Source organism: Pseudomonas spirodelae (genome assembly GCF_034653255.1).
Lineage (GTDB): Bacteria > Pseudomonadota > Gammaproteobacteria > Pseudomonadales > Pseudomonadaceae > Aquipseudomonas > Aquipseudomonas spirodelae.
The window spans coordinates 56609-110346 of sequence record NZ_JAYEET010000057.1; the positions used below are offsets into that span (position 1 = coordinate 56609).

The 53738-nt window shown below is 58.7% G+C and carries 58 protein-coding genes, 2 tRNA genes and 1 riboswitch (2 of these 61 running past the window's edge); of the genes, 34 read left to right on the forward strand and 26 right to left on the reverse strand.

All coding sequences use genetic code 11. From position 1 onward, the window contains the following. The 3 genes from brnQ to SOP97_RS19280 form a co-directional block, all read left to right on the forward strand. A protein-coding gene (brnQ, locus tag SOP97_RS19270; protein WP_274089372.1) for a branched-chain amino acid transport system II carrier protein crosses the window boundary here: on the forward strand, positions 1–2 show a 2-nt sliver of it. The gene continues 1312 nt to the left of window position 1, outside the view; only 2 of the gene's 1314 nt are visible here; the start codon falls outside the window, past its left edge; its stop codon straddles the left edge of the window (only 2 of its three bases are visible, at positions 1–2). A gap of 100 nt (positions 3–102) precedes the next feature. After that, complete coding sequence (locus tag SOP97_RS19275; protein ID WP_274089373.1) at positions 103–837, forward strand: DUF599 domain-containing protein; 735 nt, start codon at positions 103–105, stop codon at positions 835–837. Next, a complete protein-coding gene (locus SOP97_RS19280; RefSeq protein ID WP_274089374.1) occupies positions 834–1226 on the forward strand; it encodes an MAPEG family protein in 393 nt (130 codons plus the stop codon). The genes SOP97_RS19275 and SOP97_RS19280 overlap by 4 nt, the downstream gene beginning before the upstream one ends. A gap of 59 nt (positions 1227–1285) precedes the next feature. Here the strand turns inward: SOP97_RS19280 and SOP97_RS19285 are convergent, their stop codons facing one another. Beyond that, entirely contained in the window at positions 1286–1576 is a 291-nt protein-coding gene (locus SOP97_RS19285) for a hypothetical protein (RefSeq protein WP_274089375.1), read from the reverse strand. Between the two features lie 190 nt (positions 1577–1766). On the opposite strand from SOP97_RS19285, the gene SOP97_RS19290 reads away from it, so the two are divergent. From SOP97_RS19290 to htpG, 4 genes are all read left to right on the forward strand, one after another. After that, a complete protein-coding gene (locus tag SOP97_RS19290; RefSeq protein ID WP_274089376.1) occupies positions 1767–2231 on the forward strand; it encodes a PaaI family thioesterase in 465 nt (154 codons plus the stop codon). Further along, the gene (locus SOP97_RS19295; RefSeq protein ID WP_274089377.1) at positions 2228–2674 is read left to right on the forward strand and encodes a PaaI family thioesterase; all 447 of its coding nucleotides are present in this window, start codon (positions 2228–2230) and stop codon (positions 2672–2674) included. The genes SOP97_RS19290 and SOP97_RS19295 overlap by 4 nt, the downstream gene beginning before the upstream one ends. 52 nt (positions 2675–2726) lie before the next feature. Further along, positions 2727–3977, forward strand: a complete 1251-nt coding sequence (locus SOP97_RS19300) for an MFS transporter (protein ID WP_274089378.1) — start codon at positions 2727–2729, stop codon at positions 3975–3977. Positions 3978–4075: 98 nt separating this feature from the next. Then, the gene (gene htpG, locus SOP97_RS19305; protein WP_274089379.1) at positions 4076–5980 is read left to right on the forward strand and encodes a molecular chaperone HtpG; all 1905 of its coding nucleotides are present in this window, start codon (positions 4076–4078) and stop codon (positions 5978–5980) included. Positions 5981–6160: 180 nt separating this feature from the next. Here htpG and sugE read toward each other — a convergent pair whose 3' ends face one another. Next, positions 6161–6475 carry a quaternary ammonium compound efflux SMR transporter SugE gene (gene sugE, locus SOP97_RS19310; RefSeq protein WP_274089380.1) on the reverse strand — a complete coding sequence of 105 codons (315 nt, stop codon included), beginning with the start codon at positions 6473–6475 and terminating at the stop codon, positions 6161–6163. Positions 6476–6599: 124 nt separating this feature from the next. Continuing rightward, on the reverse strand, positions 6600–7520 hold the full coding sequence (rdgC, locus tag SOP97_RS19315; RefSeq protein WP_322950509.1) for a recombination-associated protein RdgC: 921 nt from the start codon (positions 7518–7520) through the stop codon (positions 6600–6602). Between the two features lie 264 nt (positions 7521–7784). Between rdgC and SOP97_RS19320 the strand changes: the two genes are divergently transcribed. From SOP97_RS19320 to SOP97_RS19335, 4 genes are all read left to right on the forward strand, one after another. Continuing rightward, positions 7785–7860 (forward strand) — tRNA-Val (locus tag SOP97_RS19320). A gap of 19 nt (positions 7861–7879) precedes the next feature. Then, positions 7880–7956: transfer RNA gene (locus SOP97_RS19325), tRNA-Asp, on the forward strand. A gap of 198 nt (positions 7957–8154) precedes the next feature. Continuing rightward, entirely contained in the window at positions 8155–8862 is a 708-nt protein-coding gene (locus SOP97_RS19330) for an FKBP-type peptidyl-prolyl cis-trans isomerase (protein ID WP_274089382.1), read from the forward strand. 370 nt (positions 8863–9232) lie between these two features. Continuing rightward, entirely contained in the window at positions 9233–9688 is a 456-nt protein-coding gene (locus tag SOP97_RS19335; RefSeq protein WP_322950510.1) for a YkvA family protein, read from the forward strand. Positions 9689–9703: 15 nt separating this feature from the next. Here the strand turns inward: SOP97_RS19335 and SOP97_RS19340 are convergent, their stop codons facing one another. Next, positions 9704–10336, reverse strand: coding sequence for a substrate-binding periplasmic protein (locus tag SOP97_RS19340; RefSeq protein WP_322950511.1), 633 nt, complete (start codon positions 10334–10336; stop codon positions 9704–9706). A 224-nt stretch (positions 10337–10560) separates the two neighbouring features. On the opposite strand from SOP97_RS19340, the gene SOP97_RS19345 reads away from it, so the two are divergent. From SOP97_RS19345 to SOP97_RS19355, 3 genes are read left to right on the forward strand one after another with little or no spacing between them, the layout of a single operon-like run. After that, positions 10561–10881 (forward strand): helix-turn-helix domain-containing protein, encoded by a 321-nt coding sequence (locus SOP97_RS19345; protein WP_322950512.1) that lies wholly within the window; start codon positions 10561–10563, stop codon positions 10879–10881. Continuing rightward, positions 10878–11243, forward strand: coding sequence for a hypothetical protein (locus SOP97_RS19350; protein ID WP_274089386.1), 366 nt, complete (start codon positions 10878–10880; stop codon positions 11241–11243). The genes SOP97_RS19345 and SOP97_RS19350 overlap by 4 nt, the downstream gene beginning before the upstream one ends. Continuing rightward, the gene (locus tag SOP97_RS19355) at positions 11243–11713 is read left to right on the forward strand and encodes a sel1 repeat family protein (protein ID WP_322950513.1); all 471 of its coding nucleotides are present in this window, start codon (positions 11243–11245) and stop codon (positions 11711–11713) included. Before SOP97_RS19350 ends, SOP97_RS19355 begins: the two co-directional genes overlap by 1 nt. Positions 11714–11733: 20 nt before the next feature. Here SOP97_RS19355 and SOP97_RS19360 read toward each other — a convergent pair whose 3' ends face one another. Both SOP97_RS19360 and SOP97_RS19365 read right to left on the reverse strand, forming a co-directional pair. Further along, the gene (locus tag SOP97_RS19360) at positions 11734–13494 is read right to left on the reverse strand and encodes a bifunctional diguanylate cyclase/phosphodiesterase (protein ID WP_322950514.1); all 1761 of its coding nucleotides are present in this window, start codon (positions 13492–13494) and stop codon (positions 11734–11736) included. Positions 13495–13588: 94 nt separating this feature from the next. Beyond that, the gene (locus SOP97_RS19365; protein ID WP_411912091.1) at positions 13589–15667 is read right to left on the reverse strand and encodes a carboxy terminal-processing peptidase; all 2079 of its coding nucleotides are present in this window, start codon (positions 15665–15667) and stop codon (positions 13589–13591) included. Positions 15668–15795: 128 nt separating this feature from the next. Here SOP97_RS19365 and SOP97_RS19370 point away from each other — a divergent pair, with 128 nt between their 5' ends. The 3 genes from SOP97_RS19370 (at position 15796) to ahpF (ending at position 19158) form a co-directional block, all read left to right on the forward strand. Next, complete coding sequence (locus tag SOP97_RS19370; RefSeq protein WP_322950516.1) at positions 15796–16761, forward strand: NAD(P)H-quinone oxidoreductase; 966 nt, start codon at positions 15796–15798, stop codon at positions 16759–16761. 115 nt (positions 16762–16876) lie between these two features. After that, complete coding sequence (gene ahpC / locus SOP97_RS19375) at positions 16877–17440, forward strand: alkyl hydroperoxide reductase subunit C (RefSeq protein WP_274089391.1); 564 nt, start codon at positions 16877–16879, stop codon at positions 17438–17440. 164 nt (positions 17441–17604) lie between these two features. Continuing rightward, on the forward strand, positions 17605–19158 hold the full coding sequence (ahpF, locus tag SOP97_RS19380; protein ID WP_322950517.1) for an alkyl hydroperoxide reductase subunit F: 1554 nt from the start codon (positions 17605–17607) through the stop codon (positions 19156–19158). 115 nt (positions 19159–19273) lie between these two features. Here the strand turns inward: ahpF and SOP97_RS19385 are convergent, their stop codons facing one another. Then, complete coding sequence (locus SOP97_RS19385) at positions 19274–20113, reverse strand: bifunctional allantoicase/(S)-ureidoglycine aminohydrolase (protein WP_322950518.1); 840 nt, start codon at positions 20111–20113, stop codon at positions 19274–19276. A gap of 162 nt (positions 20114–20275) precedes the next feature. On the opposite strand from SOP97_RS19385, the gene SOP97_RS19390 reads away from it, so the two are divergent. Next, positions 20276–21139 carry a LysR substrate-binding domain-containing protein gene (locus tag SOP97_RS19390; RefSeq protein WP_322950519.1) on the forward strand — a complete coding sequence of 288 codons (864 nt, stop codon included), beginning with the start codon at positions 20276–20278 and terminating at the stop codon, positions 21137–21139. 1 nt (position 21140) lies between these two features. Here SOP97_RS19390 and SOP97_RS19395 read toward each other — a convergent pair whose 3' ends face one another. The 6 genes from SOP97_RS19395 to SOP97_RS19420 are packed head-to-tail and all read right to left on the reverse strand — an operon-like array spanning position 21141 to position 26321. Further along, the gene (locus tag SOP97_RS19395; RefSeq protein WP_322950520.1) at positions 21141–21794 is read right to left on the reverse strand and encodes an HAD family hydrolase; all 654 of its coding nucleotides are present in this window, start codon (positions 21792–21794) and stop codon (positions 21141–21143) included. Beyond that, positions 21794–22783 (reverse strand): ABC transporter ATP-binding protein, encoded by a 990-nt coding sequence (locus SOP97_RS19400; protein ID WP_322950521.1) that lies wholly within the window; start codon positions 22781–22783, stop codon positions 21794–21796. The genes SOP97_RS19395 and SOP97_RS19400 overlap by 1 nt, the downstream gene beginning before the upstream one ends. Continuing rightward, on the reverse strand, positions 22780–23574 hold the full coding sequence (locus SOP97_RS19405) for an ABC transporter permease (protein ID WP_322950522.1): 795 nt from the start codon (positions 23572–23574) through the stop codon (positions 22780–22782). The genes SOP97_RS19400 and SOP97_RS19405 overlap by 4 nt, the downstream gene beginning before the upstream one ends. Further along, positions 23561–24400, reverse strand: coding sequence for an ABC transporter permease (locus SOP97_RS19410; protein WP_322950523.1), 840 nt, complete (start codon positions 24398–24400; stop codon positions 23561–23563). Before SOP97_RS19410 ends, SOP97_RS19405 begins: the two co-directional genes overlap by 14 nt. Next, positions 24400–25206: an alkaline phosphatase family protein gene (locus tag SOP97_RS19415; protein ID WP_322950524.1), complete on the reverse strand. Its 807-nt coding sequence runs from the start codon at positions 25204–25206 to the stop codon at positions 24400–24402. Before SOP97_RS19415 ends, SOP97_RS19410 begins: the two co-directional genes overlap by 1 nt. Before the next feature lie 56 nt (positions 25207–25262). Then, positions 25263–26321, reverse strand: a complete 1059-nt coding sequence (locus SOP97_RS19420) for an ABC transporter substrate-binding protein (protein ID WP_322950525.1) — start codon at positions 26319–26321, stop codon at positions 25263–25265. Positions 26322–26663: 342 nt separating this feature from the next. On the opposite strand from SOP97_RS19420, the gene SOP97_RS19425 reads away from it, so the two are divergent. Then, a complete protein-coding gene (locus tag SOP97_RS19425; protein ID WP_322950526.1) occupies positions 26664–27380 on the forward strand; it encodes a UTRA domain-containing protein in 717 nt (238 codons plus the stop codon). A 32-nt stretch (positions 27381–27412) separates the two neighbouring features. On the opposite strand, the gene SOP97_RS19430 is transcribed toward SOP97_RS19425, so the two are convergent. From SOP97_RS19430 to SOP97_RS19460, 7 genes are all read right to left on the reverse strand, one after another. Next, a complete protein-coding gene (locus tag SOP97_RS19430) occupies positions 27413–28702 on the reverse strand; it encodes a M18 family aminopeptidase (RefSeq protein ID WP_322950527.1) in 1290 nt (429 codons plus the stop codon). 72 nt (positions 28703–28774) lie between these two features. Then, entirely contained in the window at positions 28775–29485 is a 711-nt protein-coding gene (locus SOP97_RS19435) for a 4'-phosphopantetheinyl transferase family protein (protein ID WP_274088673.1), read from the reverse strand. A gap of 276 nt (positions 29486–29761) precedes the next feature. After that, positions 29762–30358, reverse strand: a complete 597-nt coding sequence (locus SOP97_RS19440) for a cytochrome c3 family protein (protein WP_274088674.1) — start codon at positions 30356–30358, stop codon at positions 29762–29764. 9 nt (positions 30359–30367) lie between these two features. Beyond that, a complete protein-coding gene (locus tag SOP97_RS19445; RefSeq protein ID WP_322950528.1) occupies positions 30368–30853 on the reverse strand; it encodes a nitrate reductase cytochrome c-type subunit in 486 nt (161 codons plus the stop codon). An 11-nt stretch (positions 30854–30864) separates the two neighbouring features. Then, positions 30865–33369 carry a nitrate reductase catalytic subunit NapA gene (napA, locus tag SOP97_RS19450; protein ID WP_274088676.1) on the reverse strand — a complete coding sequence of 835 codons (2505 nt, stop codon included), beginning with the start codon at positions 33367–33369 and terminating at the stop codon, positions 30865–30867. Continuing rightward, positions 33366–33626, reverse strand: a complete 261-nt coding sequence (locus SOP97_RS19455; protein WP_274088677.1) for a chaperone NapD — start codon at positions 33624–33626, stop codon at positions 33366–33368. Before SOP97_RS19455 ends, napA begins: the two co-directional genes overlap by 4 nt. Positions 33627–33660: 34 nt before the next feature. Continuing rightward, entirely contained in the window at positions 33661–33834 is a 174-nt protein-coding gene (locus SOP97_RS19460; protein ID WP_274088678.1) for a periplasmic nitrate reductase, NapE protein, read from the reverse strand. A 208-nt stretch (positions 33835–34042) separates the two neighbouring features. Here SOP97_RS19460 and SOP97_RS19465 point away from each other — a divergent pair, with 208 nt between their 5' ends. After that, the gene (locus SOP97_RS19465; RefSeq protein ID WP_322950529.1) at positions 34043–35227 is read left to right on the forward strand and encodes an MFS transporter; all 1185 of its coding nucleotides are present in this window, start codon (positions 34043–34045) and stop codon (positions 35225–35227) included. Positions 35228–35297: 70 nt separating this feature from the next. On the opposite strand, the gene SOP97_RS19470 is transcribed toward SOP97_RS19465, so the two are convergent. From SOP97_RS19470 to SOP97_RS19480, 3 genes are all read right to left on the reverse strand, one after another. Then, positions 35298–35936, reverse strand: a complete 639-nt coding sequence (locus tag SOP97_RS19470) for an SOUL family heme-binding protein (protein ID WP_322950530.1) — start codon at positions 35934–35936, stop codon at positions 35298–35300. 145 nt (positions 35937–36081) lie between these two features. Next, positions 36082–37419 carry a serine hydrolase domain-containing protein gene (locus SOP97_RS19475; RefSeq protein WP_322950531.1) on the reverse strand — a complete coding sequence of 446 codons (1338 nt, stop codon included), beginning with the start codon at positions 37417–37419 and terminating at the stop codon, positions 36082–36084. A gap of 87 nt (positions 37420–37506) precedes the next feature. Continuing rightward, positions 37507–38505: an AraC family transcriptional regulator gene (locus SOP97_RS19480; protein WP_322950532.1), complete on the reverse strand. Its 999-nt coding sequence runs from the start codon at positions 38503–38505 to the stop codon at positions 37507–37509. A 156-nt stretch (positions 38506–38661) separates the two neighbouring features. Between SOP97_RS19480 and SOP97_RS19485 the strand changes: the two genes are divergently transcribed. The 4 genes from SOP97_RS19485 (at position 38662) to trhA (ending at position 43499) form a co-directional block, all read left to right on the forward strand. Beyond that, positions 38662–39801 (forward strand): acyl-CoA dehydrogenase family protein, encoded by a 1140-nt coding sequence (locus tag SOP97_RS19485; RefSeq protein WP_322950533.1) that lies wholly within the window; start codon positions 38662–38664, stop codon positions 39799–39801. Positions 39802–39858: 57 nt separating this feature from the next. After that, positions 39859–41496 carry an AMP-binding protein gene (locus tag SOP97_RS19490; protein WP_322950534.1) on the forward strand — a complete coding sequence of 546 codons (1638 nt, stop codon included), beginning with the start codon at positions 39859–39861 and terminating at the stop codon, positions 41494–41496. Between the two features lie 82 nt (positions 41497–41578). Continuing rightward, entirely contained in the window at positions 41579–42760 is a 1182-nt protein-coding gene (locus tag SOP97_RS19495; RefSeq protein WP_322950535.1) for a CaiB/BaiF CoA transferase family protein, read from the forward strand. Positions 42761–42881: 121 nt separating this feature from the next. Next, positions 42882–43499, forward strand: coding sequence for a PAQR family membrane homeostasis protein TrhA (trhA, locus tag SOP97_RS19500; RefSeq protein WP_322950536.1), 618 nt, complete (start codon positions 42882–42884; stop codon positions 43497–43499). Between the two features lie 12 nt (positions 43500–43511). Here the strand turns inward: trhA and SOP97_RS19505 are convergent, their stop codons facing one another. From SOP97_RS19505 to SOP97_RS19515, 3 genes are all read right to left on the reverse strand, one after another. Then, positions 43512–44012 (reverse strand): SprT family zinc-dependent metalloprotease, encoded by a 501-nt coding sequence (locus tag SOP97_RS19505; RefSeq protein WP_411912092.1) that lies wholly within the window; start codon positions 44010–44012, stop codon positions 43512–43514. A 107-nt stretch (positions 44013–44119) separates the two neighbouring features. Next, on the reverse strand, positions 44120–44719 hold the full coding sequence (locus SOP97_RS19510; RefSeq protein WP_322950538.1) for a Yip1 family protein: 600 nt from the start codon (positions 44717–44719) through the stop codon (positions 44120–44122). A gap of 157 nt (positions 44720–44876) precedes the next feature. Continuing rightward, positions 44877–45479 (reverse strand): DNA-J related domain-containing protein, encoded by a 603-nt coding sequence (locus SOP97_RS19515; RefSeq protein WP_322950539.1) that lies wholly within the window; start codon positions 45477–45479, stop codon positions 44877–44879. 97 nt (positions 45480–45576) lie between these two features. On the opposite strand from SOP97_RS19515, the gene ttcA reads away from it, so the two are divergent. From ttcA to cobO, 10 genes are all read left to right on the forward strand, one after another. Then, a complete protein-coding gene (gene ttcA, locus SOP97_RS19520; RefSeq protein WP_090253070.1) occupies positions 45577–46401 on the forward strand; it encodes a tRNA 2-thiocytidine(32) synthetase TtcA in 825 nt (274 codons plus the stop codon). 31 nt (positions 46402–46432) lie between these two features. After that, a complete protein-coding gene (locus SOP97_RS19525) occupies positions 46433–47104 on the forward strand; it encodes a DNA-3-methyladenine glycosylase I (RefSeq protein ID WP_322950540.1) in 672 nt (223 codons plus the stop codon). Between the two features lie 14 nt (positions 47105–47118). Further along, complete coding sequence (locus tag SOP97_RS19530) at positions 47119–47877, forward strand: NAD-dependent deacylase (RefSeq protein ID WP_274088691.1); 759 nt, start codon at positions 47119–47121, stop codon at positions 47875–47877. A gap of 76 nt (positions 47878–47953) precedes the next feature. Next, positions 47954–48568, forward strand: coding sequence for a C40 family peptidase (locus tag SOP97_RS19535; protein ID WP_274088692.1), 615 nt, complete (start codon positions 47954–47956; stop codon positions 48566–48568). Between the two features lie 160 nt (positions 48569–48728). After that, complete coding sequence (locus tag SOP97_RS19540; protein ID WP_322950541.1) at positions 48729–49253, forward strand: C40 family peptidase; 525 nt, start codon at positions 48729–48731, stop codon at positions 49251–49253. A 33-nt stretch (positions 49254–49286) separates the two neighbouring features. Further along, positions 49287–49949, forward strand: a complete 663-nt coding sequence (locus SOP97_RS19545) for an O-methyltransferase (protein ID WP_322950542.1) — start codon at positions 49287–49289, stop codon at positions 49947–49949. Between the two features lie 15 nt (positions 49950–49964). Continuing rightward, a complete protein-coding gene (locus SOP97_RS19550; RefSeq protein ID WP_322950543.1) occupies positions 49965–50285 on the forward strand; it encodes a hypothetical protein in 321 nt (106 codons plus the stop codon). A 65-nt stretch (positions 50286–50350) separates the two neighbouring features. Beyond that, a riboswitch (cobalamin riboswitch) is annotated at positions 50351–50579 on the forward strand. Positions 50580–50678: 99 nt separating this feature from the next. Beyond that, the gene (gene btuB, locus SOP97_RS19555) at positions 50679–52565 is read left to right on the forward strand and encodes a TonB-dependent vitamin B12 receptor (RefSeq protein ID WP_411912093.1); all 1887 of its coding nucleotides are present in this window, start codon (positions 50679–50681) and stop codon (positions 52563–52565) included. Between the two features lie 10 nt (positions 52566–52575). Then, positions 52576–53148: a hypothetical protein gene (locus tag SOP97_RS19560; protein ID WP_274088697.1), complete on the forward strand. Its 573-nt coding sequence runs from the start codon at positions 52576–52578 to the stop codon at positions 53146–53148. Next, a protein-coding gene (gene cobO / locus SOP97_RS19565) for a cob(I)yrinic acid a,c-diamide adenosyltransferase (protein WP_322950544.1) crosses the window boundary here: on the forward strand, positions 53148–53738 show its 5' portion. It continues 21 nt past the right edge of the window; 591 of the gene's 612 nt are visible here — the first part of the coding sequence; the start codon lies at positions 53148–53150; its stop codon lies beyond the right edge, outside the window. Before SOP97_RS19560 ends, cobO begins: the two co-directional genes overlap by 1 nt.

Here is a 53738-nt window from a genome sequence, read left to right on the forward strand (position 1 = left end):
AAGTTCTGCTGTTTACTCAAGGCCGCTCAGTGAGCGGCCTTTTTGTTAGCCAGCTGAAAGCCAGGCCTGTCTATAATCGGCACAGGTTAACAAGGAGTTTGCATGTCGATTAGTGATTATTACCTGCCGCACCTGCTTGCTGTTCTCTGGTTTGTACTGTGTTGGGCCGGTTATACCCGTTATGCCCAGGCCAAGGGCCGCACCACACCATGCCTGGCCAGCGTGCTGCATCTGTACCGTGAAGACTGGATGCGCCGCATGCTGCTGCGCGACAACCGTATCGCCGATGCCAATGTGATTGGCAACCTGGAGCGCAATGCCTCATTTTTTGCTTCCAGCACGCTGATTATTCTCGCCGGTATTCTTACGGTGCTCGGTGCGTCTGATCGTGCTGTGTCGCTGTTGGCTGATCTGCCGTTTGTCCAGGCTGCCAGCCGCGGGCTGTCCGAGGTCAAGTTGCTGTGTTTGGGGGTGGTGTTCGTTTATGCCTTCTTCACCTTCAGTTGGTGCATGCGTCAGTACAACTTTGCGGCTGTGCTGGTGGGCTCTGCGCCGATGATTGGCGAGCGGCATGTCACCGAGCAGGAGCGCAAAGCCTTCGCAGAGCGCACTGCACGGGTGATTTCCATGGCTGCCAACCAGTTTAACCAAGGGCTGCGCGCCTATTACTTTGGTATGGCGACATTGGCTTGGTTTATCAATCCTTGGTTTTTCATGCTGGTCAGCGCAGGCGTGGTCTTTGTCTTGTACCACCGCGAGTTTCATTCCGATGTGTTGGAAGTGATGGTCTACACCCAAACCCCCGCGTTTGAATCGCCCAAGGAGAAAAGCGAATGAGCATTCCGTTCTGGTGCATTTTTATCAGCGCGCTATTGATATTTATCGCTAAAGCCCCGGTGGCTAAGGCGATGGCGAAGGAGGGGGTTGGTCGCTACGACAACCATCACCCGCGCGCTCAGCAAGGACGTCTTACGGGCTTTGGTTCGCGTGCTTTGGCAGCCCACCTGAACAGCTTTGAGGCGTTTCCGCTGTTTGCCGCCGGTGTGCTGATGGCCCATGTGACCAATAACCACGGCATCTTGGTGGATGCTCTGGCGGTGACCTTCGTGGTGGCGCGGGTGCTGTATCTGGTTTTCTACTGGGCTGACCTGCACTGGCAGCGCAGCGTGGTCTGGGTGGTTGGTCTGTTATGCAGCTTGTTGCTGATGCTCACCCCAGCGCTTTAATTGCGCCAAAAACAATAAGGCCCGCTCTAGGCGGGCCTTATTGTTTTAGCTAAACGAGGTTAGTTGCCGTCAACGGCGTCTTTAACTTCGTCGCCTGCGTCGTTCATTGCATCAGCTGCATCATTGGCAGCATCTTCAATTTTCTCGCCAGTGGTTGGCTCGGTGCCCATGACTTCATCGGCTTTCTGCTCGATGGCATCGCCAGTATCTTTAACAGCGTCACCCATTGATTCCATGGCTTCAGATGCGGATTCCTTGGCGGACTCCATTTTGTCTTCCGGGGTTTTCTCGCAAGCGGCCAGGGCAAGCATGGCGGCGAGAAGCAGGGCATAGGTGAATGGCTTTTGCACGGTTCGTACTCCTTGTAATGGGTTGATCAATACCTGGTAGCCCAAGCATAGCCATTAAACAGCGGCTTTTCGCCGAAGTTCCTTGGTCAGAAGTCGTCAGTTCGCATCAGGAGGCTGTCGCCGTGATGTCGGGGCTGCTGTCAGCGGGTATCATGCGCACCCTTTGTACAGTTGCCCAGGGTCTGAAGTCATGAGTGAGTCCCCTATTGTTGAGCGGGCGCAGCGTTTTCTATCGGTATTGCGCCATTGCCAGGTGCTGGGCATAAGCGTGCACAGTGCCGAGCCAGAAGGGCTGGTTCTGCGTTTGCCCTACAGTGAGCAGATTGTGGGAAACCCGGAAACCGGAGTGATCCACGGGGGCGCGATTACGACGCTGATGGATACCACCTGCGGTATTTCTACCGTCTGCGTCCTGCCTGAGTTTGAAATCTGCCCGACCCTGGACCTGCGCATTGACTACATGCGTCCAGCTGAGCCGAATAAAGATGTTTTCGGTTTTGCCGAGTGCTATCGGGTGACCGAGACCATCATATTTACCCGTGGTTATGCTTATCAGGACAACCCTGATGAACCCATTGCTCATGTGGTGGGCGCTTTTATGCGCATGGGCAAACCGGCCGATCTGCAGCGTCCTTCAAAGGGAGCCGGCCAATGAGTGGATTGAACCTTAACCAGCTGGTGCGTGAAGCCCATGCGCAAAATAACTACGACCCGCTGATCAGCCTGATGCCCTACGCCAAATTGCTCGGTATTGAGTGCTTGCGGATGGGCGATGACATGGTCTTTCGCCTACCCGCCAATCAGGACTGCATCGGTAATCCGACCTTGCCGGCACTGCACGGCGGGGTAATCGCCGGCTTTATGGAGCATTCGGCGATGCTTCATTTATTGATGTTTATGGGCATTCCACATTTGCCGAAAATCATCGACTTCTCGATAGATTACCTGCGCGCTGGCCTATATCGTGACACCTTCGTGCAATGCCAGGTGTGGCGGCAGGGTCGCCGGGTTGCCAACGTGGCCATCACGGCCTGGCAAACCAAGCAGGCCGAACCCATCGCCACGGCGCGCGCGCACTTTAAGGTCGATGAGCCCTAGCCGTCAGGCCAGCGCATGACGACTGACTTTTATCAACGCTAAGGAACACTGAATGGATGCGCTGCTGATTCTGGGGGGCTTGCTGCTGATACTCGCCGGATTGGTTTGGCTGGTGATGCGCGCCTTTACCACCAGCCTGCTATGGGGCTGGGCCAGTCTACTGCCACCGTTCACCTTGTTGTATGTGCTGCGTCACTGGCCTTCAGCGCGACCTGCTTTGCTTCTGTCTGGGTTGGGCATCATCCCGCTGGTGGTCGGCCTGACCCTGCTGGCCAGCCATGATGCGCAGCGTTTGGAAGCCATCCTCAGCCTGTCATGGCTCAAGCCCGAGGTGCAGGCACCCGCTGAGTTGGCCATTGATCTGCGTGGTCAGCTCAATGGCCGGCCTTTTGCGCCGCAGCAGGCCGAGTTGCTTGACGGGGTATTAAGCCTGCGTGAAGGGCAGGACTTCTTCGCCCAGAGTGAATTGGTAATTCGTCTACCGGAGATCGACAGTGGTCCGGTGCAGATTGATGTGCTGCCCGCAGATACAGGCGCATTGCCGGAAGTGGAAATCAGCTGGCTGTTGCCTGAGCAGGAATTGCCCGAAGCGCGGCGTCTAAGCCGTGGCTACACCTTGCACCTGAACTTGCAACCGGTTGCACCGAACAAGCTGGCGGGTGATTTCCATCTGGTTATGCCGGCACAATTTAAAACCACCCTAAGCGGCAAACTTGAACTGTTCCGTAATGGCCTGCGTTATCAGGGCGAGGAAGTCGATCGCCAGTTCGACTCAGTCGATACTGTCAGCTATGTCATCCATGACTATCTGGAGCGCCGTTTTGCCACTCGCCAGGTGCAGTTGCAGCCGATCGGCAGTCTGAATTTTCCTTTGCAAAGTATTGAGCTGAACGTCAGTGCGCGGATCAACGGGAACCTGCAGCAGTTACCCATCACGCTGCAAAAGCTCAAGGGGCGTGGTTGGCAGGTGGCATCTGATAACTTTGCAGCGGTACCTAGTGCTGTTATTGCGTCCGCTGCAGAAAAGCCTGAAACGCTTGTCGCTGCGCTGCCGGAGCGGGTCACTAGGCCTCTCGATCGCCGCGTGCGCTTCAGTCTTGAAGGCTTGCTGCGCAGCCCTAGTCGTTATTACGACCTCAACATGCGTGCGGTTACTGAACGCGGCAATACTGCTGAAGGGCGCTTTCAGGGCGTCGATCAGGATGAGCGGATCATCCTGCGTCAGCGCATGAATGGGCGTGGGGAGGTCAGCTACAGGCTGCTTCCGCAGGAGATTATCCGTATCGAGTTGCTCGAGCCCTGAAGCACGCCTCGGCCAAGCACTTGAAATCCCACAACATGCCCCCACCTGTATGACATCCGCCGTACTGCGGCTTCGTCAATAAAGTGGAGTAAGAGAGCATGAGTGTGGAAACTCAAAAAGAAACCCTGGGCTTCCAGACAGAGGTGAAGCAGCTGCTGCACCTTATGATCCATTCGCTGTACTCGAACAAGGAAATCTTCCTTCGCGAACTGATTTCCAACGCTTCAGACGCTACCGATAAACTGCGTTTCGAGGCTCTGGCCAAGCCCGAGCTGCTCGAAGGTGGCGCTGACTTGAAGATCCGCGTGAGCTTCGACAAAGACGCTAAAACCGTCACCCTCGAGGACAACGGCATCGGCATGAGCCGTGAAGACGCGATCACCCACCTGGGCACCATCGCCAAGTCCGGCACTGCTGACTTTATGCAGCACCTGACCGGTGACCAAAAGAAAGATTCCCACCTGATTGGTCAGTTCGGTGTGGGCTTCTATTCAGCCTTTATCGTCGCCGACAAGGTTGACGTGTACAGCCGCCGTGCCGGCAGCCCGGCCAGCGAAGGCGTGCATTGGTCGAGCAAAGGCGAGGGCGAGTTTGAAGTTGCCAGCATTGAAAAAGCCGAGCGTGGTACGCGCATCGTGCTGCACCTGAAAAGCGGTGAAGAAGAGTTCGCTGATGGCTGGCGCCTGCGCAATATCATCAAGAAATACTCCGACCACATTGCTCTGCCTATCGAACTGCCGAAAGAGCAAACCACTGCCGAAGGCGAAGAAGCGCCGGCGCTGGAGTGGGAAACGGTCAACCGTGCCAGCGCGTTGTGGACTCGTCCGCGTACCGAAATCAAGGACGAGGAATACCAAGAGTTCTACAAGCACATCGGTCACGATTTCGAAAACCCACTGAGCTGGAGCCACAACAAGGTTGAAGGCAAGCTGGAATACACCTCGCTGCTGTACACCCCGGCCCGCGCGCCGTTCGACCTGTATCAGCGCGAAGCGCCGCGTGGCCTGAAGCTTTATGTGCAGCGCGTGTTTGTCATGGATCAGGCTGAGTCGTTCCTGCCGCTGTACCTGCGCTTTATCAAGGGTGTGGTCGATTCCAACGATCTGTCGCTGAACGTCTCCCGTGAAATTCTGCAGAAAGACCCAATCATCGATTCGATGAAGTCGGCGCTGACCAAGCGCGTGTTGGACATGCTGGAGAAACTGGCGAAGAACCAGCCGGAAGAATACAAAAGCTTCTGGAAGAACTTCGGTCAGGTGCTCAAGGAAGGTCCGGCAGAAGATTTTGCCAACAAGGAGAAAATCGCCGGCTTGCTGCGTTTTGCCTCTACCCGCAGTGAAGAGGGCGAGCAAAGCGTCGGCCTGGGTGACTACATCGCGCGCATGCAGGAAGGTCAGGACAAGATCTACTACCTGACTGGCGAATCCTACGCGCAGGTGAAGAACAGTCCGCACCTGGAAGTGTTCCGCAAGAAAGGCATTGAAGTGCTGCTGCTCACCGACCGTATCGACGAGTGGCTGATGAGCTACCTCACCGACTTCGACGGTAAGCAGTTTGTCGATGTGGCCCGTGGCGATCTGGACCTTGGCAAGTTGGATTCGGAAGAAGATAAAAAAGCCCAGGAAGAAGTGGCCAAGGCTAAAGAAGGCCTGGTTGAGCGCCTGAAAACTGCGCTGGGTGAGCAGGTTGCTGAGGTGCGGGTTTCCCATCGCCTGACCGACTCACCGGCGATTCTGGCCATTGGTGAGCAGGATATGGGCCTGCAAATGCGCCAGATTCTTGAAGCCAGCGGGCAAAAGGTGCCGGACTCCAAGCCGATCTTCGAGTTCAACCCTGCGCATCCGCTGATTGAGAAGCTGGATGCTGAGGCCGATGAACAGCGTTTTACCGACCTCAGTCACATCCTGTTTGACCAGGCGGCACTGGCGGCCGGCGATAACCTGAAAGATCCAGCGGCTTATGTTCAGCGCTTGAATAAGTTGTTGGTTGAGTTGTCTGCCTGAGCGGCGCTAATACCGCAGTCTGTTAATGGCAGCAGTACTGCCGGCTTAAGTCGTTAAGGCTCGGCAGTACAGCATCCGAAAAATCCGATACCAGCTGTTCTGGTGTCGGATTTTTTTGCCTTTCAGATGGTGGTTGCTCAATGCTTGGCGAGCGACCCGCGGTCGTGTGTGAGCGGTCGCTTAGTGGCTGAGTTTCAGCCCGAGCAGGCCGCAGACGATCAAGGCCACACTGACCAGGCGCAGCGGGGTCACGGCTTCGCCAAACAGAATGATGCCGGCGATCACTGTGCCGACAGCGCCTATGCCGGTCCAGATCGCATAGGCAGTGCCCAGTGGCAATTCCTTCATGGCCAAGCCCAGCAGCGCGACGCTGAAAACCATCGCGGTGACGGTTAGTAGGGTGGGGAGTGGGCGGGTAAAACCGTCGGTGTATTTCAAGCCGACAGCCCAGCCGATTTCGCATACGCCGGCCAGCAGCAAAATGATCCAGGACATAGATACCTCCATCGTTGATGCAGAGGGGCCGTCCCGTGATGGTCACTCAAAGAGTGGTGAGGTCGTCCTCACGCGTGCGCGCAGTGGAACAGTGATTTGTTCCCCTGCGCGTGCAGCATAGCGGTTAGATGCCCTGTGGGGTGTCTTCGCCGCCCAGTGCTTCGAACAACTGCGGCAGGAACTCGACCAAGGTCAGCATCATCAGGGTGAAGCTGGCGTCCTGCTGGCCAAGGTCGTCGTCGCCGCCATCCTGTTCGGCCTGATCCTGCAGTAGGTCTTCGAAGCGCAAGCGTTTGACCACCAGCTTGTCATCCAGCATGAAGGACAGTTTGTCTTGCCAGGCCAGGGACAGTTGGGTGACCTGCTTGCCAGCGGTCATATGCAGCTGGATTTCGTCGCTGGTCAGGTCCTGGCGCTTGCAGCGGACTACGCCGCCATCTTCATGGGTGTCACGCAGTTCGCATTCGTCCAGGACAGTGAAGTCGGCGGCAGCTTGTTGGGTCTTGACCCAATCGGTAAGTGTGGCGCTCGGGGCAATTTTAACGGTCAGTGGGCGGACCGGTAGCGAGCCGATGGCTTCACGCAGAGTCGATAGCAGGTCCTCTGCACGCTTGGCACTCGCCGAATCGACCAGAATCAAACCTTGCTTGGGCGCGATGGCCGCGAAGGTGGCCGACTTGCGGATAAATGCGCGCGGCAGGAAGGTCTGCACGATTTCATCTTTAAGCTGGTCGCGCTCTTTTTTGTAGACCTTACGCATCTGCTCGGCTTCGATTTCATCGACTTTTTCCTTGAGTGCGTCACGCACCACGCTGCCCGGCAGGATACGTTCCTCCTTGCGAGCAGCGATCAGCAGAAAGTCGCCGCTGACGTGAACCAGCGGTGCATCGTCGCCTTTACCGAAGGGCGCGATAAAGCCGTAGGTGCTGAGTTCCTGGCTGGCGCATGAGCGAGCCGGTTTGGCTGCCAGAGCCGTTTCCAGAGCCTCAGCATCTAAAGGGATATCTTGGGTGAGGCGATAAACCAGCAGGTTACGAAACCACATAAGGGGGTGAATCTCCATTAACTGAGTTGCCGGCGGCGGCAGGTATTACAAATCGATAGTCGCGGGTGCAGAGTCTGTTTCAGGCTGTGCAAGGCCATGCGACCCCTTAAATAACCCACACGTTTCATTCGGGGTGCATTATTCCTCCCAGCGGTGCCTAAGGCCAAGTCTGCGCTAAGCCTTTGCTGCAACAATAAAAAATTTCAAAACAGTGCTTGCCAAGGTAAGGATTGCTGTCTAGAATGCGCCCACTTCGAGAGAGAAGGGTGATTAGCTCAGCTGGGAGAGCAGCTGCCTTACAAGCAGCGGGTCGGCGGTTCGATCCCGTCATCACCCACCACTCGCTTTTGAAGTTACGCGCAGCGGTAGTTCAGTCGGTTAGAATACCGGCCTGTCACGCCGGGGGTCGCGGGTTCGAGTCCCGTCCGCTGCGCCATTTTTATCCTCGCTTCATCCCCTCTGTGACATACCGAAACGCCTCGCAATTCTTGCAAAATCCTTCCTAAAAAACACCTAAACATCTGAACTTATACGCATTTTCTGTCTCCTATCACGGTAGCCAGTGATCGTGGCGGCCTGCTAAGCTCGCGCTTTCACACCATTAGCCCTAGGGCGTACCGGACAAGGAACAAGCATGAAACAGCATCGTTTAGCAGCGGCGGTCGCCCTGGTAGGTTTGGTTCTCGCAGGTTGCGATTCGCAAACCAGCGAAATCACCCTGGAGACTCCAGCGCAGAAGGCCTCCTATGGCATCGGCCTGAATATGGGCAAAAGCCTGGCTCAGGAAGGCATGGATGACCTGGACTCCAACGCTGTGGCTCAAGGTATCGAAGATGCCATCGGCAAAAAAGAACAGCGCCTAAAAGATGAAGAGCTGATCGAAGCCTTTGCCTTCCTGCAAAAGCGTGCGGAAGAGCGCATGGTCGCCCTGAATGAAGAGTCGGCCAAGGCCGGTAAGAAGTTCCTGGAAGACAATGCCAAACGTGACGGCGTGGTCACCACTGAGTCCGGCCTGCAGTACGAAGTGGTGAAGAAGGTTGACGGCGCACAGCCAAAGGCAACCGACGTAGTGACCGTACATTACGAAGGCAAGCTGACCGATGGCAGCGTATTCGACAGCTCGGTTGAGCGCGGCAGCCCGATTGACCTGCCCGTTAACGGCGTAATCCCAGGTTGGGTTGAAGGCCTGCAGCTGATGCACGTTGGTGAGAAATACAAATTGTACATCCCAAGCGAGCTGGCTTATGGCGAGCAGAGCCCGACGCCGGCCATCCCAGCCAACTCGGTGCTGGTATTTGATCTAGAGCTGATTGCGATCAAAGATACCGCCGCTGAAGAGTAACGTTTAGCGATCTATACAGCGCCCCGTCTCGACGGGGCGTTGTCGTTTTTGTCGTTCGAAATCTGCACTTTTTGTTTGACTGACGGGTCTTAAAGGATGCATCCGGTGGTTGCGGTGTTACGGTTATGCACATTTTCTTTTGTGGCTGTAGCGGGTTAGTGTGGTTCTCTTTAATAAACCCGTTGCCATTTTTAACTTATTGATTTATATGGGCTTTTAGTCTGTGGGTAAAAAATGTCCGATCTGTGGTGAGGCCGCATGGGCTGGGCGTTTGCCAGGGTTATTGAGTAATTGCTCACAAGGTTATCCACAGCTTTAGTGGATAACCTCAGCGAGACCAGTAAGGATGCGGGGTTGCCGGGAGAAGGGTATGAAAGCACCGAAAAATTTCGCGCGTTACCTGTTTTTAGCTCGGCGTTTTCTCAAGGCTGGGCGGTTACCGGCGTTGCTGTTATCTGTCGCTCGAAAGCGCGACAAGCTGGGTAATGGCTTTGCCGAATTGGCCAGTCAGCTGAAGTCGTTGCAAGCGCTTTGCTTAGCGTGGTGGCGCGGCGAGTATCGGGCCATCGACTCCCGAGCATTGCTAGCGGTAGTGGCCGCCTTGCTGTACTTCGTTACACCACTTGATGCGATACCCGATTGGTTGTTTGGCGTTGGTCTGGTCGATGATCTGGCCGTTCTCGCTTGGGTTATGCGGACCTGGCAGGCCGAGCTGGCCGCGTTCGAGCAGTGGCGGGCAGCTCAGGCTCCAGAAATGCTGCAGATCGTCGAACGTCTACCCGAGGCAGACGAATCAGCCGACGCCATAGAAGGCACGCGGCAATAGCTGCGGCTGTCTGCGTTAGTTGTCGTTCAGCAGCTGCTCAATCATCCCCTGATCACGCAGTTGCAAAAGTGCTTGATCGAGGCGCTCGGCGCTGAGCGGCAGCCGTGGGCTGTAAGTGCAATGCATGTCATAACGCTCAATCACCCAGCTGTTAATCCGCAGCGGCGCATTTGCCTGGTGATTCATCTGGTAGCGCAATGTGCGTTGCATATCGATGACTGCATCCAGGCGCTGTTTGCGCAGCAGGTTTAAACCAGCCACGTGATCACGCAGGTTCTTGCGGTTGATCTTGTGCGTAGCGAATGCGTTCATCAACGTATGGTTATAAACATAACCCAGCTGAGTGCCTAGGTTCTTGCCATACAGGTCCTGCAGGCTATTGATTGGCGCTTGCTCGCGGTGCACGAGCAGAACATCGGCTTCGCTATAGAGTGGGGCGGACCAGTGATAGCGCTCGGGGTTTTCTAGCCATTGCGGGTTGCTGTTACAGATGACATGAATACGGCCACGCTGCATGAATTCATCAATGCGTTTGTTGGGTGTTTCAATGAACGCTGCTTGATAACCTAGCTGTTGGCTGACCCGTTGGCCCAATTCGTAGATGAAGCCGCCGTGCAATTGTTGCTCGCGTACATCAACGTAAGGCATGCCATCAGCGCTGGCGAAACCCCACCTCAATTCTTCCGCGTTTGCCAGGCTGCTGCAGCTAACGAGGAGCAGTGTGAGCAGTCTGTACAAAAGGTTCTCCCATTCGCGGGTAGATAAGCCTGGGGCAGTATAGATCACGCGCTTTGTGCTGCTGGGCTGTTAAGATGCCCACTTACTCTGGAGTTGCTGAGAGTGATGGAAGTGCTCTGTATGGAGAATTACAGATGAATGTGCAAGTGATCGAGCGCGATGGTGCGCCGGAGTATGCGGTGCTGCCCTGGGCGCAGTATCAAGCATTGCTACAAGCCGCTGGGCGCGTCCCTGAGGTTGTCGCGCCGGTGGTTGACGAGAGCAAGCCGGCGTTGAGTGAGCTCACTGCATTGCGTGAGGCCAAAGATCTTAGCGTCGAGCAGCTGGCGCGCAATGTCGGCATCAGTCCACATTACCTGGGCATGATTGAGAGCGGCGAGCGCCTTCCTGACGCCGCCATCCAGCGTGCGCTGGCCTGGCATTTGGGCGTTGCTGGCTGGGAGTCACAATCTTGAGCGTGAGTATCAGTCGGCAGCACTGGGAAGCCTTGCTCAATGAACTAGAGAGCGCCCAGCGCCAGCGCCATGTCGTGACCTATCGGGCAATGATTGAACGCTTGGCGTTGCCGAGTCCAGCCATGCAAACGTTAGCGGCGGCATTGGAGCATCTCGCAGCACTGGATGCGCGTGCCGATCGGCCGCTGCGCAGTGCGTTGGTCATCAGTCAGGGCGCCAGCCGCCTGCCGCGTACAGGTTTCTTCGAGTGTGTGAGCCGTCTAGGCCGCTTTAGCGGCGCTTCTGATGGTGTTGCGGCAGCTTCCTGGCATGCTGCTGAAGTGGCTCGGGTGTTCGAATTCAGTTATTCGGAAGACGTCTGATGTTCGCTGCACTACGAGCGCGTATCGGTTATCTGCTGGCGCGCCGCTTGTTCCACTGGGCTTGGCTGGTCAAGCAGCCGCGTGCCTGGCATTGGCTGGAAGGGCAGTTTTCCCGTATGGCGAATCTGGGCGATGTCCAGGCGCAGAGTTTCTATGGGCACATCCTGCTGTTTCGTGGGAAAGGCCTAGGAGCGCGTAATGAAGGTCGGCGTTTGCTTGCCTTGGCGGCCAAGGCGAGTGATGCCAAGGCGGCCTATCAGCTCGGTGTATTGAGTTTGGCCGGTGATAGCCAATACGCTGCAGATGCTCAGCAAAGCATCGAGTGGTGGACATTGGCAGCGCAGGCGGGTCACCCGGCAGCAGCGTATCGCCTGGCTGAGTTGTACCGCAGCGGCGCTGCCGGCGTTAGCCCCGATGAGGCTCAGGCCGAGTATTTTGCAGCCCTATCGAGCCGCCTGAGCGGCTTGTAAGTCGGCAGGGAATACGCGGTTCAGGCCGCTGTTTCAGCCTGGGTGTCGATGATATGCAGGCTATAACCTGGCACCGCCTTGGCATGTCGCTTCGCTTCAGATGCCAGGGCCGCCAACTGGCTGGCATCGAGCTGTGCACATTGCTCGGGATGCAGGTGCACCACTCCCAATGACAGCGACAGCAAACCGTATTCCTGGCGTTTACCGTTGCGGTCGTGGGCGACAAAGCAGCCGGCGTGCAGGTCATCTTCGCGATAGAAACGTCGACATTGGCTTTGGAAATCTTCCAGCAGGCGATTGAGCCGCGCGCGCCAATCCTGCGAGCCGAGTACCAGCAAAAAATCATCGCCGCCGATATGCCCGACAAAGTCCCGCATCGGGTCGACCCGGTCATTTAAGCATTGCGCCAGACTGAGCAGCACTTCATCGCCTTTGCCATAGCCGTAGATGTCGTTGAACGGCTTGAAGTTGTCGATATCGACATAGCACACCACCGCTTCGCGGCCTTGCTGCAGCAAGCGGGTGAGGCACTGCTGAATCGGTACATTGCCCGGTAGTAAGGTCAGTGGGTTGGCATAGCGAGCTTGCTGGATTTTCAGTTCGGTGATCAGCTTGAGTACATCAATCACCCGGCCCAATCCGCTATAGCAGCCGTTCTCAGTGATGATGAAGTCTTCCTCGATCCGCTGGCGAGCGCGGCTGGTAAGCAGGCGGCTGACTTGTTGCAAAGACTGGCTGGATTCCACAGCCAGATAGTCATCACTCATCAGGCGGCTAATCGGTTTGCGCGCGTACAACTCGTTGGCAAAGGGTTTGAGCAGGGCTTCGGCCAATGAGTGGCGGTGCACAATGCCCACGGGTTGCTGGGCTTCGTTGAGTACGGCCACTGTATTGAGGTTGGCCTGGGCACGAAACATTTCCAGCACTTCGCTGGTGGGCGTACTCAACGCGACGGCTGGTTGCGTGTTGAGCAGGCTACGCAAGTCGCTGATGTCTTCAGCCAGTACGCTGCTGGGGCTGCTATTGGGCAGTAAGTTGGTGGCGTCGCACGGTGGCTGCTCCTGCGGACGGCAGAGCAGGTAGCCTTGCAGCAAGTCGACGCCCATGTCGGCTAATACGCCGAGTTCCTCGGACAGTTCGATGCCTTCGGCAATCACTTGTGCGCGCGAGGCTTTGGCCATTTTCAGGATTGAGCCAACGAACTCGCGCTTGACCGCATCCTGATGAATGCCGTCGATAAAGTGCCGGTCAATCTTCACGTAATCCGGGCGCAGCTCTGACCAGAGACGCAAGCTTGAATAGCCCGCGCCGAGATCATCCAGGGCAATCGAAAACCCCATGGCGCGGTAGTGGTGTAGGGCCTTGTCGAGCATGGCAAAGTCGTCGGTGGGCGATTGCTCGGTCAACTCGATTACCACCCGGCTCGGCGGAATCCCCAGGCTTTGCAACAGCTGCAAGGTGCGTCCTGGCTGATGCTTGGGCTCCATCAGTGAGTCCGGCGAGACGTTGAGGAACAGCTTGCCTTCAAGCTTGAGCTGGCTGAAGCGTTGGCAGGCATTCTTGCGGCAGAGCAGTTCCAGCTCACTTAAGCGACCCGCACTACGCGCCACGGCGAACAGGTTGATAGGCGAGTGCAGGGCGCTGTTGGATGGCCCGCGGCTAAGGGCTTCGTAGCCAAGAATGCGCCGTTCGGACAAGGAGAAAATAGGTTGAAACAGGCTATGCAGGTCGCCATTGGCGAGGATGGTGTCCAGCGCGCGGAACTGCTCGGTGACGATCATGACGGTTCTCTGTGGCATAAAAAACGGGGACTGGCATTGCTACCAGTCCCCGCATTTCACGACAGTTTGATGACCCTTTGATGACGGCCGTGATTTACTGTTTGGCCAGGCGCGTGTTCAGGCCTAAGTAATCGAGCAGGATGCGCCCGCTTTCGGCGAGGAAGGCATCATCTTCCGGTTTGATTTTCTTGTCTTCCACCGGCAGTGCATCTTCGTCTTCTTGCTTGAGCTTGTTTAGCAGCGCTTCACCTTTAGCTTTGCGCCGGCTGTTTTCGATCGCCAGTTGCTGGCTTTCGATATCCGCTTGCTGGGCGCGGCGCTTCGCTTCGTTGAGGCTGACAGTGGTTTCCGTCATCAGCTTTTGCGCCAGTTGCAGGCGTTCGCGGGCGAAGGTGAAGTCCGCGTTTTGCGCGGTACGCTTCTCATAGCGGCTCTGCAGTTCGGCGAGGAACGGCTTGATCGCGTCCAGTTCTGGTTTGATCGCCGGTTTAATGCTGTCCCACGGCATGGCCTCGGGCAAGGCGCTCTCGCCGATTTCCTTGGTGTCCATGATATCTGGGTACTGAATGTCCGGGATCACCCCCTGGTGCTGGGTGCTTTGCCCGGAGACGCGATAGAACTTGGCCAGCGTCAGTTTCAACTCGCCATGATTGAGCGGTTGAATGGTCTGCACAGTACCTTTGCCGAAGGTCTGACCACCGAGGATCAGCGCGCGATGATAGTCCTGCATGGCGCCCGCGAAAATTTCTGAAGCCGAGGCTGACAGACGATTGACCAGCACGGCCAGCGGGCCTTTGTAGTAAATGCCGGTATTCTCATCAGCCAGCACGTCAACCCGGCCATCACTGTTGCGCACCAGTACGGTGGGGCCTTGGTCGATAAACAACCCGGTCAGCTCGGTGGCTTCCTGCAGTGAGCCGCCGCCGTTGTTGCGCAGGTCGATGACCACGCCATCAACGTTTTCTTTTTCCAGTTCGTTCAACAGGCGTTTAACGTCACGGGTGGTGCTTTTGTAGTTAGGGTCGCCAGCACGGAAGGCTTTGAAGTCCAGATAGAAGGCTGGAATTTCAATAACACCCAGGGTGTAGTCGCGGTTCTCGTGCTTGAGGTGAAGAACCGACTTCTTCGCCGCTTGTTCTTCCAGCTTCACCGCTTCACGGGTGATGGAGACAATTTTACTGGTCTGGTCGTTCGGGGCGTTGCTGGCCGGAATTACTTCCAGACGCACCTGCGAGCCTTTCGGGCCACGAATCAGTTTGACCACTTCGTCTAGCCGCCAGCCGATGACATCGACCATTTCCTTGCTGCCCTGGGCAACACCGATGATCTTGTCAGCAGGTGCGATTTGCTTGCTCTTTTCTGCAGGCCCCGCCGGAACCAGGCGCACGACTTTGACGTGTTCGTTGTCGCTTTGCAGCACGGCACCAATACCTTCGAGCGAGAGGCTCATATTGATGTCGAAGTTTTCCGCGTTATCGGGCGACAAATAAGTGGTGTGCGGGTCATAGGACATGGCAAAGGCATTGATGTATGCCTGGAACACGTCTTCGCCACGGGTTTGCTGGAGCCGCGCGACTTGGTTTTTGTAGCGCTTGGTCAGCAATTCCTGAATCGCTTTGGGCTCTTTGCCGGCAATTTTCAGGCGCAGCACTTCATCTTTTACCCGTTTGCGCCATAGATCATCCAGTTCAGCGACGTTCTTGACCCAAGGGGCGTTCTCGCGGTCGATGAGCAGGCTTTCATCGGTGTCGAAATCAATCGTGTCGATGCCTTTTTCGAGCATTGCCAAGGCGAACTGCAAGCGACCTTGCAGGCGCTCCAAGTGACGCGTGTAGATGGCAAAACCGGGTTGCAGATCGCCGTTTTTCAGAAAGTCGTCAAAGCGCGTGCGCCATTGGTCGAATTCCGCGATGTCGCTGGCGATAAAGTAGCTGCGCGAGGGGTCGAGCATCTTCAGGTAGCCCTGATAGATTTTCTCCGAGCGCTCGTCATTCAGTGGCGGCTTGTTGTAGTGGTGGCGCTTCAACAGCTCGACGACGTTGAGGCTGGCGATCACCTGCTCGCGGTCAGGCTGCAGGTACTCCCAGGAGTTACTGGTGGTTTTCGCCGCAAGCGGCAGGGCGCTCAGGGCAAACGACAAGGCGAGGGTGGCGCTGAGTATGGATCGCTTCATGCTGGTTCGACGTGTGGGCTGTTTATAACGCATATTAGGCCGTCTTTAATGGCGCCCGGTTCCATCGGCGCAATGCAAAAGCCCGGTGTTCAGCGCCGGGCTCGGTTTAAATGCACTATGGAGGCAGCGTGAAGGCATTGCAAGGCGTTGAAGGCCGTGTGGAGTGGCTAGAACACCCCGCGCCGGCCTGTGATATTGGGGAAATTCGCATCCGTGTTGCGGCCGCCGGCCTCAACCGTGCTGACTTGTTACAGCGCGCCGGGCTTTATCCGCCGCCGCCGGGCATCACTGAGGTTCTCGGGCTGGAATGCGCGGGGATTGTCAGTGAGGTGGGTGCTGGTTGTGACTGGAAAGTGGGTGATCGGGTTTGTGCACTGCTGAGCGGTGGCGGTATGGCTAAGGAGGTGGTGGTCGATGCACGCCACGCCTTGCCTGTGCCTGATGGGGTGACGCTGCATGAGGCTGCGGGATTGCCAGAGGTCTATGCCACGGCCTGGCTCAACCTGTTCCAGCTCGCAGCGCTCAAACCTGGGCAAAAGGTGCTGTTGCATGCCGGGGCAAGCGGTGTTGGCTCGGCAGCTATTCAGTTATGCAAAGCGTTCGGTAGCCCGACGTGGGTCAGTGTCGGCTCGCCAGAGCGTTTAGCCTACTGTGAAAGCCTGGGTGCGCAGGGCGGTGTGCTGCGTGGTGAGCAACAGTTACAAGCGCTGCGCGACTTTGCGCCGTTCGATGTGATCCTCGACCCGGTAGGCGGCAGTTATGCCGCGCTTAACTTGGGCTTGCTGGCTCAGGATGGCCGTTGGGTGAATATTGGTTTACTGGGCGGGCGCCAGGCTGAGCTGGATCTGGGGCTGCTGTTGGGCAAACGCATCCAGCTGATTGGCTCGACCCTGCGCAACCGTGATGAGCAATTCAAGGCGGATCTATTGCGTGATGTGCAGCAGTTTGTCTGGCCGCTCTTTGCTGAGGGGCGGCTTAGTCCGCAACTTCAGCAGGCGTATGCGCTCAAAGATGCCGAAGCCGCTTTTGCGTCGTTGGCGTCTAACCAGGTCAGCGGCAAACTGGTATTGGTCATAGACCCGACCTTGATTTGAAGATGGAGTTGATTGGTTTAGTCAATCGATGCCATGGCGGCAATTAATAAGCTTTTTTTGTTCAAGGCGCTAAAATGCGCCCTGTAAATTTGTTAACCCTCAGAAGGAAGCAGAGATGAACCTCATCAACACTCAAGTTCAACCGTTCAAGGTCAACGCTTTTCACAATGGCAAGTTCATTGAAGTCACCGAAGAATCCCTGAAGGGCAAGTGGTCGGTGCTGATCTTTATGCCAGCTGCTTTTACCTTCAACTGCCCAACTGAGATTGAAGACGCTGCCAACAACTACGCCGAGTTCCAGAAAGCCGGTACCGAGGTGTACATCGTCACCACCGATACCCATTTCTCGCACAAGGTTTGGCACGAAACTTCGCCTGCAGTAGGCAAGGCTCAGTTCCCGCTGATCGGTGACCCGACTCACCAGCTGACCAACGCTTTCGGTGTGCATATCCCGGAAGAAGGCCTGGCACTGCGCGGCACGTTCCTGATCAACCCAGAAGGCGTAATCAAGACCGTTGAGATCCACTCCAACGAAATCGCCCGTGATGTTTCGGAAACTCTGCGCAAGCTGAAAGCAGCTCAGTACACCGCTGCTCATCCAGGCGAAGTGTGCCCAGCTAAGTGGAAAGAAGGCGAGAAGACCCTGGCTCCGTCGCTGGACCTGGTTGGCAAGATCTAAAAACGCTTTCGGCACTGCCTTGCCCCTGCAGGCAGTTTGCTGAAACGGTTTTAAATCCGCTCTGCGCTTTAGGGTTGTAACCCAGCCTCTTTAGTGCCCGACGCCCGGGCGCAATCCGTCCGGGCGTTTTTGTTCCTGAATTTTGTTAAAGGGATACCTGAATCATGTTGGACGCCACGCTTAAAGCCCAATTGAAGGCCTATCTGGAAAAGGTCACTCAACCGTTCGAGATCGTCGCGACCCTTGATGACAGCGACAAGTCCCGCGAGCTGAGTGCTCTGTTACATGACATCGTCAGCCTGACTGACAAGATCACTTTGCGTGAAGATGGCAGCGATAGCCGCGCACCGTCCTTCGCGCTGAATCGCCCGGGTGCAGATATCGGTTTGCGTTTTGCCGGCATCCCCATGGGCCACGAATTTACCTCCCTGGTACTCGCACTGCTGCAAGTCGGCGGCCATCCTTCCAAGCTTGAAGCGGATGTGATTGAGCAGGTCAAAGGTGTTGAAGGCCAGTTCAGCTTCGAAACCTATTTCTCACTGTCCTGCCAGAACTGCCCAGATGTGGTGCAGGCGCTGAACCTGATGGCGGTGCTCAATCCAAATATTCGTCATGTGGCCATCGACGGCGCGCTGTTCCAGTCCGAGGTCGAAGAGCGGCAGATCATGTCGGTGCCGAGCATCTACCTGAATGGTGAGTTGTTCAGCCAGGGCCGCATGGGTGTGGAAGAAATTCTCGCCAAGATCGACACCGGTGCTGCCAAGCGTGATGCCGAGAAGCTCAACGCTAAAGACGCCTTTGATGTGCTGGTGGTGGGCGGTGGCCCAGCCGGTGCCGCAGCGGCTGTGTATGCCGCGCGCAAAGGTATCCGTACCGGCGTGGCCGCTGAGCGTTTTGGCGGTCAGGTGCTCGACACCATGTCTATCGAAAACTTTATTTCGGTGCAGGAAACAGAAGGCCCGAAACTGGTTCGCGCCCTGGAAGAGCACGTCAAACAGTACGACGTCGACATCATGAACCTGCAGCGTGCCAGCGCCATTATTCCAGCCAAACAGGCAGGTGGGCTGCATGAAGTGCAGTTCGACAGCGGCGCCTCACTGAAAGCTAAGACGCTGATTCTCGCCACTGGTGCGCGCTGGAGAGAGATGAACGTGCCCGGCGAGCAGGAGTACCGCGGTAAAGGTGTCGCTTATTGCCCGCACTGCGATGGCCCATTGTTCAAGGGCAAGCGTGTGGCGGTGATTGGCGGGGGTAACTCCGGCGTCGAGGCCGCGATTGATCTGGCCGGTATTGTTGCCCACGTCACTTTGATCGAGTTCGACAACCAGTTGCGTGCCGATGCTGTGCTGCAGAACAAGCTGAACAGCTTGCCGAACGTGAGCATCATCAAGAGCGCGCTGACCACCGAAGTCAAAGGCGATGGCCAGAAGGTCAGCGGCCTGGTTTACCAGGATCGCACCACTGAGCAGCTGCACACTATTGAGTTGGAAGGCATCTTCGTGCAGATCGGTCTGTTGCCTAACAGCGACTGGCTCAAGGGCGTGATCGAGCTGTCCCCGCGTGGCGAGATTATCGTCGATGCGAAAGGCAGCACCAGCGTGCCAGGCATCTTTGCTGCGGGTGACGTGACCACCGTACCGTACAAGCAGATTGTGATCGCCATCGGCGAGGGTGCCAAAGCGTCGTTGAGCGCTTTCGATCACCTGATTCGCAGCTGATAGATACGATCTGCAGCGCCGGACTATGCGCCGGCGCTAGCAAGCGTAATGAGTAAGAGATAAAAAAACGGGCCACTTGTGAGGGTGGCCCGTTTTTTTGTGCGGATTTAAACGCTTAGCGCGGCTGGCCGGTCAGGGTCAGCGGCATATGGCGGTTCACGTCCTTGTACAGCAGGTAGCTGAACGGGCCTGGGCCACCGGAATAGCAGGCTTGCGGGCAGAACGCGCGCAGCCACATGAAGTCGCCGGCCTCAACCTCGACCCAGTCCTGGTTCAGGCGGTACACCGCCTTGCCTTCGAGCACGTACAGGCCGTGTTCCATCACGTGGGTCTCGGCGAACGGGATCACGCCGCCGGGCTGGAAGGTCACGATGTTGACGTGCATGTCGTGGCGCATGTCGGCCATATCGACGAAGCGGGTGGTCTTCCAAGCGCCGTCGGTGCCCGGCATCTCGATGACGGTGGCGTTGTCGCGGTGGGTGACGAACGACTCTGGCGCCGGCAGCCCTTCGACTTTCTGATAGTGCTTGCGCAGCCAGTGGAAGGTGACGTTGGCCTTGGTGTTATTGCGCAGGCTCCACTCGGCGCCTGGCGCGAGGAAGGCGTAGCCGCCCGGTGCCAGGGTGTGCTGCTTGCCGTCGAGGGTGATGTCGATTTGGCCTTCGACCACGAATAGGACCGCTTCGGCGTTCGGGTCCAACTCGGGGCGCTCGCTGCCGCCTTCAGGGGCGACTTCGACGATGTACTGCGAGAAGGTCTCGGCGAAACCGGTCAGCGGGCGGGCGATGACCCACATGCGCATCTTGTCCCAGAACGGCAGGTGGCTGGTGACGATGTCACGCATCACGCCTTTAGGGATCACGGCATAGGCTTCGGTGAACATGGCGCGATCGGTCAGCAGTTGTTTCTGATCCGGGTGGCCACCATGTGGGGCGTAGTAAGTTGTTTGGCTCATCGAGACAGGCCTCTGTGAAGCGTCGGCAGTAGGCCGACGGGAAACGGAATAAGTGAGCCGTGGCTTGGTATCCCGGCGTGGCTTCACTATAGGAACTTGCGCGTGGATTCTGAAATTAAATAGTAGAATCCTGCTCAGTGGATTTGTGAATAGGTTGTCGCCATGCTTGATCCGGTGTTGTTACGCGCTTTTTTAACCGTGGTGCAGACGGGCGGGTTTACCCGCGCAGCGGCGAGCCTGCACCTGACCCAGTCGACGGTCAGCCAACAGGTGCGCCGCCTTGAAGAGCAGGTGGGCGCGGAGTTGCTCGAGCGCGGTGGGCGTTATGTGGTGACGACCACGGAAGGCGAACGCATGCTCGGTTACGCCAACCGTATCGTCGCGTTGATCGACGAAGCGGAGCTGGCTATGGGCCGCAATCAGCAGACAGGTGAGGTGCGCTTGGGCGTGCCGGACGACTTCGCTGCCGACAGTCTGACCTCCTGCCTGGCCGACTTCGCCGATAACCACCCGGGTATTCGCCTGGAAATTATCAACGGGCTAAGCCATGACGTGTGGAGCGCCTTCAATGCCGGTGAACTTGATCTGGCCCTGATCAAGCAGCGCATCGGCAGTGTTAAAGGGCTGGCCAGTTGGCCGGAGCCGCTGGCCTGGATGGACAGTCGCGCACGCCCCGTGCTTGAGCGTAACCCGGCGCCGCTGGCGGTATTTCCGCCCAATGGGCTATATCGCCTGGAAATGACCCATGCGCTGGATGCCATGGGTAAGCCTTGGCGTATCGCCTATGTCAGCAGCAACCTGTCGGGGGTCAGTGCCGCCGCCGAAGGCGGGCTGGGACTTACCTTGCTGCCACGCCGCTTACTTACGGCTGGGCACCGTGAGTTGGGCGCCGCCGAAGGCTTTGCGCCGGTGGTAGATGTGGAGGTGGCGTTGCATGCCAGGCAGCAGCTGCCGGCCTATGCCCGGGAACTGGCAGTGGCGTTAACCGCTGCCTGTGAACGCATCATGCAACCCGTTAAGGCTTGACCTAACGCCAGCTAAGAATCGGCCAGCCAGCTTGTTCGGCGTGTTGCCGCAGGGTGGGATCGGGATTGACCACGCGGGGCTTATCAACCCGTTGTAATAACGGCAGATCATTGCGTGAGTCGGAGTAAAAATAAGCGCCGTCGAGGGTTTCATTGTGCTCTTGCAGCCAGTCCTGCAGGCGGCTGACCTTACCTTCGCGGTAGGTCAGTACACCCTGAGTACGACCGCTGTAGTGGCCGTGTTGGATTTCCAGGTCGATGGCCAACACTTCCTCGATTTTCAGGCGTGCAGCAACCGCGCTGACCAGAAAATGCGCCGAGGCGGAAATCACCAGAATGCGGTCACCGGCGGCGCGGTGGTTGGCCAGGCAGCGGGTGGCGTCGCTGTAGAAAATCGGCTCGATCACGTCTTCAACAAACGGCTCGACCACATGGGCGACTTCTTCCGGCGTGCGGCCCACCAACGGCGACAGGGTGAAGGCCATATAGTCCTCCATGGCCAGCTCGCCGGCAGCGTATTGGCGCATCAGTTCCTGTTCATGGGGGATAAAGCTATCCGCGTCGGCCCAGCCGAGCTTGACCATTTCCTGGGTCCATAGGCTGGCGCAGTCGCCGCCGATCAGGGTTTCGTCCAGGTCGAAAATTGCCAGGGCCATCAGGCCACCTCACAGATTGCGTTGTCTTCAATGTTCAGGTTGATGTGCTGGCCACGGGCGTGCAGGTCCGCGGGGGAGCGATTGAGTACATCCACCAGCAGTTCGACGCCGCGGGCTTCAACGCTGTAACGGATTACGTTGCCGAGCAGGCGGTGGCTGCGAATGTGTCCTTCGATGCTGCCTTGTGCGCCGATCTGGATAGCCTCCGGGCGAATCGCCACGCGGCTAGTGATCGGCCGCAGCAACAGGCGGCTGGCGGCATCGGCATCGAGCAGGTTGTAGTTGCCGATAAAACCGGCGGCAAAGGCATCGGCCGGTGCGGTGTAGAGGGTTTCGGCGTCGCCGCTCTGGACGATCTTGCCGCCGTTCATCAGGAAGATGCGGTCGCTCATGACCAGTGCTTCTTCCTGGTCATGGGTGACGAAGATGGTGGTCAGGCCCAGCTCCTGCTGGATGTTGCGGATTTGCTCACGCAGGTGCTTGCGGATACGTGCGTCCAGCGCTGACAGCGGCTCATCCAGCAGCAGCAGGCGCGGGCGGGTGACCAGCGAGCGTGCCAGGGCTACACGTTGGCACTGACCGCCCGACAACTGCGGCGGGTAGCGGTTGGCAAAGTCATTCAGCTCGACCAGTTCCAGCACATCCTTGACCCGTTGCTCAGCCTCACTGCCTTTGACCTTCTGCATGCGCAAGCCAAAGGCGACGTTCTGTTTCACGGTCATGTTGGGGAACAGGGCATAGCTCTGGAACACCATGCCGATGCCGCGTTTTTGTGGAGCAGTCGGTACCAGGTCTTCTCCGTCGAGGCATATTTGACCGCCGTTGACGCCGGTTAATCCTGCGATGCAGCGCAGTAGGGTGGATTTGCCGCAGCCAGATGGGCCAAGCAGGGTGATGAATTCGCCCTTGGCAATTTCGCAATTGATATCGCTGAAAATCGAGGTGGCGCCGTAGCTTTTATGCAGGCCTTGAATACTCAGATAACTCATGACTTGTCCTTATTCAGGCGGTTGGCCGCCCAGGTCATCAGCAGCACGAACATAAAGTAGGAAATCACCAGGGCGCTGGTGAAATGACCACTGTCGTTACGCATGTTGTAGAGGTACACCTGCAAGGTCTCAAAGCGGCTACCGACCAACAGGTTGGCAAACACGAATTCGCCAAAGAGGAAGCTGAAGGAGAGGAAAATCGAAACCATCAGGCCTTTGCGCAGGTTGGGCAGCACCACCATAAAGGCCGCACGCCACGTGCTGGCACCCAGCAAATGGGCGGCGTCCATCAGGTCGCGCAGGTTGATCGCTTGCAGGTTGTTGCTGATCGCGCGGTACATAAACGGCAGGGCGATGGTGAAGTAACAACCAATCAGGATCCACGGCGTGCCAAGGATCGGCAGCGGGCCACCGGCAAACAGCTGCATCAAGCCCACCGACGAGACCACCGGCGGAATGGCGAACGGCAGCAAAATCAGCACATTCATCACTGCGTCGAGCTTGGGGAAGTGATAACTGACCACGAACAGCAGCGGCAGTATCAATACCAACGACAAGGCCAGTGCGGCAAAGCACACCAGCAAAGAGCGGCCGAAGGCAGACAGAAAGCGCGCATCGGTCCACAGCGCCACGTACCACTTGAAGGTCAGCCCGCTGGGCAGAATGGTCGCCGACCAGCTGGTGGCCAATGAGTAGATCAGGGTGCCCAGCAGCGGCATAAGCAGAATCAGCATCAAGGTGTAGACCACCAGCTGATGGAACAGCGGGGAGCGTTTTTCAGCGTGGGACATGGTAGCTCCGGCGCAACAGCCATTGGTGAACCAGGGTGATCAGGGTCATCAAGCCCACCAGAATCATCGCCAACGCACTGGCCATGTTCGGGTCGAGGAAGATGTCGCCAGAGACCATGGCGGCAATACGGATCGGCAGGATGTTGAAGTTGCCGGTGGTCAGTGCATACACCGTGGCGTAAGCGCCCAGGGCGTTGGCCATGAGTATCACGAAGGTGCCGAGCAGGGCTGGGGTCAGCACGGGAACGCCGATATGGCGCCAGAATTGCCAGTTGCTCGCACCGAGTAATTCAGCAGACTCGCGCCAGTCTTCGCGCAAGGCATCAAAGGCTGGGTAGAGCAGCAGTACACCGAGGGGGATCTGGAAATAGGTGTAAAGCACAATCAGCCCGGTTTTCGAGTAGAGGTTGAAGTCCTCAATGATCCCCGCCTGCTTGAGCAGAATGGTCAGTGCGCCGTTGAAGCCAAGCAAGATGACAAAGGCAAATGCCAGTGGCACGCCAGCAAAATTACTGGTCATGTTGGTGAAGGCCATAACAAAGTCGCGCAGCTTGCTGTCGACCTGGCGCAGCGAGTAGCTACCGAGGATGGCAATGCTGATGCCGATCAAGCTCGACCAGAACGCCACTTCCAGGCTGTGGCGCATGGCCTGGCGGTAGAAGGGCGAGGCAAAGGCTTCGCTGAAATTACCCAGGCCCCAGCCTTCGCTGGTGTGCAGGCTGTTGCTGGCGACCCAGAGCAACGGGGCGATCTGAAAGGCGATAAAGAACAGGGCAAAGGGCAGCAGGCATAGCAAGGCCAGCCATTTGCCGCGCAACGCAGACATCACAATAAAAGCTCCCGGCACAGAGGTTTGTCGTGGGCGATGCCGAGCAGCTCACAGACCGTACCGCATATCTCCAGCTGTTTAGGCTGGGCGCTGGGGTTAAGGCTGAAGGCGCTGCCGAGCACCAGCAGTGGCACTTCGCGCTCTTCTGGCAGCAAGCCATTGTGCGAACGATCGTTGTTCATGCCGTGGTCGGCAGTCACCAGAATCTGATAACCCGCATCCAGCCACGGCTGAATGTATTCGGCCAAATGCACATCGGCCATGCGTGCGCTGTTGCGGTATTGCGCACTGTCGAGGCCATGCTTGTGGCCGGCATCGTCGATATTCATCGGGTGCACCAGCAGCAAGTTGGGCGCGTGGCGCTGCCGCAGGCTGTCGGCGTCAGCGAACAGGTGTGAGTCGGGGTAGTGGTCGGCGTAGTAAAAGTGGCCGTACTGGATAGGCAGCGCCGCATCGCTGGTATGGCGATCACGGGCGGCCTGGAACGGGGAACGGTTATACAGCTCGCTGACCCAATGATAGGCCGCTGCCGCAGTAACCAGTCCGGCGTCGCGGGCGTAGTGGAACATGCTGCGCTGGGTCGACAGGCGTGATACAGCGTTATTGACGATGCCGCTGTCGATGGGTGCAACACCGGTCAGAATCGCTTCATACAGGGGGCGTGACAGGGCCGGGAGTTCACAGTCGAGCTTGTACAGCGCGGCGCGTCCGGCTTGGCAATAAGCCTGCAGATGCCCCAGCGCATGCTGAGCCACCTGATAGCTCAAGCCATCCAGAACCACGAGGATGACATTGTGCGACATGGTTAAAAGCCTTAGTAAGCGAATCGGCCCCAGAGGAATCCCTGGGGCCAGATGCATTAGTTCATGTTGATGATGACGTGCTCTTGCCACAGGCGCGGCAGGGCTTTAGATGTGGCTTCCCAGGCAGCCGCATCCTTGATCGGCTGAACCTTGGTGTACTGCTCTTGCGGCAGCAACTTGGCTTGCACCTCGGCGGGTAGGGTCAGGTGCTCGGCACGGATCGGGCGGGCATTACCTTTGGCCAGGTTGATTTGGCCAGCGTCGCTCAAGATGTACTCACGCGCCAGTTTGGCGGCGTTGGGGTTTTTCGCCCACTTATTGATGATGGTGCTGTAGCCCGAGATAATCGAACCATCGGACGGGATCAGCACTTCGAAGCGTTCTGGGTCAATCTGGTCGCGGTAGGACAGGCCGTTGAAGTCCCACACCACGCCGACTTCCACTTCACCTTTTTCCAGGGTCTGGATAGTTGGATTGGCCAGCGACAGACGGCCCTGCTTGGCCAGCTCACCATAGAACTCCAGTGCTGGTTTGACGTTGCTTTCATCACCACCCATGACGATCGCGGCGGCCAGGACACCGTTAACTGCTTGTGCGGCGGTGCTGACATCACCGGCGGAGACTTTGTAGGTGCCGGTTTTCAGGTCAGCCCATGAGCGTGGGATATCCTTGACCAGCTGCTTGTTGACGATAAACGCGATGGAGCCGGTGTAGGCGAGCATCCAGTGACCGTCGGTGTCTTTAGCCCAGGCTGGAATCTGTTCCCAGGTGCTCGGCTTGTAGGCTTGGGTAACACCCTGCTGCACGGCGATGGGGCCGAAGGCCGCACCGACGTCGCCGATGTCGGCGGTGGCGTTGTCTTTTTCAGCGGCGAATTTGGCAATTTCCTGGGCCGAGCTCATGTCAGTATCCATGTGCTTGAGGCCGTAGATTTTCTCCAGGTCAACCCAGGTGTCTTTCCAGTTAGCCCAGCTATCCGGCATGCCGACACTGTTCACTGCGCCCTCGGCGCGTGCGGCTTTTTCCAGTGCCTGCATATCCATGTCAGCAGCCATGGCAGAGGTTGCCAGAGCAATAGCCGAACCCATCAGTGAAGCTATCAGCAGTTGTTTCATTGGCAACTCCTTTGCGATTGCGGTGTGTGCGGTAAGCGGTGCTGGTCTAGATCAGCAATACCCAGGCCAATTTAGGCGGGTTAAATGACAGTTTTATGTACGTTGATCATTTTCCGGTTATAACCGCGCTGCCTAAACGGGCGCATCACTAGCGTAGACCATGATTAAAACCCCTAGTACGCGGCTTGCAGGCTAGGGTTTGCGCGCACTGGCTGGGTTGACCAACCGCGTGTCATGTTTCGGTCATCTAGAGTGCTTAAACTTGAAACATGATTTTTACAGCGGCATGAACAGCCTTTTGCCCTCTATTTGGGCTGGACTAGTCCAAATTCGGAGGTCTTGATGCGTGATGAAGCGCCGCGGGCAGTGACTGCTATATGCCGGGCATTGGAGGAGCAGATCGAACACGGTTTGTTGCCGTCTGGAAGTCAGCTACCGGCAGAGCGCAAGCTCAGTGAGGTGTTCGACACCACACGCATCACCTTGCGTGAGGCGCTTGGGCAGCTAGAGGCCCAGGGGCTGATTTACCGTGAAGAGCGCCGCGGCTGGTTTGTTTCGCCACCGCGCGTGGCCTATAACCCGCTGGTGCGCAGCCACTTTCACGCGATGGTAGGTGAGCAGGGCCGGGTGCCCGCCACTGAGGTGTTGAGTGCCAGGTTGATGCCGGCCAGTGCCGAGATCTGCCAGCTACTGGCGTTGCCGGCGCTTTCTAGCGTGTATCAGATTCGTCGTGCGCGGCGTATTGATGGGCGGCTGGTGCTGTACGTTGAGCACTATCTGAACCCGAATTATTTCGCCGGGATTCTGGATTTCGACCTGACCTGCTCGCTGACCGAGTTGTATGCCAGCGAATACGGCATTCATTACGGCCGGGTGCGTTTCGATATGGTGCCCACGGCCTTGCACAGCGAAGCCGCGTCAGCATTGAAAGTAGCGGTGGGCAGCCCGGCGTTGCGTATCGTTCGGGTCAACCGCGATCAGCATGGCCGTTTGATTGACTGCGACCTGGAGTTCTGGCGCCACGACGCCCTGCATGTGAGCGTCGAGGTACCGGAATAGAGCACGAGGCTGGGCTTTTTGCCCAGCCGTTCTCAGGGCAGTTCAGCGCTGGCGTAGAACGCAGTGAGTACTTTCACCAGATGCGCCAGGTCATGGCTGCCGGCCAGTTCACGGATCGAGTGCATGGCGAACGTCGGCAGGCCGATGTCCACGGTGCGCACGCCCAGTTGGCTTGCAGTGATCGGGCCGATGGTCGAGCCGCAGCCCATGTCGCTACGGGTGACAAAACTCTGCACCGGCACTTCGTTTTCCAGGCACAGGTGGCGGAAAAAGCCGGCCGTCTCGCTGGTGGTGGCGTAGCGCTGGTTGCTGTTGATCTTGATCACAGGGCCGGCATTGAGCTTAGGGCCGTGGTTCTGATCGTGCTTATCCGCGTAGTTGGGATGCACGGCGTGGGCGTTGTCGGCCGAGACCAGCAACGAGCGCTGGATGGTCCGCACGAAGGCATCGCCTTCAGGCAGCACACGACGCAATACCTGTTCGAGCATCGGGCCATCGGCGCCGCAGGCCGAGCAGGAGCCGACCTCCTCATGATCGGTGCATACCAGCAGGCAGCTTTCATCATCGGGCGCCGCGAGCAGGGCTTGCAGGCCGGCGTAGCAGGACAGCAGGTTGTCCAAGCGCGCACCGGCGATAAAGTCGCTGTTCAGGCCAATGACCGCCGCCGCCTGGGTATCGTAGAAGCTCAGCTCGTAATCGAGCACGGCGTCGGCGCTGAAATCATGTTCGCGGGCCAGTTGATCGGTGATCAGGGCGCGGAAGTCAGCGGCATCGCTACCGGCCAGTTGCGCCAAAATCGGCGGCAGTTCGTTCTGCGGGTTGATCGCCCAGCCTTGATTGGCCTCACGGTTGAGGTGGATCGCCAGGTTAGGGATGACCGCAATGGGGCATTGAAAGTCGATCAGCTGGCTTTCCACCTTGCCGTCGCGGCGGTAGGTCACCCGGCCGGCCAGCGACAGGTCGCGGTCGAACCAGGGCGCCAGCAAAGCGCCGCCGTACACCTCAACGCCGAGCTGGAAAAAGCCATGTTGCTGCAGCTCCGGTTGCGGTTTGACCCGCAGGCACGGGCTGTCGGTGTGCGCGCCGACCAGGCGAATGCCGCCTTCCAGCGGTGCGCGCTTGCCCAGCTTGAAGGCGATGATCGAGGAGTCGTTGCGCGTCACGTAATAGCGGCCGCCGGCCTCGGTGTGCCAGCTGGCGCGTTCGTCCAGGTGCTGGAAACCGGCCGCCTCAAGGCGCTGAGCCAGGCTGGCGGTGGCATGAAAAGGGGTCGGCGAGGCCTTGAGGAACTCGATCAGGCCTTGATTCAAATCTTCGCGCATAGGGCACTCCAGACGGCAATCGGCCGAGTTTAGCGGATTTGCCTAGCGCTTTGGGCTGCCGCGCTCGACAGATCAGCTCGGGATGCTGACCAGGCTGAGCAGATAACCGTCGAACTCGGCGAATTGGCCTTCCAGCTCGCTGCCGGCGGGCCAGTCCCCATGCAGGTCAATCAACAGGCGCATGCACACTTTATTGTCAGCCTCGACGCTGAGCAGCTCGGCATCCTGAAAGTAGAAGTGCTGCAATACCTGCGGGTAGAGCGCCTTGAACAGGCTTTCCTTGAGCGAGAAGGTCAGGCTGATGCGTTGCGCGCGCTGTTCGGCGGAGAGGTTTTCCAGGCGGAACAGTTCGGCGGGCGTAAGAATTTCCGCTGCCAGGCGTTCCGCGCGGCTGGCCGGTATAAGTTGTTCGATATCCAGCCCCAGGCCGCGCCAGTCGGCGCTGTTGCCCACCACGGCGCCGGCCCAGCCGCTGCCGTGGGTGATTGAGCCGACCACACCTAACGGCCACTGTGGCGCGCGATCTTCACCGCAGGCCGGAACCGTCGCCGCACCGGTCAAACGCATCAAGGCCTCACGCGCACACAGGCGCCCGGCCAGGTATTCGGCCTGGCGTTTGGCTACGCCGCGCACCGGCGCGACTGCGCAGCGGCTGAAATCCGCTGCATCCAGTAGTTCGGGATTAAAGGTGGTGCTGATTAACTGCAGCGCCGGCAGGCTGTGCGGCAATGGCCAGTGACTCTTCAGGGGGCTGCAGCAGGGCGGGAGGTAGGCTGTATTCATCGACCTATTCTGCCGTGCGGCGCTTTGCACGGCCAGCCGCTGCGCGCGTTTACATTTCTTTGCAAAGCGGCAACAAAGCTAAACGAAGTTGCGCGGGCTTTTTTGCCACACTGTGGCATGCGTTTCTTCGGGGACGCAGGTGAGGTTGTAGCTGGCGCAGGCGTGAGGCTTGTTCCGGCATTTCTCTGAGAATGAGTACGGGAGCCCGTTTGGGCTCCCGTTTTTTTATGGACGCTATTTAGGGCGGTCATCCTTCGCGACGCTTTAACTTTCGCGCTACCAGCCCGGCACCCCGCTCATGTCCGGCAGCTTGTGGGCGATGCCTTTATGGCAGTCGATGCACGTAGCTTCGCCGCTGGCCAGGGCGGTGGAGTGCATCTGCCGGGCGCGCTGGCCCTGGCGGGTGAAGTCCATAAACTCGAAGTTGTGGCAGTTACGGCATTCCAGCGAGTCGTTGGCTTTGAGCCGCGCCCATTCGTGTTCGGCGAGTGTGCGGCGGTGGGCGAGGAACTTGTCGCGGGTGTTGATGGTGCCGAAAATCTTGCCCCACACCTCTTTGGAGGCCTGCATCTTGCGCGCGATTTTGTCGGTCCATTTGTGCGGCACGTGGCAGTCCGGACAGGTGGCGCGCACGCCGGAGCGGTTGCTGTAGTGGATGGTGTCCTTCAGTTCGACATACACGTTGTCGCGCATTTCATGGCAGGAAATGCAGAACTGCTCGGTGTTGGTGACTTCCAGCGCGGTGTTGAAACCGCCCCAGAAGATGATCCCGGCGATAAAACCGCCAAGGGTGAGAAAGCCCAGGCTGTAGTGCACGCTCGGTCGGCGCAGGATGCGCCAGTAGTCCTTGAGCAGGGCAAACAATGATTTCATGACGCCTCCTCAGGGTTTGGCCGGGGCATTGATTTCGTCTTGCAACAGCTTGTCGATGGTCTCGAAACTGTTGCCCACCAGCGGTTTCACCTCGTTCTGTGAAACGTGGCACTGATTGCAGAAGTAGCGCCGTGGCGATACTGCTGCCAGCGGCTGGCCGTCGCGGTCCATGTAGTGGGTGATGCTGATCATCGGGGCTTGGCTGCGCGCGCTACCGGCGCGGCTGTGGCAGGTCAGGCACTTGTTGCCGTTTTTGTCGATCTGGTAACTGCTGATGCTGTGCGGGATGGTCGGCGGTTGCTCGGGGTAGTTGCGTTCGCGCTTGAGGTCCTTGTTTTCCTCATTGGCAATAGGCGGCGCTGATAGAGTCTGGCTGATGGTGCCGCCTGGGCGGCGGCCATCCGGTGCCGGGGCATCCAGCGGGTAATTGACTTCGGCGGCCACGGCAATGCCAAACGCGGCCAGCAGCAGGAAAGGCAGTAGGCGAATGTTCATCAGAGTTCTCCTCAGGCCACGCTGATCAGTTCGATCTTCACCGCACACTTCTTGTAGTCGGCCTGCTTGGAGATCGGGTCGGTGGCATCCAGGGTGACCTTGTTGATCAGCTTGTTGGCGTCGAAAAACGGCACGAACACCAACCCCTGGGGCGGTTTGTTGCGCCCTCGGGTTTCGATGCGCGCGCGCATTTCACCGCGCCGGCTGATCACTTTGACCTCGCTGCCGCGCCGGGCGTTAAGCGCCTTGGCATCGTCCGGGTGCATGTACACCAGGGCATCGGGCACCGCCTTGTGCAGCTCTTCGACACGCTGGGTCATGCTGCCGGTGTGCCAGTGCTCCAGTACCCGGCCGGTGCTGAGCCAGAACGGGTAGTCGGCATCCGGGGCTTCGGCGGCCGGCTCGTAGGGCAGGGCGAAGATGATCGCCCTCTTGTCCGGGTAACCGTAGAACTGCACGCCGCTGCCTTTTTCCACATAAGGATCGAGGCCTTCACGGTAGCGCCAGCGGGTTTCCTCGCCGTCCACCACCGGCCAGCGCATGCCGCGTTCGCTGTGGTAACGGTCGAAGTCGGCGAGGTCATGACCATGGCCACGGCCGAACTGCGCGTATTCCTCGAACAGGCCTTTTTGCAGGTAGAAGCCAAAAGCCTTGGCTTCATCGTTGATATGGCCGGCTTCGATCTGCTCGCTGGGGAACTGGTCGACCTGACCGTTGGCGAACAGCACCTGGTACAGGGTCTTGCCCTTGTGCTGCGGCGAGGTGGCCAACAGTTCGGCCGGCCAGACTTCATCGGTGGTAAAGCGTTTGGAAAACTCCACCAGTTGCCACAGATCAGATTTGGCCTCGCCGGGGGCAGTGACCAACTGATGCCAAAATTGCGTGCGACGCTCGGCGTTGCCGTACGCGCCTTCCTTTTCCACCCACATGGCGCTGGGCAGGATCAGGTCGGCGGCCTGAGCCGAGACGGTAGGGTAGACGTCGGAGACGATGATGAAGTTGTCTGGGTTGCGCCAGCCGGGCAGCACTTCGCCCATGATGTTCGGCCCAGCCTGCATGTTGTTGCTGACCTGGGTCCAATAGACGTTGAGCACGCCGTCTTTGAGCATGCGGCTTTGCTGCACGGCGTGGAAACCGACCTTTTCCTGGATGGTGCCGGCGGGCAGCTTCCAGATTTTCTCGGCGGTGGCGCGGTGTTTCGGGTTGGTCACCACCATGTCCGCCGGCAGGCGGTGGGAGAAGGTGCCGACTTCGCGCGCAGTGCCGCAGGCCGAGGGCTGGCCGGTGAGCGAGAACGGGCTGTTGCCCGGTTCGCTGATTTTGCCGGTGAGCAGGTGGATGTTGTAGATCAGGTTATTGGCCCACACCCCACGGGTGTGCTGATTGAAGCCCATGGTCCAGAACGACATGACCTTGCGCTTGGGGTCGGCATACAGCTCGGCCAGGGCCTTGAGGCGCTCGGCTGGCACCCCGGTTTCCTTGGCGGTGCGCTCCAGGGTGTAGGGTTTGACGAAAGCGGCGAACTGCTCGAAGGATATATCGCTCCAGGTGTTGGCGGTCTCGGCGTTTTTCGCCTGCACTTCAAGCGGGTGATCGGGGCGCAGGCCGTAGCCGATGTCGTCGGCACCCTTGGCGAACTTGGTGTGCTGGTTGACGAAACTCTTGTTCACCGCACCGCTTTCGATGATGTGGTTGGCGATGTAGTTGAGGATCAGCAGGTCAGTCTGCGGTTTGAACACCATGGGAATATCAGCCAGCTCGAAGCTGCGGTGTTCAAAGGTAGAGAGCACCACCACTTTGGTCTGCGGGTAGCTCAGGCGGCGGTCGGTGACCCGGCTCCAGAGGATCGGATGCATCTCGGCCATGTTCGAGCCCCACAGCACGAACACGTCGGCGGCTTCGATATCGTCATAGCAGCCCATCGGCTCATCGGCACCGAAGGTGCGCATAAAACCCATCACCGCCGAGGCCATACAGTGGCGCGCGTTGGGGTCGATGTTGTTGCTGCGCAGGCCGGCTTTCATCAGCTTGTTGGCCGCGTAGCCTTCCCAGATGGTCCATTGCCCCGAACCGAACATGCCCACCGACTCGGGGCCTTTGTTCTTCAAGGCTTCCTTGAACTTCAGCTCCATGATGTCGAAGGCCTGCTCCCAACTGATCGGCTGGAACTCGCCCTGTTTGTCATACACGCCGTTCTTCATGCGCAGCAGCGGCTCGGTCAGGCGGTCAACGCCGTACATGATCTTCGATAGGAAGTAGCCCTTGACGCAGTTCAGGCCGCGATTGACCTCGGCCTTGACGTCACCGTGGGTGGCCACCACGCGGTTGTTCTTGGTCGCCACCATCACGCTGCAACCGGTGCCGCAGAAGCGGCAGGGGGCTTTGTTCCAGTTCAGCGTGGTCATGTCCGCTTCGGTGATCAGGTTGCTGGCCGAGGTGGCAATCGGCAGGCCGGCCGCTGCTGCGGCAATGGCGGCGGCGTTGGCTTTGGCGAATTGACGGCGGGTCATGCTCATTCGTCGGCTCCTTCGGGGCTCAGCAGTTCGTGGTAGACCAGCGCGGCGTTGAGTACGCCCGGCAGGTTGCTGATCTGGTCTATGCGCTCAAGGATCTGCTGCTCGTCGGCGGTTTCCAGTACTACCACCAGCTTGCCCAGTGGGCTTTGCTGATGCAGTTCAACCCCGTCAAGCAGGCTCAGATTGGCTTTCACCGCTTCGAACTGCTCCGGGCGGGCGTGTACCAGCAGGCTGGCAATGTGCAGGGTTTCGGCCATATTCCGTGGCTCCGATGGTGATCAGGCAGGGCGATCAGCTAGGCGGTCCGGGTGGACCAATCAGCATTTGCATAAACCAGATAAAGAAACCGTAGCCACCGACCAGGGCGATGGACAGGAGGGGGAAAAAGCAGACGACAAGAAACAGAAAAAGGCGGGTTTCCTTACTTTTTTGCACATTGTTGTCGTTGTTATTGTCGGTGGTCATGGCGACTGACTCCCCTCAGGTGTAGCAATCAGGTTAGACCTTACTCTTGATATGGACAAAAGTGCTGATCTGAATCAAGACGAATGGCTTTCCTCGGTATTTGTTCCAGTGCAGCACAGCGGCTATGCACCGCGCGCAAAGCCGGCTTGTCCGACTGCGTGTTAATCTGCCGGAACGGCCGATTTAGAGCCATTTTGCGAGCCTGCCGATGCCTGCTGCCGATTCGTCTGCGTATTTGATGCGCGGTACTGCCGCCTACCGGCGCGCCACCCTGGCGCTGTTCTGCGCCGGTTTTGCCACCTTTGCCTTGCTCTACTGCGTGCAGCCGTTGCTGCCGCTGCTGGCGTCGCATTTCTCCGTGTCCGCAGCGGGTAGCAGTTTGGTGCTGTCGCTGACCACGATGAGCCTGGCCGTTTGTCTGCTGGTGTCCGGTGCACTGGCCGAGAGCTGGGGGCGCAAGCCGGTAATGGTCGCGGCTCTGGGCCTGGCGTCACTGCTGGGGATTGCCTGCGCGCTGGTGGACAGTTGGGATCATCTGCTGTGGCTGCGCGCCTTGCTTGGCCTGGCGTTGAGCGGGCTGCCGGCCCTGGCCATGGCCTATGTCGGTGAAGAATTCGACCCCGAGGCACTGCCGGCGGCGATGGGGCTGTATATCGGCGGCACCGCGCTGGGCGGGTTGCTAGGGCGTTTGCTCGCCGGCCTGCTCAGTGATCTGGGCGGCTGGCCGCTGGCGTTGGCCGGTATTGCTGGTATGGGCTTGTTGGCCTTGGCGCTGTTTATTTGGCTGCTGCCGCCGTCGCGGCATTTCACCGCGCAATCGCTGTCAGTGCGTGGCCTGCTGCGCAACTTTGCGGCGCACCTGGGCAATGGCCAATTGCGCCGCCTGTTTCTGTTGGCCTTTCTGTTGATGGGCGGGTTTGTCGCCTTGTTCAACTATGTCGGTTTTCGCCTGGCGGCCGCACCGTTCAATCTTTCATCCAGCTGGATCGGCTTGTTGTTCACCGTGTATCTGCTGGGCATCGTCAGCGCCGGTTGGGCGGGGCGACTGGTGCCACGCCTGGGCGCGCGCCAGGTGATGCTAGGCGGTATCGCCATCATGCTGCTGGGGGTGGCGCTCTGTGCCACGCCCTGGCTGAGCCTGGCGGTGGCGGGGTTGGCCTTGTTCACCCTGGGTTTCTTTGCCGCCCACGCGGTGGCCAGTGGGCAGGTCGGGCAGCGCGCGAGTGGAGCCAAGGCGCAGGCGTCGGCGTTGTACCTGTGCGCCTATTACCTGGGCTCCAGCGTGATTGGCTATGCCGCCGGGTACATCTGGGAGCATGCCGGCTGGCTGCCCATGCTGGCCGTACTGGCCGCGCTGTTTGTCTCGGCCGGAATCAGTGTGCGTAAGCTGTAAGGCTTGAGTTGCGGGTTCACGCAAGTGCTTGTGTATGCGGCGGCAGGCCATCGATTGACTGAGCAAACATTCAGTTGTTGCCATCCGCGGGCATTGCGATGGGCACTAAGACTTCATTGCGGCGTAAAAACCACGGCATAAACGGTGGGTTGTAGCGGGCCCATACTGGTTCGCCGACGACGCGCCAGCCGTTTTTGCTAATCCACACGTCGAGCTCTGCTTTATTGCGCGTGTAGGCACGTTCACTCCAGAACCCCGAGTAGCGCACCGCCGCCATCTGCCGCGCGGGCACTTGGCGCAATGTCACCTGTGGGTCTTTAGGAGCCGGCAGCGTGGCCAGTGAGAGGGTCGCAGGCATCATAAAACTCACAGCCCAAGCGCCATCGATTTGCTGTTGGCCAACGGGTGACGTCATCGCGATTTTCTCACCTTCGGCCTCTTGGGCGACCGGTGCGGTCATCGCAATTTTCTGGCTGGAGGTGTTGTTGCCCGAAATGTAATCAAACAGCCGGCTAAACGCTTTGCTGCCAGCCTGATCAAAATCCCCGTCTACCCGGGTTTCTGCAACAACATGGGGCTCATAGTTACGCAACTCAAAGCTGTCTTCTTTGAGCACAACTGAGTATTTCGCTTCCTCAACCGCCATTGCGTTTCCACTCCCAATGAGTGCAGCAAAAAGCACTGCTGCAGCCTGTTTTAAATAGGTCATTCGCGTTCACCCGCTACTGTGGATCTCTGGAGGGAGGCGCCGAGACCATGTGCTTGGCTCGGCTGCTCACTGTCTCATCGCCTTAAGACTTGAACGCTACGTGTGCAGCAAGTTCATTGGGGCGTTGATTTACGGCCTGGGTGACTTAGGGCTTCGGCTGCTCCATCAGGTATTTTGCAACGGCCGCATAAGCTGGTAATGAGGTGGGATCGTTGGCGGAATTGGCCGCGATTGGGTGGCTGGCGAAGCGGGCAATCACCATCTCGGCCGCTGGGTCAATGTACAGCGCTTGGCCGTGCACCCCGCGCGCCATAAAGGCGCCATTCGCGTTGTGGGTGACCCACCACATATTGCGATAACTCCAGCCGGGCAACAGCGAGTAGCCAGCCTTGGCGAAATCTTCACGGCTTGCACCGTTACGGATGTCTGTCACGACCTCGGCCGGCAAGATTTGCTGGTCGTTGTAACGGCCGTTGTTGCGCACCATTTCACCAAAGCGCGCCAGGTCACGCAGGCCGCTGTTCAGCCCGCCACCGGCAAACGGTGTGCCGATGGAGTCGACGGACATATAGGCATCCTGCTCAGCGCCAAGTTTGCTCCAGATGCGCTCCGACAGCAGTTTTGCCACGTTGCGGCCACTCGCACGCGCTAGCACCCACCCGAGGGCATCGGTGTTGGCGGTCCGGTAGTGAAAGGCCTCGCCATGTTTACCCTGCGGCTGAACCGTTTGCAGAAACTCATAATAAGTACGTGGCCCCTGGTAGTCCGCGGGTTTGGGCAGCGGATTGCCGGCGGCGGCATGCGCCCAGACTTCGGCATTGGGGTCGGCATAGTCTTCGCTAAAGCGAATGCCGGTGGTCATATCCATCAACTGGCGAACCGTGGCGTTACCGAAGGCAGATGCAGCCAGCTCGGGTACGTAGTAGGCCACCTTGCGTTCAGGCTCAAGCGTCCCTTCGGCAACCAGTAGCGCGGCGAGGGTGCCCATAAAGGTCTTGGTGACTGACATGGCGCCATGCTGGCCTTGCGCCTTGAGCACACCGAAATAGCGTTCGTAGACGACTGCGCCGCGATGCAGCACAACAATCCCGTCGGTGTAGTTGGCCAGCAGCGACTGCTGCCAGGTCATGGGCTTATCAGCGCCGAGTGGCATGAACGAGACAGTGTCGATGGCGTCCAGCAGGTTGCGCTTTAGCGGCGAAGGCGCGCTAAGCCCGTGCGACACATTGACGGTGGGCATGAGTTGGCGAAAGTTGGAGACACTCCAGCGCATCTGCGGGAAGCGAAAATAACTGCCGTCATCGAAACGCAAAATACGCTCAGGCGGGGGTGGTGAGCCAACCATCCAGCCCAGTTCAGCCGGGTCACTGGCCTGCGCGCTTGGGAATTGCGCAGGTGTGCTGGCGTGGGCCGAGCAGGCGAATGCGCTGAGTAGTAGGCATAAGCGCAGGGGTAATGATCCTTTCAAACGGCGTATGTCCATGATTAGCACCCTCTGTATATGTCTGCTCAGTAAAGCATAGGCGGCCAAGTCTCCCCGCCATCAGTGCGGTGGGGAGTATTCAGCGGCTTAAGCTTCCTGGGCCCGATACGCGCCCGGCGTCAGCCCCGTCCATTTTTTAAAGGCACGGTGAAACGCAGACGGCTCCGAAAACCCCAGTTGCTCGGCAATGTCCTGAATGGCCAAATCGGCGCGGCCCAAGTGATAAATCGCCAAGTCCCGGCGCAGATGATCTTTCAACTCCTGAAAGCTCGAGCCTTCCTCGCGCAAATGCCGGCGCAGGGTTTGTGGGCTCATGTGCAGCTGTTGCGCCACGGCGTCGAGGTCTGGCCAGTTGCTGCAGTCGCGACCAAGCAGGCGGCGGATTTGGCTGATCAGGCTGTCGCCGCCATCCGGGCGCGCCAGCAGATCGGCCGGGGAATGCTGGAGGAATTGCTTGAGGGTGCGCTCGTCCTGCAGCAGCGGCATGGCCAGATAGCGGGCGTGGAACAGCAGGCTGGTGCGCCCAGCGGAAAAACGCCGGTTGCAGGGAAACAGCAATTCGTACTCGGCAGCGTGGGCGGGCTGGCTGTAGGTGAAGGTGGTTTCTTCCAGACGGATGCGTTGGCCGATTAGCCAACTGCCGAGGCGGTGCCAGATCACCAGCAGGCATTCCACCAGAAAGTGGTCGGGGTCCAGCAGGCTTGAGCCGTCTACGCTCAGTCGTGCCCAATCACCTTCACGCTGAATGCTGATGATCGGCGCTTCGGGAAACAGGCTGTAGAACAGCGCGCCCCGGCCCAGGGCTTTTTCCAGCGAGCGGCAATGGATGATGGCGTAACACATCATGGCGAACGTGCCGCGCTTACTGCGCAGACGGCCAAAGCCGAGGTATTCGTCGTCGAGGCTTTCCCACAACAACTGCACCAAACGGGCGAACTGCTCGGGGGCGATGCGGGCGCGTGGCTCATCCAGCAGAGCGGGTTGAATCCCCAGCTGGCGCAGCAGTGGCGTGCAATCTTGGCCCTTGGCCTCGGCACCGCGTAAGGCCGCGCGGACAAAGTGGCTGGCGATGGTGTGTTCGCGCATGACGGCTCCTTGAAAGTGCGCCGATGGTAAGCAGCTTGACGGGCATAGAACAAGCACCGAGCGAATGGGTCAACCCAGGCTGAGCGCATGGGTCATTGAGGCTGGTGGCAGGGCAGGCCTAACCTGCAGCACGACTTCAGCTCTAGGAGCCACCCCATGCAGCGCAACATTTTCGATACCGAACACAGCATGTTTCGCGACGCCTTTGCCGCTTTTCTGAAGAAGGAAGTGCTGCCCCATCAGGACCAATGGGAGGCCGACGGCATGGTCAGCCGTGAGGTATGGAAGAAGGCCGGTGACATGGGCTTTTTGCTGCCTTGGGCGGATGAGGAATACGGCGGTGCGGGCCTCAAGGATTTTCGCTACGAGCAGATTATGTGCGAGGAGTTGGCCAAGGTTAACGAAGCCGGTTTTATGCTGCCGCTGCACTCGGCGCTGTGCGGCCCCTATATCGCTGAGTACGGTAACGCTGAGCAGAAGGCGCGCTTTATGCCGGGGATTATCAGCGGCGAGCTGATTCTGGCGGTGGCGATGACCGAGCCGAGCGCCGGCTCCGACCTGGCCGGCATGCGCACCAGTGCGGTGGAGCAGGACGATCACTACCTGCTCAACGGCTCCAAGGTGTTTATCTCCAACGGCCTCCTGGCCGATGTGGTGATAGTCGCAGCCAAGACCGACCCGGCGAACAAACATGCCATGGGCTTGTTCTTGGTCGAGCGCGGCATGGCGGGTTTCGAGCGCGGCAAGAAGCTGGAAAAACTCGGCATGAAGAGCCAGGACACCGCCGAGCTGTTCTTCAACAACGTCAAGGTGCCCAAAGCCAACCTGCTGGGGGATGCCAAGGGTGGCTTCTTTTATCTGATGAACATGCTCGCTCAGGAGCGCCTGACCAATGCCTGCGGCGCGGTGGCCGGTGCCGAGGCGGCGCTGCAAGTGACCATCGATTACGTGAAAGAGCGTAAGGCTTTTGATCGGCCGATTTCGCACTTCCAGAACACCCGCTTCAAGCTCGCTGAAATGCGTACGAAAATCGACGTGGCGCAGGTGTTTGTTGACCGCTGCGTGATCGATCACAACGAGAAAAAGCTCACCCCAGAAGTCGCTGCCGAGGCCAAGCTGTTCACCACTGAGCTACTGGGCAAGGTAGTCGATGAGGGGGTACAACTGCACGGCGGCTGGGGGTATATGTGGGAGTACCCAATTTGCAAGATGTACGCGAATGCACGCATTCAGCGCATCTTCGCTGGCACCTCGGAAATCATGAAAGAGATCATCAGCCGCGGGATGAAGCTTTGATAGAGGGTTAATGGCTAAATCGAGGCGCGACAGACACTAACAATAAGAGGTCTGCACATGGACGAACAACTGCCTCTGGAGCGCCTGGCGCTCTGGGTTGAGAAACGCCCCGATGCGGTCTGGCTCAGCCAGCCGGTAGCTGGGCAATGGCATGATTTCACCTGGGCGCAGGTGGATGAGCAGGCGCGGCGTATAGCCACGGCGTTGCATGCACTGGGTTGTGCGCCGGGTGACCGAGTGGCGCTGCTGGCGAAGAACTGCGCCGAATGGGTGATTGCCGATCTGGCGATCATGATGGCGGGGCTAATCAGCGTGCCGTTGTACCCCCTGCAGTCAGCCGAGAGCATCGAGTATGTGCTGCGACATTCGCAGTGCAAGGCGATCTTCCTCGGCAAGCTGGATGAACCGGCCAAGTTGGCCCCCGGCATTCCCGCTGAAGTGATGCGGATTGCCATGCCGTATCCGACTATCGAGGCCAGTCACGGCTGGCATGCCTTGCTGGCGGCGCACCAGCCGTTGGCTGAAACGCATCAGCAGGCACCCGATGCCTTGCTCAGCATCCTCTATACCTCCGGCACCACGGGGCAGCCCAAGGGGGTGATGCTCTCGGCCAAAGCGTTCGCCTATGCCAGTAGCCACTCGGTGCAGGAGTTGCAAATCACCGAGCAGGATCAGTTCTTCTCATACCTGCCGCTATCGCATGCCGCCGAGCGTTTTCTGGTGGAGATGAACGCCTTGTACAGCGGTGGGCGGGTGGCCTTTGTCGAGTCACTGGACTCCTTTGCCAGCGACTTGCGCCACGTGCGGCCGACCGTGTTTTTCTCCGTGCCGCGCCTGTGGACGCGCTTTCAGCAGGGCGTGCTGGAGAAACTGCCGCAGCCCAAACTGGCACGTTTGCTGGGTATTCCGCTGATTGGCGGCTTGGTCGCGCGCAAAATTCGCAAGGGATTAGGGCTGGATCGCGCACGGATTCTGGTCAGTGGCGCGGCAGCGATTCCGCCGGCCTTGCTGGATTGGTACCAGCGTATCGGTATGACCATCTGCGAGGGCTATGGCATGACCGAGCACTTCGCCTATGGCTGCTTCAACCGGCCGGGGCAGGTGCGTTTTGGCACGGTGGGGCGGCCGATGCCGGGTAATGAGATGCGCCTGGCCGAGAATGGCGAAATCCTGCTGCGTTGCCCGTGCCTGATGCTGGGTTACTACCAGGAACCGGCGAAAACCGCTGAAACCATTACCGATGGCTGGCTGCACACGGGTGACAAGGGCGAGATTGATGCGGCCGGTTACCTGAAAATTACCGGGCGGGTGAAGGATATCTTCAAGACCAGCAAGGGCAAGTACATCGCCCCGGCGCCGATTGAAGGGGAGATCGCCAAGAACCTCTGGGTCGAGCAGGTGTGCCTGATGGGCAGCAATTTGGATCAGCCATTGGCGCTGATCGAGCTGTCACCGGCGGCTCGTGAGCAGGCACGCGAGCAAGTGGCGGCCGACCTTGCGCAGACTTTGCAGCAGCTTAATGCTCAGCTTGAGGCCCACGAACGGCTTAGCCATTTTGTGCTGGTGCGCGAGGCCTGGACCGTGGACAACGGCTGCATGACCCCGACCATGAAAATCCGCCGTAACGTACTGGAAGCACGCTTTGCCGACCAACTAAGCGAGCTGGATGCCAAGCAACCGCTGCATTGGCAATAGCTGCACTGCTTAGGTTGGGCTGGCCGCGCAGGTTGAGCGCAGCGCTACCCATCGGCATAAACGATTATCCAAAGGAGCTGTTATGCAAGGCCCGCTGTCGTCCCTGAAAGTGCTGGATTTTTCCACCCTGTTGCCGGGGCCGTTTGCCTCTCTATTACTAGCCGATATGGGCGCCGAGGTGCTGCGAGTTGAGTCGCCTTCGCGCATGGACCTGGTGCGCGTGCTGCCGCCGCATGACGGCGGCGTGTCGGCCAGCCATGCCTACCTCAACCGCAACAAGCGCTGCATCGCCCTTGACCTGAAAAAGCCCGAGGCGGTGGAAATGGTCAAGCAACTGGTGGCCGAGTACGACATCGTGCTGGAGCAGTTCCGCCCAGGGGTGATGGACAAACTCGGCGTCGGCTACGAGGCGCTGAAAGCGATCAACCCGAAGCTGATTTACGTGTCGATCACCGGCTATGGCCAGACCGGGCCGTATAAGGATCGCGCCGGGCATGACATCAATTATTTGGCCCTGGCCGGCATCGCCAGCTACACCGGGCGCAGCGACACTGGGCCGCTGCCGCTGGGTATTCAGGCAGCGGATATTGCCGGCGGCTCGCTGCACGGGGTGATCGGCCTACTGGCGGCGGTTATTCAGCGCCAGGCCACGGGCCTGGGTCAGCAGGTGGACATCAGCATGACCGACTGTGCCTTCAGCCTGCACGGTATGGCCGGGGCGGGTTATCTGGCGGCCGGGGTGGAGCCGGCGATGGAAAACCAGGCACTCAATGGCGGCAGTTTCTACGACTACTACCGCACCCGTGATGGCCGTTGGTTCTCGGTCGGTAGCCTGGAACCGCAGTTCATGCAGCAATTCTGCGCCGCGATTGGTCGCCCTGAGTTGGCTGCGCGTGGTCTTTCACTAAAGCCCGAGGATCAGCAAGCGCTTAAACGCGAGATCGAAATCGAGTTCGAGAAACGCGATTTCGCCGAGTGGAATCAGGTATTCGCCGGCCTGGATGCCTGCGTGGAACCGATGCTCACCCTCAGTGAGGCCGTTGAGCATCCGCAGATCAGAGCGCGCAATCTGGTTACCGAGGTGCCGCGTGTGGGCAATGCACCACAGGCGCAGATCGCCTGCCCGATCAAGTTCTCCAGCGGCTTGCCTGCACCCCGGCATATCGGTGCGGCGTTGGGGGCGAACACAGAGGAAGTGCTGGCTGAACTGGGTTACAGCGCCGAGCAGATTGCCCAGCTCAAGGCGGTAAAAGTGGTGGCCTGAGTCCCGTTGAAGGAGCAGTCGAGCGCTTTATGCATAGCGCCTGATGCACTGGCGGCTCGTCAAATGATGCGTTTTCCGGCATAAGCGTGGTTCGTGCCAATAGGCCATGCAGGGAGACAGCATGTATCACGGTGAACGCTTCAACGCCTGGACCCATCTGGTCGGAACGCTACTGGCCAGCGTGGGCGCCGTGTGGATGCTGGTGCTGGCAAGCCTGGACGGTGACGTACGCAAGATCGTCAGTGTGGCGATCTATGGCCTGACGCTGGTACTGCTATACAGCATCTCCACGCTTTACCACAGCGTGCAGGGGCGGGCGAAGGTGGTGATGCGTAAGCTTGACCACCTGTCGATCTACTTGTTGATTGCCGGCAGCTATACGCCATTTTGCCTGGTAACCCTGGAAGGGGTGTGGGGCTGGACGCTGTTTGGCGTTGTCTGGACGCTGGTCGTTATTGGCATGGTGCAGGAGATCAAACCGCGCTCCGAGGCGCGCGTGCTGTCGATTGTGATCTACGCCGTAATGGGCTGGATTGTGCTGGTGGCGGTCAAACCGTTGATCGCTAAGCTGGGCATGGCCGGATTTGTCTGGCTAGCCGGAGGCGGGGTGCTTTACACCGTGGGCATCATCTTCTTCGTTTATGACAGCCGCTTCCGTCATTGGCATGGCATCTGGCACCTGTTCGTTATGGGCGGCAGCTTGATGCACTTCGTGGCGGTGTTGCGTTACGTGCTGTGAGCCTTTAGTGGGCTATTCGATGCGCTGTTCACCGGTAAAACTCAAGGTCACCTTGCAGCGTCGGCAGAAATAGCGACGGCCTTTACTGACCAGTGTGTGGCGCTGGGCCGAAAACGGGAATTCCCCTTGCGGGCAGCTGCAGCGGTAGATGTAGCGACTCACCGCACGCCGTTGCACGGCGTAGGTATGGCAACGGTTAGGCGCTAGCTCATACACACCGCGCATGATCAGCTGCCACTCCTCGCCGTGGGGCTGGATTTTCAGGCCAAACAGCTGATGGGCAATCAGGTGCGCGACTTCATGGGGTACGGTCTGCCGGAGAAAGTCTTCGCGATTCTCTCGGTACAGCTGCGGGTTGAAGCGCAGTTTGTTTTCCGTCAGGTGCGCCACGCCGGCTTTTTGCCCACGCAGCTTGAAACTCACCTCGGCGCGGACAAAGGGTTGCTTGAAGAACGCTTCAGCTTGCTGGTAGCACTGCTCTACGCGGCTTAGGAGTTGCTCAGGCATAAAGATGATGATCGAGGTCGGGCTGGCGATTATGCCCAAGGCCTTTGATGTGCGCAGCCCTGAAACGACGAAACCACCCGCAGGTGGTTTCGTTACGTGTCATCAAGTAAGCGTTAGCTGGTGTAGACCGGGCCAACCCCAAAGCCCCAGAGAATCACCGAGCTGGCAATCATCGCCACCAGCACCACCAAACCCACAGCAAGTACCGAGCTGGAGAACATAAAACCTTCATCCTCGGGGATGCCCATAAACCGCGGGATACCGACATACAGCAGGTACACCGTGTAGCAGATGGCTGCCGTGCCCACCACCATGGCCAGCCAGAGGTGCGGGTAGAGTGCTGCGAGCCCACCGATAAACAGCGGAGTGGCGGTATAGGCAGCAAATACCACGCATTGCGTTAGGTTCGGGCTGGCATCGTAGGTGCGCGCCATCCAATGGATGAATGCGCCCATAACTGCAACACCGGCCAGCATTGCCAAGTAGGTCATGAAGGTCATTTGCAGTGCGCTGGCTTCTGTCAGCATCACCGGCGCTCGATCACCAATGGCCCAGCCTACCTGGGTTGTGCCGATGTAGGCCGAGATCGCAGGAACTGCCGCGAGAATCAGTACGTGGGTGAGATACATGTGGCTGATGGTTTCTTCTTCGCCACGGATTTCCTGCCATTCCTGGTCAGGGTGAGTGAATAGTCCCCAAACGTGATGGATCATGCCAGACCTCCTGTTTTTATAGCGGTCGCCCCCCAGCGCAGCGCCTGATTGGCATGGACAGCTTCATCAGGTGCGATGCCGAACCTATGCGACCGTATGTCGCAGTATAGGCAGCCATTACGGCTGGAAAGGCGGGGCGTTAGAGCAAATCGGACTCTCAGCCGCGGCCGTAATAACGTTCGAGGATTTCCATGGCTTTATTGATTGACTGCAAGCGCTCTGTACTGCCGCCGCGATCCGGGTGGTGCAGGCTGACCAGTTGCCGGTAGCGCTGTTTGATGCGGGCAGACGTAAGTGTTTGCGGGTTGTCGCTAAGTTCAAAGAGTTCCAGGGCGGCCTGTTGCTCCTCGCCACCCTGCATGCGTGACCAGAAGCTGCGCAGCAGCTTGGCCACATCCTGCTCGTCGGTATCGCGGAGTTGGCTCATGTCGAGGTAGTAATCGCGCAGTGGGTCATGCTCGCTCAGCTGCGCACTGCCCGGTTGATAGGGCAGCACCTGGATGTTTAGCGCGCTGATCTGCAGGTGGCCGCGTTGCGACGCCCATAGCCGTTCACGCAGGCGATAGAGCGCGTTGAACAGCAGAAAATGGGTACGAAACAGCACCAGGTGGTCGGTCAGTGGCAGGTTTGGAATATGCGTGCAGTGGCGAGCTTTTAGCTGCTGGATCAATTGGTATTCGCCAAGGCCTGCTGGCGCTGCGTCGAGCAACTGGAGCACATGTTCGGATAGGTCGAGGTTCGGGTTGAAGTCATCGTTCATCGGTCGAGCCTAGCATTTCAACAACTGTGGGGTAGGGTGCGGCACGCTTTCTGCGTAAAATGCCGCATTCTCAACGGCTTCCGGATTTCAGCGCACCATGGGCACCCTCTCGGTCAATCAGAACAAACTGCAAAAACGCTTGCGTCGCCAGGCGGGCGAAGCCGTCGCCGACTTCAACATGATCGAAGATGGCGACAAGGTCATGGTCTGCCTGTCCGGCGGCAAAGACAGCTACACCATGCTCGACGTGCTGTTGCACCTGCAGAAAGTCGCCCCGATCAAGTTCGAGATCGTCGCGGTGAACATGGACCAGAAGCAGCCAGGCTTTCCCGAACATGTATTGCCGGCCTATTTGGAGTCCATCGGTGTGCCGTATCACATCGTCGAGAAGGACACCTATTCGGTGGTCAAGGAGAAGATCCCGGAAGGTAAGACCACCTGCTCGCTGTGTTCGCGTCTGCGCCGCGGCACGCTGTATACCTTTGCGGATGAGATCGGCGCGACCAAGATGGCCCTGGGGCATCACCGCGACGACATCCTGGAAACCTTCTTTCTCAATATGTTCTACGGCGGCACCCTCAAGGCCATGCCGCCCAAGTTGCGCGCCGATGATGGCCGTAACGTGGTGATTCGTCCGCTGGCTTACTGCAATGAGGCGGATATCGAGGCTTACAGCCAGCTCAAGGAATTCCCGATCATCCCGTGCAACCTCTGTGGCTCCCAGGAAAACCTGCAGCGTCAGGTGGTTAAAGAAATGCTGCAGGACTGGGAGCGTAAGTCGCCGGGGCGCACCGAGATCATGTTCCGTGCGCTGCAGAACGTGGTGCCCTCGCAGTTGGCCGACCGTAACCTGTTCGATTTCAAGAGCCTGAAAATCGACGACAGTGCGACGCCGCGCTTTCTCGATGTGATGAACCTCTGATTTAGCGGTTTCCCGGCTTAAGGACTGCCCGATGCGCGATTACAAATGGCTGCATGAATACTGTTTGAACCGCTTTGGCTCGGTGGGGGCGTTGGAATCAATGCTGCCCGAACCGCGCAGTGCTGCCCAGTTACGCGCGATCAGTGATGATCGCTACCTGTCGACGCTGAGCCTGCGGGTCTTCCGTGCCGGCCTCAAGCACAGCTTGGTGGATGCCAAGTGGCCGGCGTTTGAACAGGTGTTCTTCGGTTTCGACCCGGAGAAAGTGGTGCTGATGGGCGCTGAGCGCCTGGAAAATCTGATGCAGGATGCGCGCATCATCCGGCACTTGGGCAAGCTCAAAAGTGTGCCGCGCAATGCCCAGTTCATTCTTGATGTGCGCCAGGAGAAGGGCAGCTTCGGCGCGTTGATCGCTGACTGGCCGGTGAGCGATATCGTCGGCCTGTGGAAGTACTTAGCCAAGCACGGCAGTCAGCTTGGCGGGCTGTCGGCGCCGCGCTTTCTACGCATGGTCGGCAAAGATACCTTTGTGCCCAGTGATGATTTGGTTGCGGCATTAAAAGCGCAGAAGATCGTCGATAAGCTACCGACCAGCTTGAAAGAGCGTGCGGCGGTTCAGGCGGCGTTTAATGAGTGGCATGAGCAGAGCGGGCGCGCCTTGTGTCAGCTGTCGATGATGCTTGCCTATACCGTCAATCATTGAAGTTGGAGCTGCTAATGGAACAAGCCATCAAGCGCGTCGCCGAGGAACTCAAGCAGGCCGAGCGGATCTTGCTGATTACCGGCGCTGGCTTGTCGGCCGACTCCGGGTTGCCGACTTACCGAGGGCTGGGTGGGCTGTATAACGGCCAGACTGCTGAGGGCTTGCCGATTGAAACGGCGCTCTCGGGGCCGATGCTGCAACGCGACCCGGCGCTGTGCTGGAAGTACCTGGCGGAGCTGGGCAAGGCCTGCCTGGGCGCTCAGGCTAATGCTGGGCATTACGCGATTGCTGAACTGCAGCGCAGAAAACCGCATTGCTGGCTGCTAACGCAGAACATTGATGGCTATCACCGTGCGGCAGGCAGCCCGATGGAGCGGGTGATCGAGATTCACGGCGAGCTGGCACCCTTGTATTGCCAGTCTTGTGGCGCTGTAGATGCCGAACTGGCCGCGCATTTGCAGCGGCCGCTGCCACCCAAATGCCGGCAATGCGCCGGCATACTGCGCCCGCCCGTGGTGCTATTTGGAGAAATGCTGCCGGAGCAGGCCATCGCTTCGCTGTATGCCGAGTTAGGCAAGGGCTTTGATGTCGTTATCAGCGTCGGCACCAGCGCCAGCTTTCCCTACATCGTCGAGCCGTTGCTGCGCACCCGGCAAGCAGGAGGATTCACCGCCGATATCAACCCGCAGCGCAGCGACCTGAGCAATAGGGTGGATGTCCATCTGCAAGGGCGCGCTTTAGATGTTTTGCCAGAACTACTGAGTCACATTTAGAGCCATAGAATTTGCAAATGCATGTCATAGAGGGCATAGTCGCGCTCTTGTGAAATCAACCGACACGGTCGTGCCCATGCTCCAACGCCTCGCACCCCTCGTGCCTATCGCACTTTCCCTGGTCCTGGCCGCCTGCGCCAACCATGCTCCGCAACCGGAGCTGACCACTCAATCTTCAGTGTTCTCCTCGACAGACCTTGCCGAGTTTGATGAGCAAGCCAAAGAAGCCGCCCTTGGCGATTTCACCGAAGAAAAGGCCTACAAACTCCCGCAACTGGCTGACGGCATTCTGTCCCACGGTCTGTCACTGGTAGGTACGCGCTATCGCTTTGGCGGCGGCTCGGTAAGTTCCGGCTTCGATTGCAGCGGTTTTATCGGTTACCTGTTTAAAGAAGAGGCCGGCCTGAAGTTGCCGCGCTCGACCCGCGACATGATCAATATCGACGCCCCATTGGTGGAGCGTGATGACCTTAAGCCGGGCGATCTGCTGTTCTTTAGCACCAACGGCCGTGGTCGCGTCAGCCATGCCGGCATCTATATGGGCGATGATCAATTCATCCATTCTTCCAGCAGTCGCAGCGGCGGTGTGCGGGTCGATAGCCTGGATGATCGCTACTGGAAGCGCACCTTTATCGAGGCCAAGCGGGCCTTGGCGCTGGCGCCAACCGAGTCCCTCGTACGTAACCCTTGAGTGCGGCGTGCAGCGGCCGCAACGTTAAGGCCGCTGCAGCCAGCATCCTGTCTGACGCATATCGATAGATTTCAACAACCTGCCAAGCAAAGCTAAAGCTTGCACTCGCATGTGCAAGCCGGCAGAGTAGGGCGCATCCCGGCTCAGGATCGCCTTATCCATGACCGCATTCTCCCGTATCAGCTTGATTGTGTTGGCCGCGCTGCTTAGCGCCTGCGCGAGTCAAGCGCCCGCGCCAACCCCGCAACCCACTGTTTATCAGCCCATCAGCAGCTTTAACGGCAATGCTGATGATGTGCTATTTCGTGCGTTGGGCTTGGTGGGCACGCCCTATCGCTATGGCGGTAATACCCCCGAAGGCGGCTTCGATTGCAGCGGCTTGATCGGTTTTGTTTACCGCGATGCCGCAGGCATCAAGCTGCCGCGCACTACCCGTGAGCTGATCAGCATGCGCGCACCGGGCATTGGGCGCGACGCGCTGCAAAGCGGTGATCTGGTGTTTTTTGCCACCAGTGGCGGCAGCCAGGTCAGCCATGCGGGTATTTATGTCGGCAATGGCCGTTTCGTGCATGCGCCCTCCAGCGGCGGCACTGTGCGCCTGGACAGCCTGAGTAATACGTATTGGCAGCGTACTTACTTGAATGCCAAGCGCGTGTTCACCCCAGAGCTGGCGGGTAACCCCTGAGGCCCAGCCCAGAGTATTTGTAGAGGGGCTTTTATGACCACTCAAACGCTTAATCTCGATGCTGATCTCTATCAGTACCTGCTGGATGTATCGCTGCGCGAGACGCCACTGCTCAAGCGTCTGCGCGACGAAACCGCTCTGCTGACTCATTCACGCTGGCAAATCGCCCCCGAGCAGGGCCAGTTTATGACCTTATTGGTACAGCTGATCGGCGCGCGGCGGATTGTCGAAGTCGGCACCTTTACCGGTTACAGCGCTATCTGCATGGCCCAGGCCATGCCGAGCGATGGCCGCTTGATCTGTTGCGATATTCCCGGCGACTACAACGCCACGGCCAAACGTTACTGGGCTGAGGCGGGCCTCGCTGAGCGTATTGAGCTGCGGCTGGCGCCGGCGCTGCAAACACTTGAGGCGCTTGCTGCTGAGGGGCTGGCAGGGCGAATTGATCTGCTGTTTATCGATGCCGATAAAGCCAACTACCCGGCTTATTTGGAGCACGCCCTGCGCCTGGTACGTCAGGGTGGGCTGATCCTATTCGACAACACCCTGTGGAGTGGTCGGGTACTTGAGCTGTGCCCCGAGAGCGCTGACACCCGAGCGATTCAGGCGCTCAACCTGGCGCTGCGTGATGATCCGCGCATCGACCTGTCGCTGCTGCCGCTCGGCGATGGCCTGAGCCTGTGCCGTAAACGCTGACCCGCCGTTGCCTGTATGCCTGAACCGATTCGTCTGCCCGAACAACCCGATGCCTGCGAACTCTGCGCCCGCGCGGCGCTGCTGACGCGCCATCACTTGATCCCCAAGGCGCTGCATAACAAGGTCTACGTACAAAAGCGCTTCGGCAAAAATGAGCGCATCAGCGCCACGCTCTGGGTGTGCCGTGCCTGTCACAACCAGATCCACCGGCTGTTCAGCGAAAAAGAGCTGGCGCTGATCTACAACAATCGTGACAGCCTGCTCAGTGATGAACGCTTGCGTACCTTTGTTGAGTGGTTGGCAAGCAAGCCGGCGGGTTTTATGCCGCGGCATTGAGTGGCACGTGAGGCGTCGGTGCTATGCGCGGCGTTATGCGTTGACGCTCTGTATGCAAGTCTCTACCCTGCGCGCCTGCAACAGGTGCCCCAAACGCATAGCGTTCAAAGGGTGAAACAGGGAAGCCGGTGCGTTTCGTGTTAACCACGCAACTATTCCGGCGCTGCCCCCGCAACGGTAAACGAGTCAAAGATCGCCACTAGCCACTGTGCCCACCGGCATGGGAAGGCGCGATCCAGGAACCTCAAGGTTCCACTCGTAAGCCCGGAGACCGGCCTGCTGCATCCACGGCATTGCGGAGGGCGTTGCCGGGCTGATGTGGCTGTATTGCTGCTCTATCTGCCTATGCTGTTCTCCCAATGTTTTATTCAGCAGTATCGCGCGGGCGGCGCGATGGAGAATCAGGCATTGTTTCGCACCTTTTATAAACGTCCGGCCGTTCTTTTATGGCTGGGCTGTAGTCCTTTTTTAACTGCACAAGCAGAACCCCTCAACCTCGCTCAGCAGGTGGTCACCGCCACGCGAACGGCTACGCCGTTGGTCTCGGTGGCGTCGAGCAGTGTGATTACCCGTGAAGATATCGAGCGCAGCCAGGCACAGAGCGTGCCTGACATGCTGCGCGGTCTGGCTGGCGTGCAGATCGTTAGCAACGGCGGCCGCGGCAAAAGCACCTCGTTGTACCTGCGCGGTACCAGCGAGAAGCAACTATTGGTGCTGATTGACGGGGTTAAGGTGGGTTCCGCCACCTCTGGTGCTGCCGCCCTGCAGGACATTCCATTGGCGCTGGTCGAACGCATTGAGGTGGTGCGCGGCCCGCGTTCCAGTCTGTATGGTTCCGAGGCGCTTGGCGGGGTGATTCAAATTTTCACCCGGCGCGGCGCAAAGCAGGGGCTCAAACCTTACCTGGCTTTGGGTACCGGCACGCGCTCCAGCTCCAGCGCTAATGCTGGCCTGGCCGGTGGTTCGCAGAACGGCTGGTTTGACCTTGGCGTGAGCAGCGAAGATACCGACGGGATTAATGCCCGCGCTTACCGACCTAGTGCCGCAGGTGCCTACGAGCCAGACGCCGATGGCTATCGCCAGCTGGCCGGTTCACTGCGTGGTGGCTACCGCTTCGTCAACGGTCTGGAACTGGACGGCAGTTGGATGCAATCGAGCATCCACAGCGACCAAGACCTGCGCAGCAGCTCCGGCAAAACCGGGCGCTACAGCTATGCCGATGGAGAGCAACAGGTGCTTGGCGGTCGTGCCCGTTTCACTCCCTTAGAGCCCTGGGATGTGACCTTGCAGGCCGGTCACAGCGAAGATCGCACCGACAACTTCCGTGATGGTGGTTTTTACTCGCGCTTCGACACCGAGCGCTACACCTTTGCTTGGCAGAACGACTTTAGCCTGACGCCCGAGCAACTGTTGAGCCTGGGTTTTGATTACCAGCAGGACCGCATCGACACATCCGACACCTATGCTGAGGACTCCCGCGACAATCGCGGTTATTACACTCAGTACCAGGGCCGTTTCGGTCGACATGGCGTGTCCGTTGGGTTGCGCCGCGACGACAACCAGCAGTTCGGCGAGCACGATACTGGCAACCTAGGCTGGAGCTATGAGCTCAGCGAGCGCCTGACGTTGAGTGCTGCCTACGGCACCGCCTTCCGTGCGCCGACCTTTAACGACCTGTATACCCCGAACAGCGGTTCCACCGCGGGTAACCCCGACCTTAAACCGGAAAAGTCGGAAAACTACGAACTCGGCCTGCAGGGCGGTGCTGGCTGGGGTGAATGGCGTCTCAGCGTTTTTGAAAACCAGATCGACGACCTGATTGTTTGGGCCGGCAGTAAGCCGATGCGTCCACAGAACGTCGAGTCCGCACGCATTCGCGGCCTCGAGTCGAGTGTGCGTACGCAGCTAGAGAATTGGGACCTGGCAGCCACCCTGACGCTGCTCGACCCGCAGGACCGCAGCCAGGAAAACCATGGGCATCAGTTGGCGCGTCGAGCCAAGCGCACTTTCAATATCGACGCCGACCGCCGCATCGGCTCGTTTGGCGTCGGTGCCACGTTGTTCGCTGCCAGCCAGCGGTTTAACGACGCCAGCAATACCGAAGATTCACGCCTGCCCGGCTATGCCTTGGTCGATCTGCGTGGCGAGTACCACATCGACAGCGAATGGCGTCTGCAGGCTAAGGTCAGCAACCTCTTCGACCGTGACTACGAAACGGCGCAGACCTACGAACAACCTGGCCGCGCCTTTTACTTGACCCTGCGCTACCAAGCGCTCTGAGGAGATACCCATGCCTATTCTTTCAACCCGTGCTCAGCTGCTGACGGGCATCGCTCTGGCGTTGCTGCTGGCCATGACGCGTGGCAGTCACTTCGCCAGCATCAATCTGCCCAGCGCCTCCTGGGCGGTGTTTTTCCTGGCCGGCGTGCTGTTGCGACCACGCTGGGTTTTTGCTGGCCTGTTTGTGCTGGCCAGTGCCCTGGACTTCTCTATGATGACCAGCGGTACGGTGAGTGACTGGTGCCTGTCGCCCGCTTACTGGATGCTGGTGCCGGCTTACGCCAGCCTGTGGCTGGGCGGGCGACTGTATGCCGGCTGGCATCGTGACACCTTGCAGAGCCTGTTGCTGTTGGCGGCTGTTGTCGCGGTCAGCGCTTTTGTCTGCTACCTGATTTCCGGCGGTGGTTTCTACTTCTTCTCCGGCCGTTATCCTGAGCCGACCCTAGCGGCCTGGCTGCCGCGTATCGCCGAATACTACCCGCGCTTTTTGTCCAACATGACGTTTTATGTCGGGGTGGGCAGTGCGCTTTATATTGCTTCGTTGGCGCTGTTTGGCCAGCGCCTTAGCCTGGGAGCCAAGTGATGACTGAGTCTATCGAACGTGACGAGCGGCACCGTGCACGGATGCAACGCAAGAAAGCCCTGATCGATGAAAAAATCGCTCAGTCCCAGGATGAGTACGGCTTGCTGCTGGTGCACAGCGGCAATGGCAAGGGTAAGAGCAGCAGCGCCTTTGGCATGGTCGCGCGCGCGCTGGGCCACGGGATCAAAGTGGGTGTGGTGCAATTTATCAAGGGCGCAGCCAGCACCGGTGAGGAAGCCTTCTTCCGGCGTTTTCCCGATGAAGTCAGCTACCACGTGATGGGCGAAGGCTTTACCTGGGAAACCCAGGACCGCCAGCGCGACATCGACAAGGCCCGCGAGGCCTGGGCGGTGGCGGTGCAACTGCTTAACGATCCGGGCATTGGCCTAGTAGTGCTCGATGAGCTGAATATCGCGCTGAAATACGGCTACCTGGAACTGGAAGCGGTGCTGGCCGATATCGAAGCCCGGCCGCTGTTACAGCATGTGGTGGTGACCGGTCGCGGCGCGTTGCCGGGGATGATCGAGGCAGCAGACACCGTGACCGAAATGAGCTTGGTCAAGCATGCCTTCAAAGCCGGAGTCAAAGCG

Excerpts from the sequence above, each read along its gene's own strand:
- sugE (WP_274089380.1), bottom strand. The coding sequence starts at position 6,475 with ATGTCCTGGATCATTTTGCTGCTGGCCGGCGTATGCGAAATCGGCTGG.
- SOP97_RS19525 (WP_322950540.1), top strand. The coding sequence starts at position 46,433 with ATGCGCGATTACAAATGGCTGCATGAATACTGTTTGAACCGCTTTGGC.
- rdgC (WP_322950509.1), bottom strand. The coding sequence starts at position 7,520 with ATGTGGTTTCGTAACCTGCTGGTTTATCGCCTCACCCAAGATATCCCT.
- SOP97_RS19465 (WP_322950529.1), top strand. The coding sequence starts at position 34,043 with ATGCCTGCTGCCGATTCGTCTGCGTATTTGATGCGCGGTACTGCCGCC.
- SOP97_RS19440 (WP_274088674.1), bottom strand. The coding sequence starts at position 30,358 with ATGAAATCATTGTTTGCCCTGCTCAAGGACTACTGGCGCATCCTGCGC.
- SOP97_RS19445 (WP_322950528.1), bottom strand. The coding sequence starts at position 30,853 with ATGAACATTCGCCTACTGCCTTTCCTGCTGCTGGCCGCGTTTGGCATT.
- SOP97_RS19300 (WP_274089378.1), top strand. The coding sequence starts at position 2,727 with ATGGATGCGCTGCTGATTCTGGGGGGCTTGCTGCTGATACTCGCCGGA.
- SOP97_RS19410 (WP_322950523.1), bottom strand. The coding sequence starts at position 24,400 with ATGTCTGCGTTGCGCGGCAAATGGCTGGCCTTGCTATGCCTGCTGCCC.
- SOP97_RS19290 (WP_274089376.1), top strand. The coding sequence starts at position 1,767 with ATGAGTGAGTCCCCTATTGTTGAGCGGGCGCAGCGTTTTCTATCGGTA.
- SOP97_RS19420 (WP_322950525.1), bottom strand. The coding sequence starts at position 26,321 with ATGAAACAACTGCTGATAGCTTCACTGATGGGTTCGGCTATTGCTCTG.
- SOP97_RS19545 (WP_322950542.1), top strand. The coding sequence starts at position 49,287 with ATGACCACTCAAACGCTTAATCTCGATGCTGATCTCTATCAGTACCTG.
- SOP97_RS19480 (WP_322950532.1), bottom strand. The coding sequence starts at position 38,505 with ATGCGCGAACACACCATCGCCAGCCACTTTGTCCGCGCGGCCTTACGC.
- SOP97_RS19335 (WP_322950510.1), top strand. The coding sequence starts at position 9,233 with ATGAAAGCACCGAAAAATTTCGCGCGTTACCTGTTTTTAGCTCGGCGT.
- SOP97_RS19490 (WP_322950534.1), top strand. The coding sequence starts at position 39,859 with ATGGACGAACAACTGCCTCTGGAGCGCCTGGCGCTCTGGGTTGAGAAA.
- SOP97_RS19330 (WP_274089382.1), top strand. The coding sequence starts at position 8,155 with ATGAAACAGCATCGTTTAGCAGCGGCGGTCGCCCTGGTAGGTTTGGTT.
- SOP97_RS19540 (WP_322950541.1), top strand. The coding sequence starts at position 48,729 with ATGACCGCATTCTCCCGTATCAGCTTGATTGTGTTGGCCGCGCTGCTT.
- SOP97_RS19455 (WP_274088677.1), bottom strand. The coding sequence starts at position 33,626 with ATGGCCGAAACCCTGCACATTGCCAGCCTGCTGGTACACGCCCGCCCG.
- SOP97_RS19280 (WP_274089374.1), top strand. The coding sequence starts at position 834 with ATGAGCATTCCGTTCTGGTGCATTTTTATCAGCGCGCTATTGATATTT.
- SOP97_RS19345 (WP_322950512.1), top strand. The coding sequence starts at position 10,561 with ATGAATGTGCAAGTGATCGAGCGCGATGGTGCGCCGGAGTATGCGGTG.
- SOP97_RS19485 (WP_322950533.1), top strand. The coding sequence starts at position 38,662 with ATGCAGCGCAACATTTTCGATACCGAACACAGCATGTTTCGCGACGCC.
- SOP97_RS19365 (WP_411912091.1), bottom strand. The coding sequence starts at position 15,667 with ATGAAGCGATCCATACTCAGCGCCACCCTCGCCTTGTCGTTTGCCCTG.
- SOP97_RS19430 (WP_322950527.1), bottom strand. The coding sequence starts at position 28,702 with ATGCGCGAAGATTTGAATCAAGGCCTGATCGAGTTCCTCAAGGCCTCG.
- SOP97_RS19530 (WP_274088691.1), top strand. The coding sequence starts at position 47,119 with ATGGAACAAGCCATCAAGCGCGTCGCCGAGGAACTCAAGCAGGCCGAG.
- ttcA (WP_090253070.1), top strand. The coding sequence starts at position 45,577 with ATGGGCACCCTCTCGGTCAATCAGAACAAACTGCAAAAACGCTTGCGT.
- SOP97_RS19550 (WP_322950543.1), top strand. The coding sequence starts at position 49,965 with ATGCCTGAACCGATTCGTCTGCCCGAACAACCCGATGCCTGCGAACTC.
- btuB (WP_411912093.1), top strand. The coding sequence starts at position 50,679 with ATGGAGAATCAGGCATTGTTTCGCACCTTTTATAAACGTCCGGCCGTT.
- SOP97_RS19360 (WP_322950514.1), bottom strand. The coding sequence starts at position 13,494 with ATGATCGTCACCGAGCAGTTCCGCGCGCTGGACACCATCCTCGCCAAT.
- SOP97_RS19355 (WP_322950513.1), top strand. The coding sequence starts at position 11,243 with ATGTTCGCTGCACTACGAGCGCGTATCGGTTATCTGCTGGCGCGCCGC.
- SOP97_RS19395 (WP_322950520.1), bottom strand. The coding sequence starts at position 21,794 with ATGGCCCTGGCAATTTTCGACCTGGACGAAACCCTGATCGGCGGCGAC.
- napA (WP_274088676.1), bottom strand. The coding sequence starts at position 33,369 with ATGAGCATGACCCGCCGTCAATTCGCCAAAGCCAACGCCGCCGCCATT.
- SOP97_RS19495 (WP_322950535.1), top strand. The coding sequence starts at position 41,579 with ATGCAAGGCCCGCTGTCGTCCCTGAAAGTGCTGGATTTTTCCACCCTG.
- SOP97_RS19510 (WP_322950538.1), bottom strand. The coding sequence starts at position 44,719 with ATGATCCATCACGTTTGGGGACTATTCACTCACCCTGACCAGGAATGG.
- SOP97_RS19415 (WP_322950524.1), bottom strand. The coding sequence starts at position 25,206 with ATGTCGCACAATGTCATCCTCGTGGTTCTGGATGGCTTGAGCTATCAG.
- ahpF (WP_322950517.1), top strand. The coding sequence starts at position 17,605 with ATGTTGGACGCCACGCTTAAAGCCCAATTGAAGGCCTATCTGGAAAAG.
- SOP97_RS19385 (WP_322950518.1), bottom strand. The coding sequence starts at position 20,113 with ATGAGCCAAACAACTTACTACGCCCCACATGGTGGCCACCCGGATCAG.
- htpG (WP_274089379.1), top strand. The coding sequence starts at position 4,076 with ATGAGTGTGGAAACTCAAAAAGAAACCCTGGGCTTCCAGACAGAGGTG.
- SOP97_RS19460 (WP_274088678.1), bottom strand. The coding sequence starts at position 33,834 with ATGACCACCGACAATAACAACGACAACAATGTGCAAAAAAGTAAGGAA.
- SOP97_RS19475 (WP_322950531.1), bottom strand. The coding sequence starts at position 37,419 with ATGGACATACGCCGTTTGAAAGGATCATTACCCCTGCGCTTATGCCTA.
- SOP97_RS19515 (WP_322950539.1), bottom strand. The coding sequence starts at position 45,479 with ATGAACGATGACTTCAACCCGAACCTCGACCTATCCGAACATGTGCTC.
- SOP97_RS19275 (WP_274089373.1), top strand. The coding sequence starts at position 103 with ATGTCGATTAGTGATTATTACCTGCCGCACCTGCTTGCTGTTCTCTGG.
- SOP97_RS19470 (WP_322950530.1), bottom strand. The coding sequence starts at position 35,936 with ATGACCTATTTAAAACAGGCTGCAGCAGTGCTTTTTGCTGCACTCATT.
- SOP97_RS19405 (WP_322950522.1), bottom strand. The coding sequence starts at position 23,574 with ATGTCCCACGCTGAAAAACGCTCCCCGCTGTTCCATCAGCTGGTGGTC.
- SOP97_RS19295 (WP_274089377.1), top strand. The coding sequence starts at position 2,228 with ATGAGTGGATTGAACCTTAACCAGCTGGTGCGTGAAGCCCATGCGCAA.
- SOP97_RS19425 (WP_322950526.1), top strand. The coding sequence starts at position 26,664 with ATGCGTGATGAAGCGCCGCGGGCAGTGACTGCTATATGCCGGGCATTG.
- trhA (WP_322950536.1), top strand. The coding sequence starts at position 42,882 with ATGTATCACGGTGAACGCTTCAACGCCTGGACCCATCTGGTCGGAACG.
- ahpC (WP_274089391.1), top strand. The coding sequence starts at position 16,877 with ATGAACCTCATCAACACTCAAGTTCAACCGTTCAAGGTCAACGCTTTT.
- SOP97_RS19340 (WP_322950511.1), bottom strand. The coding sequence starts at position 10,336 with ATGCCTTACGTTGATGTACGCGAGCAACAATTGCACGGCGGCTTCATC.
- SOP97_RS19400 (WP_322950521.1), bottom strand. The coding sequence starts at position 22,783 with ATGAGTTATCTGAGTATTCAAGGCCTGCATAAAAGCTACGGCGCCACC.
- SOP97_RS19390 (WP_322950519.1), top strand. The coding sequence starts at position 20,276 with ATGCTTGATCCGGTGTTGTTACGCGCTTTTTTAACCGTGGTGCAGACG.
- SOP97_RS19535 (WP_274088692.1), top strand. The coding sequence starts at position 47,954 with ATGCTCCAACGCCTCGCACCCCTCGTGCCTATCGCACTTTCCCTGGTC.
- SOP97_RS19560 (WP_274088697.1), top strand. The coding sequence starts at position 52,576 with ATGCCTATTCTTTCAACCCGTGCTCAGCTGCTGACGGGCATCGCTCTG.
- SOP97_RS19435 (WP_274088673.1), bottom strand. The coding sequence starts at position 29,485 with ATGAATACAGCCTACCTCCCGCCCTGCTGCAGCCCCCTGAAGAGTCAC.